Origin of the sequence: Pseudomonas sp. IT-P176 (genome assembly GCF_949767245.1) — a bacterium.
In the GTDB taxonomy this organism is placed as follows: Bacteria; Pseudomonadota; Gammaproteobacteria; order Pseudomonadales; family Pseudomonadaceae; genus Aquipseudomonas.
Map to the genome: position 1 here is coordinate 1 of NZ_CATKPN010000055.1, position 46654 is coordinate 46654.

36 protein-coding genes and 1 pseudogene are annotated in these 46654 nt (G+C 62.5%); 16 read left to right on the forward strand and 21 right to left on the reverse strand.

Going from position 1 to position 46654, the window contains the following annotated elements; genetic code table 11:
• Positions 1–340: 340 nt before the first annotated feature.
• The 3 genes from ACM6IP_RS16115 to ACM6IP_RS16125 all read right to left on the reverse strand — a co-directional run bounded on the left by ACM6IP_RS16115 (position 341) and on the right by ACM6IP_RS16125 (position 5168).
• Positions 341–1909 (reverse strand): FGGY-family carbohydrate kinase, encoded by a 1569-nt coding sequence (locus ACM6IP_RS16115; protein WP_095171246.1) that lies wholly within the window; start codon positions 1907–1909, stop codon positions 341–343.
• A 75-nt stretch (positions 1910–1984) separates the two neighbouring features.
• On the reverse strand, positions 1985–3568 hold the full coding sequence (locus ACM6IP_RS16120) for a glycerol-3-phosphate dehydrogenase/oxidase (RefSeq protein WP_414861856.1): 1584 nt from the start codon (positions 3566–3568) through the stop codon (positions 1985–1987).
• Between the two features lie 4 nt (positions 3569–3572).
• Entirely contained in the window at positions 3573–5168 is a 1596-nt protein-coding gene (locus ACM6IP_RS16125) for an FAD-binding oxidoreductase (protein ID WP_414861857.1), read from the reverse strand.
• 211 nt (positions 5169–5379) lie between these two features.
• Here ACM6IP_RS16125 and ACM6IP_RS16130 point away from each other — a divergent pair, with 211 nt between their 5' ends.
• Positions 5380–6408 carry an AraC family transcriptional regulator gene (locus ACM6IP_RS16130; protein ID WP_095171252.1) on the forward strand — a complete coding sequence of 343 codons (1029 nt, stop codon included), beginning with the start codon at positions 5380–5382 and terminating at the stop codon, positions 6406–6408.
• A gap of 522 nt (positions 6409–6930) precedes the next feature.
• Here ACM6IP_RS16130 and ACM6IP_RS16135 read toward each other — a convergent pair.
• The 4 genes from ACM6IP_RS16135 to ACM6IP_RS16150 all read right to left on the reverse strand — a co-directional run bounded on the left by ACM6IP_RS16135 (position 6931) and on the right by ACM6IP_RS16150 (position 12097).
• Entirely contained in the window at positions 6931–8373 is a 1443-nt protein-coding gene (locus ACM6IP_RS16135; protein ID WP_414861858.1) for an N-acyl-D-amino-acid deacylase family protein, read from the reverse strand.
• A gap of 364 nt (positions 8374–8737) precedes the next feature.
• A complete protein-coding gene (gene ggt, locus ACM6IP_RS16140) occupies positions 8738–10405 on the reverse strand; it encodes a gamma-glutamyltransferase (RefSeq protein ID WP_414861859.1) in 1668 nt (555 codons plus the stop codon).
• Between the two features lie 139 nt (positions 10406–10544).
• Complete coding sequence (locus ACM6IP_RS16145) at positions 10545–11456, reverse strand: LysR family transcriptional regulator (RefSeq protein ID WP_095171262.1); 912 nt, start codon at positions 11454–11456, stop codon at positions 10545–10547.
• 44 nt (positions 11457–11500) lie between these two features.
• Positions 11501–12097, reverse strand: coding sequence for an NAD(P)H-dependent oxidoreductase (locus ACM6IP_RS16150; protein ID WP_095171264.1), 597 nt, complete (start codon positions 12095–12097; stop codon positions 11501–11503).
• A 203-nt stretch (positions 12098–12300) separates the two neighbouring features.
• Here ACM6IP_RS16150 and ACM6IP_RS16155 point away from each other — a divergent pair, with 203 nt between their 5' ends.
• The gene (locus ACM6IP_RS16155; RefSeq protein WP_320333594.1) at positions 12301–12615 is read left to right on the forward strand and encodes a putative quinol monooxygenase; all 315 of its coding nucleotides are present in this window, start codon (positions 12301–12303) and stop codon (positions 12613–12615) included.
• On the opposite strand, the gene ACM6IP_RS16160 is transcribed toward ACM6IP_RS16155, so the two are convergent.
• Positions 12605–13369, reverse strand: a complete 765-nt coding sequence (locus ACM6IP_RS16160) for a sulfite exporter TauE/SafE family protein (RefSeq protein WP_095171267.1) — start codon at positions 13367–13369, stop codon at positions 12605–12607. The two genes, ACM6IP_RS16155 and ACM6IP_RS16160, sit on opposite strands and share 11 nt — an antisense overlap.
• Before the next feature lie 329 nt (positions 13370–13698).
• Between ACM6IP_RS16160 and ACM6IP_RS16165 the strand changes: the two genes are divergently transcribed.
• Positions 13699–14583 (forward strand): LysR substrate-binding domain-containing protein, encoded by an 885-nt coding sequence (locus tag ACM6IP_RS16165; RefSeq protein WP_414861860.1) that lies wholly within the window; start codon positions 13699–13701, stop codon positions 14581–14583.
• A 19-nt stretch (positions 14584–14602) separates the two neighbouring features.
• Here ACM6IP_RS16165 and ACM6IP_RS16170 read toward each other — a convergent pair whose 3' ends face one another.
• Both ACM6IP_RS16170 and kynU read right to left on the reverse strand, forming a co-directional pair.
• A complete protein-coding gene (locus ACM6IP_RS16170; RefSeq protein ID WP_095171271.1) occupies positions 14603–16006 on the reverse strand; it encodes an amino acid permease in 1404 nt (467 codons plus the stop codon).
• A 179-nt stretch (positions 16007–16185) separates the two neighbouring features.
• Complete coding sequence (gene kynU, locus ACM6IP_RS16175) at positions 16186–17436, reverse strand: kynureninase (RefSeq protein WP_414861861.1); 1251 nt, start codon at positions 17434–17436, stop codon at positions 16186–16188.
• A 186-nt stretch (positions 17437–17622) separates the two neighbouring features.
• Between kynU and ACM6IP_RS16180 the strand changes: the two genes are divergently transcribed.
• Complete coding sequence (locus tag ACM6IP_RS16180; RefSeq protein WP_095171274.1) at positions 17623–18096, forward strand: Lrp/AsnC family transcriptional regulator; 474 nt, start codon at positions 17623–17625, stop codon at positions 18094–18096.
• Between the two features lie 12 nt (positions 18097–18108).
• Here the strand turns inward: ACM6IP_RS16180 and ACM6IP_RS16185 are convergent, their stop codons facing one another.
• On the reverse strand, positions 18109–19122 hold the full coding sequence (locus ACM6IP_RS16185) for an AraC family transcriptional regulator (RefSeq protein ID WP_414861862.1): 1014 nt from the start codon (positions 19120–19122) through the stop codon (positions 18109–18111).
• Between the two features lie 399 nt (positions 19123–19521).
• On the opposite strand from ACM6IP_RS16185, the gene antA reads away from it, so the two are divergent.
• The 4 genes from antA to ACM6IP_RS16205 all read left to right on the forward strand — a co-directional run bounded on the left by antA (position 19522) and on the right by ACM6IP_RS16205 (position 24020).
• Positions 19522–20910 (forward strand): anthranilate 1,2-dioxygenase large subunit, encoded by a 1389-nt coding sequence (gene antA / locus ACM6IP_RS16190; RefSeq protein WP_095171278.1) that lies wholly within the window; start codon positions 19522–19524, stop codon positions 20908–20910.
• 2 nt (positions 20911–20912) lie between these two features.
• Positions 20913–21404 carry an anthranilate 1,2-dioxygenase small subunit gene (gene antB / locus ACM6IP_RS16195; protein WP_159993637.1) on the forward strand — a complete coding sequence of 164 codons (492 nt, stop codon included), beginning with the start codon at positions 20913–20915 and terminating at the stop codon, positions 21402–21404.
• Between the two features lie 112 nt (positions 21405–21516).
• Complete coding sequence (gene antC / locus ACM6IP_RS16200; RefSeq protein WP_414861863.1) at positions 21517–22539, forward strand: anthranilate 1,2-dioxygenase electron transfer component AntC; 1023 nt, start codon at positions 21517–21519, stop codon at positions 22537–22539.
• Positions 22540–22616: 77 nt separating this feature from the next.
• Positions 22617–24020, forward strand: a complete 1404-nt coding sequence (locus ACM6IP_RS16205; RefSeq protein WP_159993633.1) for an amino acid permease — start codon at positions 22617–22619, stop codon at positions 24018–24020.
• Between the two features lie 78 nt (positions 24021–24098).
• On the opposite strand, the gene kynA is transcribed toward ACM6IP_RS16205, so the two are convergent.
• Positions 24099–24953: a tryptophan 2,3-dioxygenase gene (gene kynA, locus ACM6IP_RS16210; protein WP_095171285.1), complete on the reverse strand. Its 855-nt coding sequence runs from the start codon at positions 24951–24953 to the stop codon at positions 24099–24101.
• On the reverse strand, positions 24950–25615 hold the full coding sequence (kynB, locus tag ACM6IP_RS16215) for an arylformamidase (protein ID WP_401130729.1): 666 nt from the start codon (positions 25613–25615) through the stop codon (positions 24950–24952). The genes kynA and kynB overlap by 4 nt, the downstream gene beginning before the upstream one ends.
• A 223-nt stretch (positions 25616–25838) precedes the next feature.
• On the opposite strand from kynB, the gene ACM6IP_RS16220 reads away from it, so the two are divergent.
• The 3 genes from ACM6IP_RS16220 to ACM6IP_RS16230 all read left to right on the forward strand — a co-directional run bounded on the left by ACM6IP_RS16220 (position 25839) and on the right by ACM6IP_RS16230 (position 27290).
• A complete protein-coding gene (locus ACM6IP_RS16220) occupies positions 25839–26414 on the forward strand; it encodes an NAD(P)H-dependent oxidoreductase (RefSeq protein ID WP_095171288.1) in 576 nt (191 codons plus the stop codon).
• Positions 26415–26469: 55 nt separating this feature from the next.
• A complete protein-coding gene (locus ACM6IP_RS16225; RefSeq protein WP_095171290.1) occupies positions 26470–26841 on the forward strand; it encodes a MerR family transcriptional regulator in 372 nt (123 codons plus the stop codon).
• Between the two features lie 104 nt (positions 26842–26945).
• Complete coding sequence (locus ACM6IP_RS16230; protein ID WP_095171292.1) at positions 26946–27290, forward strand: cupin domain-containing protein; 345 nt, start codon at positions 26946–26948, stop codon at positions 27288–27290.
• Between the two features lie 282 nt (positions 27291–27572).
• On the opposite strand, the gene mmsB is transcribed toward ACM6IP_RS16230, so the two are convergent.
• Together mmsB and ACM6IP_RS16240 are read right to left on the reverse strand one after the other, a co-directional pair.
• Positions 27573–28460, reverse strand: coding sequence for a 3-hydroxyisobutyrate dehydrogenase (mmsB, locus tag ACM6IP_RS16235; protein ID WP_095171294.1), 888 nt, complete (start codon positions 28458–28460; stop codon positions 27573–27575).
• 13 nt (positions 28461–28473) lie between these two features.
• Entirely contained in the window at positions 28474–30000 is a 1527-nt protein-coding gene (locus ACM6IP_RS16240; RefSeq protein ID WP_095171296.1) for a CoA-acylating methylmalonate-semialdehyde dehydrogenase, read from the reverse strand.
• Between the two features lie 149 nt (positions 30001–30149).
• Here ACM6IP_RS16240 and ACM6IP_RS16245 point away from each other — a divergent pair, with 149 nt between their 5' ends.
• From ACM6IP_RS16245 to ACM6IP_RS16265, 5 genes and pseudogenes are all read left to right on the forward strand, one after another.
• The gene (locus ACM6IP_RS16245; RefSeq protein WP_414861864.1) at positions 30150–31097 is read left to right on the forward strand and encodes a LysR family transcriptional regulator; all 948 of its coding nucleotides are present in this window, start codon (positions 30150–30152) and stop codon (positions 31095–31097) included.
• A gap of 308 nt (positions 31098–31405) precedes the next feature.
• A complete protein-coding gene (locus ACM6IP_RS16250) occupies positions 31406–32527 on the forward strand; it encodes a polymorphic toxin type 44 domain-containing protein (RefSeq protein WP_414861865.1) in 1122 nt (373 codons plus the stop codon).
• Positions 32505–32927 carry a hypothetical protein gene (locus ACM6IP_RS16255; RefSeq protein ID WP_414861866.1) on the forward strand — a complete coding sequence of 141 codons (423 nt, stop codon included), beginning with the start codon at positions 32505–32507 and terminating at the stop codon, positions 32925–32927. Before ACM6IP_RS16250 ends, ACM6IP_RS16255 begins: the two co-directional genes overlap by 23 nt.
• Before the next feature lie 228 nt (positions 32928–33155).
• Positions 33156–33584 carry a hypothetical protein gene (locus ACM6IP_RS16260; RefSeq protein WP_414861867.1) on the forward strand — a complete coding sequence of 143 codons (429 nt, stop codon included), beginning with the start codon at positions 33156–33158 and terminating at the stop codon, positions 33582–33584.
• Between the two features lie 26 nt (positions 33585–33610).
• Positions 33611–34027 (forward strand): annotated as a pseudogene (locus ACM6IP_RS16265) (polymorphic toxin type 44 domain-containing protein); the annotation flags it as partial.
• An 801-nt stretch (positions 34028–34828) separates the two neighbouring features.
• Here the strand turns inward: ACM6IP_RS16265 and ACM6IP_RS16270 are convergent.
• The 6 genes from ACM6IP_RS16270 to recC all read right to left on the reverse strand — a co-directional run bounded on the left by ACM6IP_RS16270 (position 34829) and on the right by recC (position 46561).
• Positions 34829–35332 (reverse strand): OmpA family protein, encoded by a 504-nt coding sequence (locus ACM6IP_RS16270; RefSeq protein ID WP_095171300.1) that lies wholly within the window; start codon positions 35330–35332, stop codon positions 34829–34831.
• A gap of 4 nt (positions 35333–35336) precedes the next feature.
• Positions 35337–36605, reverse strand: a complete 1269-nt coding sequence (locus tag ACM6IP_RS16275; RefSeq protein ID WP_414861868.1) for a diguanylate cyclase domain-containing protein — start codon at positions 36603–36605, stop codon at positions 35337–35339.
• Positions 36602–37177, reverse strand: coding sequence for a YfiR family protein (locus ACM6IP_RS16280; RefSeq protein ID WP_401131287.1), 576 nt, complete (start codon positions 37175–37177; stop codon positions 36602–36604). Before ACM6IP_RS16280 ends, ACM6IP_RS16275 begins: the two co-directional genes overlap by 4 nt.
• A 146-nt stretch (positions 37178–37323) precedes the next feature.
• A complete protein-coding gene (gene recD / locus ACM6IP_RS16285) occupies positions 37324–39426 on the reverse strand; it encodes an exodeoxyribonuclease V subunit alpha (protein WP_414861869.1) in 2103 nt (700 codons plus the stop codon).
• Positions 39423–43112: an exodeoxyribonuclease V subunit beta gene (recB, locus tag ACM6IP_RS16290; protein ID WP_414861870.1), complete on the reverse strand. Its 3690-nt coding sequence runs from the start codon at positions 43110–43112 to the stop codon at positions 39423–39425. Before recB ends, recD begins: the two co-directional genes overlap by 4 nt.
• A complete protein-coding gene (gene recC, locus ACM6IP_RS16295) occupies positions 43112–46561 on the reverse strand; it encodes an exodeoxyribonuclease V subunit gamma (protein ID WP_414861871.1) in 3450 nt (1149 codons plus the stop codon). The genes recB and recC overlap by 1 nt, the downstream gene beginning before the upstream one ends.
• Between the last annotated feature and the right edge of the window lie 93 nt (positions 46562–46654).

Below are 46654 nucleotides of genomic sequence, written 5' to 3' on the forward strand. Positions count from 1 at the left end.
GGGTTAGCCGCCCCGCGCCATGGATGGCGCGTGGCGGCGGCCCACGGTTTCAAGCCGGAGTGAGGGAACACCGAGCCCAAGCGAGGTGCCGAGTGGTGGGGTAAGAGCGTTTTGCTTACTTTTGCGCTGTTCAAAAGTGAGCCGCCGTCAGGCGGAACCATAGGAGGCCGTTACCGAAGAAATGGATATGTACTCTGCCTAATCCAATACCCCAGAGGCCGCCACGGTAGCAAGCCCGCTCCCACAGGGGAAATTCGGACACCAGCAAAGATAGCGCAGTGCCAGGCTGCACTGGTGTTGGCTGTGCGGGCCCTATCGCGAGCAAGCTCGCTCCCACACATCAGGCAGGATACCCGGTGATCTGCCGAATACTCTGGTACAGCGGTTTGAGCTGACGGTACATGCGCAGGTAAACCTCCTTGTACAACCGCTCATACATCTGCTGCGCCTCGGGCTGTGGATAAAACACCGTTCCAACCCGAGTCATCGACGCGATTGCCGAGGGGAAGTCGGCATGCAGGCCAAGCCCCACCGCACAGCAAATGGCCGCCCCCAGCCCGGAAGCTTCATAGACATGCGGGCGCTCCGCCGGCAGGCCGAAAATGTCCGCCGTGAGCTGCATCGCCGCATCGCTCTGCGACCCGCCACCGGCCACCCGCAAACGCTGGATCGGCTGTTTGGAACGCCGCTCGAGATTCTCCTTGCCCTGGCGCAAGGCATAGGCCAGGCCTTCGAGGATCGCCCGGTAGATATGCGCCCGGGTGTGCACATCACCAAAGCCGATCATCGCACCCTTGGCCTCCACCCCCGGCTCGCGAATGCCCGGCGACCAGTAGGGTTGCAGCATCAGCCCCATGGAGCCAGGCGGCACCGCGTTGACCAGGGCGTCGAACAGTTGCTCCGGTTCCAGCCCCTGCTCCTTGGCCTGCTGCATTTCCCGCAGGCCGAACTCATTCTTGAACCAGCTGACCATCCAGTAGCCACGGTAGATCATCACTTCGCAGTTGTACTGGTCCGGCACCGCGGCGGGGTACGGCGGAATCAACGGGACGATTTCCAGGTAGCGCGAGCGGGTCGTGGTGATGGTCGCCGTGGTCCCGTAGGACAGGCACACCGTGGCTGGGTCGACCACGCCGGCGCCCAGCACTTCACAGGCTTTGTCGGCTCCGGCGGCGATCAGCGGCACGCCTTCGGGAATACCGGTGTGCCGGCTGGCCTCGGCACTGATGTGGCCCAGGGTTTCCCCGGGCTTGAGCAGGCTCGGCAACTGCTCCGGACGGACCGCCAGCGCCTGCCATTTCCAGTCGGCAGGCGCGGCCCAACGCAGACGCTTGAAGTCGAACGGCAAGTAACCGACACAGCAGCCCACCGAGTCGACGAACCGCCCGCACAGGCGATGGGTGAGAAACCCCGAGAGCAGCAGGAACTTGTCGGTCGCCGCCCACACCTGGGGTTGATGCCGGGCGATCCAGTTGGCTTCAGCCTGCGCGCGAAAGTAGTCCACGGTGGCCTGGGCGCCGACCAGTTTGAACAGCCAGCCCCAGGGCCCCTTGATCCCGCCTTCGACTTCGGTCTGGCGCTGGTCGAGCCACAGGATCGCCGGGCGCAGGGCCTGGCCCTGGGCATCGACGTTGATCAGCGTGCCGCGCTGGGTGGTCAGCGACACCCCGGCGATCTGCGAGCGGTCGACGCCGGTCTGCTGCCACAACAACTGGCAGGCCTCGCCCAGTTTGGCCCAGTAGTAGTCCGGGTCCTGCTCGGCCCAACCGGGCTGGCTGGAGTAGTAGGCCTGCAGCTCGACCTTGCCCTTGCCCAACAGATTGCCCTGCAGGTCGAACAGCAACGCGCGCACGCTCTGGGTGCCATTGTCGATTGCCAGCAGGTAGCGCTTATTCTTGTCGTTATCCATGGAGCTCTCTTGAATGGGCACTGATATCTACACATCGTTGGCAACTGACGCCCCGTAACAGCCGTGACGGGAGATTCATGGCAAACCGTGATGGCGTTGCCACAAGGCACGATAACGCTGTTCTTCCGCCTGCCAACGGGCATCGTCCCAGCCCAGGCGGGGCTGGCACAGACGGCGAATGGCCGGCAGATAGTCCGCCGCCCCTTGGGCCAGCAACAGGCCAATCCGGGTGCGGCGCAGCAACAGGTCGTCCAGGTGCAGGATCAGTTCGGCGTCGCAGGCGAATGCCAGTTCCGCCCACAGGGTGTCGCTCGCGCCGACGCTGGCGCAGCCCAGTTGCTCGAGCAACCGCGCCAGGCGCGGCAAGTCGCGGCCATGGCGTCCGGCCAGGCGCCGCCACTGGCTGGCGCTGAGTCCGGGGATGGACAGTGTCGGCACGCTGGCAAACACCGGCGCACCGTCATCGCTGACCTCGCGCCCGAGCATCTGCCCACAGGCCTTTAGCACTTCCAGGGCCTGCGGGCGGAACGTGGTCAGCTTGCCGCCAGCCAGGGTCACGCAGCCGGGTTCGAGCCACAACACGTGCTCGCGGGTTTCATTGGACGGCTTGCCCGCTTGCTCGCCACGGGCGCTGCCCACCACCGGACGCACCCCCGACCAGGTCGACAGCACATCGTCTGCCACCACCTCGGCCTGGGGAAACTGCTGGGCACAGGCGGCCAGCAGGTACTCGAGTTCTTCGCTGCTGATGCTCGCGCTCTGGTCCAGATCGCCCTGATGATCGAGGTCCGTGGTGCCCACCACCGTGGCGCCCTCCCACGGAAATACAAACACCGGCCGCCGATCCCGCGCATGCAGGAAGGTCAAGGCCTGGGCCACCGGCAGGCGCCAGCCCGGCAGCAACAGATGACTGCCGCGCAGTGGACGCAACTGCGCCGGGGCATCATTGGGCCGCAGGCGCTCGGCCCAGGCCCCAGTGGCCACCGCCAACGTGCGACAGCGCAACTGCAACGGCTCGCCACCCTCGCTGTCCGCGACCTGCACCCCGCAGACCCGACCGTCTTCGCGCAGCAATTGCTCGACCCGCACGCCATTGAGCGCCAGAGCGCCATCCGCCCGCGCTTCCGCCAGCACCCGCATCACCAGGCGCGCATCGTCAGTCAGCGCATCGACAAAACAGGTGCCGCCCAGCAACTGGTCTTCCTTGAGCCCAGGGGCCAGGTAGTGCAGTTGCTGGGCGTCATGAAAGCGATGGTTACGCCGCCCGGCCAGGGCGTCGTACACCGTCAACAGCCCGCCGAACAGCCGCGGCCCGGGAAACCCGCCACGGTAGTGCGGCATCATGAAACTCATGGGCTCCACCAACCCCGGCGCTTCGTCGAGCAGGCGCTGGCGCTCGTGGACCGAGTCGCGGGTCAGGCGCCACTGGCCCTTGGCGATGTAGCGCAAGCCGCCATGGACCATCTTCGAGGAGCGGCTGGAAGTACCCCAGGCAAAGTCGCGCTGCTCCAGCAACAGGCAGCGCCAACCGCGACGGGCCGCTTCGCGCAGGATCCCGGCGCCGCTGATGCCACCGCCGATGACGATCAGGTCCCAGCTCTGCTGCGCCAGGGTCGGCAAGGCCTGCTGGCGCCACGCGGCATTCCAGTCCTGGCTCATGCCCTCACTCCTGCAGCAGGGTGCCGGGGTTCAGACGCCCGGCCGGATCGAAGTGTTGGCTCAGCGCCTGCAGGGTGTCCATGGCCAGCGCGCCCTTCTCGCGCAACAGGTAGGGGGCGTGATCCTTGCCCACGCCGTGCTGGTGGCTGATGGTGCCGTGGTGTTCGACAATGGTCTGGCTGGCCGCGTGCTTGAGCGCCTGCCAGCGCGCCAGGGTGGCTGGGTAAGTGGCCGCCGGGCGGAACACGTAGGTGGTGTAGATGCTCGAGCCTTCGCCATAGACATGGGACAGGTGGGTAAACACATGCACCTGCTCGCCTTCCGCCGCCAGGCCGTCACGCAGGCTGGTTTCGATGCGATTGAGCAGGTTGTCGACATTGCTCCAGTCAGTGGCGGTTTCCAGGGTGTCCACCACGTAGCCGGCGTTCCACAGGTTCTCGCGCAAGTAGGGAAACCGGAAACGGTTCTGGGCCCACTTCTTGCCCAGCAAGGTCCCGGTAAACACCCCGCCAAAGGCTTTCAAGTGCTGGCGGGCCTGGCTCAGGGACAGGGCATTCTGCCGCCGATTACCGGTCACGCCGAAGGTCAGCAGGCATTTGCCGGCACCCGCCCCGCGCAGGGACAGGTACTTCTCCAGCCAGGCGATCTGTTGCGGATGGCCAGCCAGGGCCAGCTGGGTTTCGGTTTCCACGGCATTGGACAGGCGCAGCATCGACAGGGGCACGCGGGCCTGGGTCAACTGGCGGATGGCTTGCAGGGCCTGGTTCCAGTTCGGCAGGAACACCCCATAAAAACGCTCGTCGGCCGGCAGCGGGCTGATCCGCACCTTGACCTCGGAAATGATTCCGAACCGCCCTTCACACCCCAACACCACCTCACGCAGGTCGGGGCCCGCGGCCGAGGCCGGAAAGGTCGCGATCTGCAGCGGCCCGGCGAAGGTTTCCAGGGTGCCGCCGGCGAACAATTGCTCGATCCGCCCATAACGCAGCGACTGCTGCCCGCTGGACCGACTCGCCACCCAGCCACCGAGGGTCGACAGCTCCCACGACTGCGGGAAATGCCCAAGCGTGTAGCCCCGGGCACGCAACTGGCTTTCCACTTGCGGCCCACTGGCGCCGGGGCCGAAAGTGGCCAGCAGGCTCTGCTCGTCGAGGTCGAGCAAACGGTTCATGTGGGCCAGGGACACCGTCAGCACCGGGCGGGTGGAGGCCGGGGGATTGATGTGCCCGGCCACCGAAGTCCCGCCACCGTAGGGAATCAGGCACAGGTCGCGCTCCTGGGCCAGCGCCAGCAACTCGCGGATCTGCTCGGCACTCTGCGGGAAGGCCACCCCGTCGGGGTAGACACCCAACGCGCCCTCACGCAGCGCCAGCCAGTCCGGCAGGCTCTGGCCACGGGCATGCATCAGCCGGTCATGGGCCTGCACGCTGTACAGCGGGTGCTCCGCCAGGCGCGAAGCCGGAACCCGGGCCAGGGCTGTTTCCAGTGTGGCGTCGGGCAATGCCCGTCCGGTGCCCACCCGTGCGGCGAGAAACCCCGCGCCCTGGGCCGGCAATTCGACCACCGTGGTTGCATCCCCCCAGCCGTTCCAGCGTCGCATGCGTGTGTCCTTTTGCGGTTCTTATAAGTGACATTTCAGGCGCCTATACTAGCCAGCCCCCCGCGCCTGTCACGGTCGCATCCGGCCAGCGCGAGTAGCCAATTGAGCCAACACGCGAACCCGGCTCCAGGCATTTACTTTAGCTGTGCTTTCAAACTACCTTTCAGGGTCTTGACCCGCGCCAGTCTGCCCCGATCAAAGGACCCCGATCATGCAATCCCTCGGCTACACCTCGCTCCCCCCGCTGCTCAAGTACGTGCGCCATGCCGAACAGCTGGGTCTGGCCATCGAACCGGCGCTGGCGGCGGCCGGGTTGCAGGTCGAGCAATTGAGCGACAACAGCCTGCGCTTGCCGGGCGAGGCCCATGAACGCCTGCTGGATTATTTCTGCGAACACTCCGGCGACCCGTTGTTCGGCCTTAATTCGGCGCGCTTCGTGTTGCCCAACTCCTGGAGCGTGCTGGGCTACATCACCATGAACTGCGCGACCCTGGGCGACGCCATGAATCGCATCATGCCGTTCGAGAAACTGGTAGGCGACATGGGCGTCAGCCGCGCCGAGCTGCAGGGCGAGCACGTGCACCTGATCTGGAACTGCCGCCACCAGCGCCCGCGCATCCGCCGCCACCTGGTGGAAAACGTGCTGGGTTCGTGGCTGCAATATGCACGCTGGATCGCCGACACCCACCTCTCGCCCGCCGCGGTGTGGTTCGAACATGCACTGCCGAGCGACACCGACCCGGCGTCCTACCAGCAATTCTTCGACTGCCCGGTACTGTTCGGCCAGCCCTATTCAGCACTGGTCGTGCCCCTGCCGTACCTGCAACTGCCACTGCGCCAGGCCGACGCACAATTACTGCGCACCCTGGAAGAACACGCCCTGGGCCTGATGGCCACACTGGAAGACGCCTCGCTGGAACAACGGGTGAAAAACATCCTGCGCCAACTGCTCAAGGAAGGCCTGCCGCGCAAGGAACAGGTGGCGGAACAGTTCGCCATCTCGGTACGAACCCTGCAGCGCCAACTGCACCAGGCCGGTACCTCGTACCAGCAGATCCTCGATGACCTGCGCCAGGAACTGGCCGAGCACTACCTGCTGCACAGCACCCTGCCGATCCAGGACATCGCCCAGTACCTGGGCTTCACCGAACCACGCTCCTTCCACCGCACCTTCAAAAGCCGCCGCGGCATGCCCCCCGGCGAATTCCGCCAGATGCATCGCGAGGCGGATGGAGACTGAGTCGAAGGCGGCGAGGACTGCGTCCTCGAACGCAGCCTCGCGGGCTCGGCAGCTGCTACAGGGGATTGGGGTATTGCCGAGATATGCGGTGTGGCGCAGATCGCCATCGCGGGCCCGCTCCCACAAGGGAACGCGACACCAGGGCAAACAGGTCGGCCGGCAGGCCGCCTCGCCCGCTCTTACCACTCAGGCCGACTGCCAGGTCGCCGTGCTCTTGCTTTTGATCTTGATCCACCCGCCCCTTCGGCAGGCTGAGCGAAGGTGTCCATCAGGGGGGAGGCGCGTAGCGCCGTGCGGCGAAGCCGCATGCATCGAGAGGAGGTGCAGCGAAGCAAACCGTAGGCGATGCCCCCTGATGGATACCGTAGCGAAGGGACCCCGAGCCTTAGCGAGGGGCCGAACGCTGGGGCAAGACTTTTTGGGTACTTTTGTGTCGTCTGACAAAAGTGCCTCGCCGTAAGGGCGAAACCCTAAGCCGCCATTACCGCAGCAACGGATATGTACCCGCCCCCCCAAAAAAACCTACACCGAAAACCCACCCCGCAAATCCCCCTCACGCGCCAGAAACCGCCCCTCCCGCCGCCCATTCGCCCGCCCATCCACATAACTGCGAACCCCATTGACCCACACCCCATCAATCCCCACCGCCGACCGCTGCGGATCACTGAAATCCGCCACATCGCGCACCAACAACGGATCAAACAACACCAGGTCAGCCCAATATCCCTGGCGAATCTCCCCCCGCGCCTGCAAGCCAAAGCGCGCCGCCGACAACCCCGTCATCTTGTGCACCGCAGTGTGCAATGGAAACAACCCGACATCCCGGCTGAAATGCCCCAGCACCCGAGGAAACGCCCCCCACAACCGCGGATGCGGAAACGGATCCTCAGGCAAACCATCGGAACCGATCATCGACAACGGATGAGCCAGGATCCGCCGCACATCCGCCTCATCCATGCCGTAGTAAACCGCGCCCGCCGCCTCCAGCAGCGGCACGTGCCACTCGCTAGCAATATCCAGCAGATCACGCCCACTGACCTGCGGGTGCGGCGTCGACCAGGTGATAGTGATGCGATGGGCATCAGTGACTTGCTTGAGATCCAGGGTCGAGGAACTGGCCGCATAGGGATAACAATCACACCCCACCGGATGGGTTTTCGCCGCCTGCTCCAACGCCGCCAGCAGTTGCGGACTGCGCCCCCAATTGCCGGCCCCGGCGCACTTGAGGTGGGAAATGATCACCGGGCTGCGTGCATGCCGACCGATCTGGAACGCCTCGTCCATGGCCTCCAGCACCGGTTCGAACTCACTGCGCAAATGGGTGGTGTAGACCGCACCGCACGCGCCCAGCTCCTCGGCCAGTTGCTGCACTTCGTCGGTAGACGCACTGAACGCACTGGCATACGCCAGTCCCGTGGAAAGGCCCAGCGCACCGTCCTCCAGGCTTTCGCGCAATTGCCCGCGCATGGCGCTGATCTCCTGCGCCGTGGCGGTGCGCAACAGGTCGTCGAGGTGGTTGCTGCGCAGCGCCGTATGGCCTACCAGCGCCGCCACGTTGACGCTCGGGTGCGCCGCTTCGACGGCCGCGCGGTAGTCGCGAAAACGCGGATAGACGAAGGCGGCCGCGGTGCCCAGCAGGTTCATCGGGTCCGGCGGATCGCCGCGCAGGCTCACCGGCGACGCGCTGATCCCGCAGTTGCCGACGATCACCGTGGTCACTCCCTGACTGAGCTTGGGCAACATCTGCGGCTGGCGGATGACCACCGTGTCGTCATGGGTGTGCACATCGATGAACCCTGGCGCCAGCACCCGTCCGGCCGCGTCGATGACCTCATCGGCATGGGCATCGCGCAAGTCGCCGATGGCTTCGATCCGGCCGTTGAAAATGGCCACGTCCGCCGGGTACGCGGGGCGGTTGCTGCCATCGATGATCGAGGCGTTGCGGATCAGCGTGTGGTACTGCATGTCAGTCTCCCTGCGGCAGATGGCAGACAAGAGGTGTCGCTCATGGATATGTCATATCGTGATGAATGAAAATGCGTAGGCGGGATTTTCATGAAGTTTGCGCATAACAATTAGCACTGTGCTCAGCCGACGTTCCTTCATCGAGCCACTTTTATGGCCGCATCACGCCGATGCAACAAAAAAACCCGATGTCGCCATCGTTATCCGTGCCATTTCCTGCACCTCAATCTCGCGCCAGAAAGTACAGGCATCTGAACGCGCACCGTAGGGTGTGAGGACCTTTACGCCACGATGCTGCGGCCAGACAAGCCAGCTCCTGAAGCGAAGGCCGCGATGCGGTCCTTCGCCAGGAGCCCGCAGCAGGTTATTTCACAACACTGCCAACCCCACGCCCCCGTGGGTCGGAGGCGGTTTCCAGTTGGTTGCCGTTGATACGAATGGCCTGGATGTCGCCCATCTCCCAGCCCTGGTCTTCCAGGGTGTAGCCCATGGCTTTCAACTCGTCGGCGACCTTGCCGGTGAGTGGCGCGTAGGCGTCGTAGTAGATGGTGTCCTTGGGCAGCAACTGGTGGTGGACGCGTTGCGCGGCCACGGCTTTTTCCAGCGGCAGGTTGTAGTCATAGAGGTTGTTCAGCACCTGGAAGATCGAGGTGAAGATCCGCGAACCGCCCGGGGTCCCCAGGACCAGGGTGACCTTGCCATCGCGGGTCACCAGGCTCGGGCTCATCGACGACAGCATGCGCTTGCCCGGGGCGATGGCATTGGCGTCGCCGCCGACCACACCAAAGGCGTTGGCCACGCCGGGCTTGGAGCTGAAGTCGTCCATTTCATCGTTGAGCAGGAAGCCTGCGCCCTTGACCACTACACCGCTGCCGTAGTCCCAGTTGAGGGTGTAGGTGTTGCTCACCGCGTTGCCGTCGGCATCGACGATGGAGAAGTGCGTGGTCTGGTGGGGCTCCAGGCCTGGACGGACTTTTTCGGTTGGCGAGATGGCCGTAGGGTTGACCTCGGCCGCGCGTTTTTTCAGGTAGGCCGGATCAGTCAGCTGCTTGACCGGCACATCGGAAAACGCCGGATCACCCAGGTAGTCGGCGCGATCGGCGAACACCCGTTTTTCGATTTCGGCGAGCAGGTGAATGTACTTCGCCGAGTTCAGCTCGACGCCCTTGAAGTCCGCGGCGCGGTCTTCCTTGATGGCGATCAGTTGCGCCAGGGCGATCCCGCCGGAACTCGGTGGCGGCGCGGTGTACAGGGTATTGCCACGCCAGTTGACGGTCAGCGGCTCGCGCCAGTTGACCTTGTAGTCGTGCAGGTCTTGCTTGGTGATCAAGCCCTTGTCGGCCTTCATCTGGGCGATCAGCAGGTCCGCGGTCTGGCCTTGATAGAACTCGTTGGCGCCCTTGTCGGCGATGCGCTCCAGGGTCGCGGCCAGCTCCGGTTGACGGAAGGTCTCGCCGGGTTTCATGCTGCCGAAGTAGTCGGCGAAGTTGGTGGTGCCGTTGAACAGCTTCAGCGCATCTTCGCGGTACTGGTACTGCTTGTCGGCGACCTTGAAGCCAGTCTTGGCGTAACCAATGGCCGGGGTGATCAGCTCGCTCCAGGGCAACTTGCCGAACTTCTGGTGCGCCTCCCACAGCCCCATCACCGTGCCCGGCACGCCGGCTGCGCGGGATCCTACCAGGCTGAGGTTCTCGATGACCTCGCCCTTCTCATCCAGGTACATGTCACGGGTCGCCGCCTTCGGGGCGGTTTCGCGGTAGTCGAGGAAGTACGGCTTGCCGTCGATGAACATCGTCATGAAGCCGCCACCGCCGATGTTGCCGGCTTCCGGGTAAGTCACCGCCAGGGTAAAGGCGGTTGCTACCGCAGCGTCGACCGCGTTGCCGCCCTTCTTCAGGATCTGTGCGGCGACGTCGGCGCCATACTGGTTCGGCGCCGCCACGGCGCCCCCTTCGAGCAGCGCCGCGAATGATGACGAGCTGGCCGCAATCGCCACGGCGACCGTCAGGGTCTTGAACAAAACATAACGCATGAGATCCATCCTTTTCTTGTTATTGAGGCAGGTGGAACCATAGGCCCTGGCGTGGGTGTTGAGCAATCCAAAAACGCCAACGGCCACCCGCAGGTAGCCGTTTTGTGATGCGTTGCACTGACCGTGCCCTGGGGGTGAATCAGCCGTCGAACACCTCGTTGGCGTAGCCCGCCAGCTTGCCCTGGATAAAGTCCAGGAAGCACTGGATGCGCAAGGCCAGTTGCGAGTTGCGGTAGTACACCGCGTTGATCGGCTGACGGTAGCCGCTGTTGGCTTCGGCCAGCAGCAGCTTGAGGCGGCCGGCCTTGAGGTCGGCGATGGTCATGAAGTGCGAGAGGCAGGCGATGCCCTGCCCTTCGAGCGCCAGGTGACGCAGGGTTTCGCCGCTGGAGGCGCTGATGCTCGGTTCGATCTGCCAGCGGTCGCCGTGCACATGGCGCAGCGGCCAGTGGTTGAGGGTTTCGGTCTGGGTGAACCCCAACAGCGTATGCCCGGCCAGTTCGGCCACGGTGGTCGGGGTGCCGTGTCGTTCCAGGTAGGCGGGGCTGGCGAGGATGTGCAGCGGACTGCAGCCCAGCGAACGCGCGTGCAGGGTCGAGTCGGCCAGGGCACCGATGCGGATGGCAATGTCGGTGCTCTGCTCCAACAGGTCGATGATCAGGTCGTTGCTGTTGAGCTCCAGCTGGATGTCCGGGTACAGCCGGCGGAACTCATCGATGTAGGGCACGATGGCGTGCAGCATGAAGGGTGACGCCGCGTTGATCCGCAGACGCCCGGACGGCGTGCTGTGGCGTGACGACAAGCGTTCTTCCAGTTCCTCCATCTGATCGAGGATGCGCTTGGCCTGCTCGAAGAAATACTTGCCCTCTTCAGTCAGGTCCATGCGCCGCGTGGTGCGATTGATCAGCGTGGTGTCGAGCTTGGCCTCCAGGCGCGACAGCGTGCGACTGACCGCCGACGGCGTTTGCCCGACCTGCTCGGCCGCCGCGGATATCGAACCGCACTCGATCACGCAGACAAAAATCTGCAACTCATCGGATCTGGCTTTCACGTGTGTCCTCGTTCTCGGCAGCGCTTCTGGCTGCCGATACTAGCTCATGCAGCGGCCGGCAAGTTGAACACGGACTGCAGGTGCTGGGTGTAGCGGGCCACGTCGGCTTCGATGTTCGGACGTTTCATCACGTCGACGCAGAGGAAGGTCGGCAAGCCGCTCATCCCGAGGAACTGATTGGCCTTGTGGAACGGGAAATACACCGCGTCCACGCCCTTGGCTTCGAAGAAGTCAGTGGGGTCGTCGAACGCTTGTTGCGGAGCGTTCCAGGTCAGCGACAGCATGTACTGCTTGCCGTGGATCAGGCCGCCACTACCGTATTTCTGCGAGGCGTCGGAGCGGGTGCGACCGTCACTGGCGTAGAGGCTGCCATGGCCTTCGGTGAAGACTTCGTCGATGTACTTTTTCACGGTCCAGGGGGCACCCATCCACCAGCCCGGCATCTGGTAGATGATCACATCGGCCCAGAGGAACTTCGCGACTTCTTCAGCGATGTCGTACCCCTCGTCGATGTGGGTCACCTTGATGTCGATACCGCCCCGATCCAGCACGCTGATTGCGGCTTCATGCAGGGTGGTGTTGTAGCGACCGTCGGAGTGGGCGAATTGCTTGCCACCGTTGAGCAACAGAACTTTTTTCATGCAAGCCTCGTCATCTGGGTTTGATCCACCGCTGCCTGGAACAGGTGGCGGGGTCAGTAAGGTTTGATTCGATGACGGCAGGTTATAGATCGCCCCCCTGCTGAATAAGCCCTGTTGCGGCAAAATACATTTGACCTATACGCACGAATTAGCCACTGATTGTTGCCGTAAAATTCTCCTCATCCACTCAAGAGGAGTTCTCCATGAACCAGCAACAAGGCTTTATCCTGCACGCCAAAACCCGCCCGGAGCAGGCCGAGGCCTTTGCCGCGCTGTTCCACGCTTACGTCGAACCGAGTCGCGCGGAGCCGGGCTGCATCGAGTACCACATGCTGCGCGACCAGCAGGACCCGACACTGTTCATCTTCTACGAAATCTGGGCGTCCCAGGCTGATCTGGACCGGCACTCGAACCTGCCGCACATGCAGGCATTCTTTGCCAAGCGCATGGATTACCTGGAGCGCGATTTCGAGATCCGCCAGATCGACATGCTCAGCCCGTCATCCGCTAGCCGTTGACCAGCAGGTGAGCGCCAAGCAAGCCCAGTCCGATGAAAAACACCCGTTTGAACAGCACGGCGCTGATCCGCTGGCGCAGCCATTGCCCCAGCCACATGCCGAGCACCGCGGGAATCAGCGCCAGCAGCGACGCACTCAGCTCGCCGCCGCCGAGTGCGCCGCGCCACAGCAATGCGGCGGCCAGGGCCAGGGTCGAGACGCTGAATGACAGGCCCAGCGCCTGCACCAATTGATCCTTGCCCAACCCCAGCGCTTGCAGGTACGGCACCGCCGGAATCACAAAGACCCCGGTGGCCGCCGTGATGACCCCGGTCAGCACGCCACACAACGGTCCCAGCCAACGCTCGTGGCCGGCACCGACTCGCAACGCGGGCAACAGCAAGCCGCTCAGGGCGTAGAGCAACAATGCGCCGCCCAACGCCCGCACCACCCACTGCCCGCCGTCGATCCCCAGCCACAGGGTGCCTGCGCCGGTGCCGAGAAAAATTGCCAACAGCATCGGCCACAACCGCCGCACCAGCGCGCGCAAGTGTCCACCGAACGCCAGTTGCCAGAGGTTGGTCAGGGTCGCCGGGATGATCAGCAACGCCGCAGCCTGCGCCGGCGCCATAGCCAGGCCCAGCAAGCCCATGGCGATGGTCGGCAGGCCAAGGCCGATCACCCCCTTGATCATGCCGGCCATCAGGAAGGTCACGATCACCAGCAATGAAAGGGCCAGACCGAGGTTTTGGTAAAACGCCAGAAGTGTGTTCATGGGCTTATCGTGGCGTGTTCGCGGGCTTGTGAAAATCTGCCATATACTGAGGCAGCCTCTTGCTTTAACAGAGTCAGAGATTTCATCGCGGCTGATGCCGTCATCGCGAGCAGGCTCGCTCCTACAGTATCGTGGGTGTGCCCATTGTCATTTTGTAGGAGCGGGCGCCCGCTTGCGGCGCCCGCTTGCGGCGCCCGCTTGCGGCCTGCTTGCGGCCTGCTTGCGACAAACCTGAGAGCGCCGCGTTTATTCAGGAAACACGCGTTATCGTTGACGTCCATCGCGAGCAAGCCGCAAGCGGGCGCTCGCTCCTACAGGGTGTCCCACCCATGCATTTCGATCTGGTTGATCTGCGGCTGTACTTGAACATCCTCGAAGCCGGCAATATCACCGCCGGCGCCGCGAGCAGTCATTTGTCACTGGCGGCGGCGAGTGCGCGGATCCGCGGGATGGAAGCTTCGGCGGGCACCGCGTTTTTCCAGCGCGGGCGCCGCGGTGTCAGCCCGACGCCCGCTGGCAAGGCACTGGCGCAACATGCGCGGCTGATGCTGCAACAGGCCGCACACCTGCAACAGGACCTCGCGGAATACGCCAAGGGCGTCAAAGGCCAGGTGCGCTTGCTGTGCAACACCACGGCGATTACCGAGTACTTGCCCGAGTTACTGGCGGATTTTCTGCGCGCTCACCCCAACCTCGACATCGACCTGCAAGAGCTGCCGAGCCTGCGCATCACCCACGCCCTGCATCAAGGCACGGCCGAGTTGGGCATTGTGTCCGATGCGGTGGACACTTCGGGCCTGGATACCCGGCCGTTTCGCGACGATCCGCTGGTGCTGGTCATGCCCCACGACCACCCTCTCGCCAGCGTTCCAGCACCGAGTTTCAGCCAGACCCTGGCCCATGAGTACGTTGGGCTCAATGCCCACAACGCGCTGGCGATCTATCTGGAAGAGCAGGCCTTGCACAGCGGGCAACGCATGTCGATGCGCATCCGGGCCGAGGGGTTTGACGGGGTGATGCGCATGGTCGCCCATGGCGCAGGACTGGCGATTGTGCCGCAGGCGGCAGTGCAGCGCTTTGCCGCCGGGCAGGGTTTGAAATGCTGCGCCCTGGATGAGCCCTGGGCGCAGCGCAAGTTGCTGCTGTGTGCCCGCTCGTTCGAGGCCTTGCCGCGTTATGCCAGCGCCTTGCTCGATGCGCTATCCACGGATTGATGATGTAGGAGCAGGGGGGTTAGGCGTTTTCGAGATTGGCGGTGGCCGGCTTGGGCTTTCTGAAGAACAGCCCATACACCGCCGATAGGATCAGCAGGAACGGCACGCCGAACACCAGGGTCATCTTGAATGCGTCGGTGAAGTAGGTGGTGATCATTACCGCGGCCATCAACACCAGTCCCAGCAGGGTGCTGTAGGGAAAAAAGCGCATGCGAAAGGACAGCTTTTTCTCACCGTGACGCTGGTGATAACGACGGAAACAGTAGTGGGTGAGGAAGATCATGAACCAGGTGAAAATCGCCCCGAACATCGAGATCGCCATCATCAGGGTGAACGAACTTTCTGGGTACAACAGGTTCAGCAGCGTCGCCAGGGCGATTCCCGAGCTCGACAGCAACAGGGCGTTGAGCGGGATCCCGCTCTTGCTCAGCGCGCCCATTGCCTTGGGTGCGTAGCCACCACGGGACAGGCTGAACATCATTCGCGTGGTGATGTACAACTGGCTGTTCATCGCCGACAACGCGGCAATCAGGATCACGAAGTTCATCACCCCGGTCGCCCCGGGAATGCCGATGGTCTGCATCACGGTAACGAACGGGCTCTGCGCCTGCCCGGCCTGGACCCACGGCACGATCGCCAGCATCAGGGCCAGGGTCAGCAGGTAGAACACCACCAGGCGCACGATGGTCGCGCGAAAGGCTTTTTTCACCGCACGCTCCGGGTCCTCGGCCTCGCCGGCCGCCACCGCGATCATTTCCACGCTCAGGTAGCTGAAGATCGACACGATCACCGCCACCCACATGCCCTGCAGGCCATTGGGGAAAAAGCCGCCATGGGCAGTGTAATGCTGCACCCCGTACTCCGGGTTGCCAGAGCCGAACACCACGTACACCGCAAGGATGATGAAGCCGACGATCGCGCCGATCTTGATGGTCGAGAACCAGTACTCGAAGGTGCCGAAGGTCTTCACGCTGATCGCGTTGAGCACGATCAGCACGCTGGAAAACGAGACGATCCAGATCCACTCCGGCACGTTGGCGAACCAGTACTTCATGTACATCGCCACCGCCGTTACTTCCGTGCCGACCGCCAGCACAATCGCCGCCCAATAGGCGTACCGCACCAGGAACCCGGCCAGCGGGCTGACGTAGAACTCGGCGTAGGCGCCGAATGAACCGGAGGTGGAATGGGCCACGGTCATTTCCGCCAGGCAGCCCATCAACAGCAAGGTAATGATCGCGCCGATCGCGTAGCTCAGCAGCACGCTGGGCCCCGCATAGCCGATGGCGTAGGCGCTGCCCATGAACAACCCGGTACCGATCGCTCCGCCAATGGCGATCATGCTCATCTGCCCCGAGGTCAACTGCCGCCGCAGGCCCTGCTCGCGCTTGGAAATCGTGTCAAAGCCACCGGCTTCGCTCATGTATCTGTCCTCTGGATATTATTTTTTTAGAGCACATCGTCGATCAGACACCGGGGCCCTGTAGGAGCGAGCTTGCTCGCGATGGACGTCAACGATGACGCGTGAATCTGCTTCAACGTGTCGTGCTTACGTTCATCGCGAGCAGGCTCGCTCCTACAGGGATCCGGTGAATCTATGAGTCAGGTCACGCTATGGCGCACCTGGAACTGTGCCTGGGCCCAGGTTTCCTGGTCGAGGATTTCGCCGAGGATCTGCACCGCATCGAACACTTCAGTGAAGCTGGTGTACAGCGGGGTGAAGCCGAACCGCATGATCCGCGGCTCACGGTAGTCGCCGATCACGCCCCGGGCGATCAGTGCCTGAATCACCGCGTAGCCTTGCGGGTGTTCGAAGCTGACGTGGCTGCCACGCTTGGCGTGTTCACGCGGGGTGATCAGCGTCAGGTCGTGGGCCGCGCAGCGCTCCTCGACCAACTGGATGAACAGGTCGGTCAGGGCCAGGGACTTGCGGCGCAGGCTGGGCATGTCGGTCTGGGCGAAGATGTCCAGGCCGCACTCGACCATGGCCAGCGAGGTGATCGGTTGGGTGCCGCACAGGTAGCGCGCAATGCCTTTGCTCGGCTCGTAGCCGGACTCCATGTCGAACTGGCGGACGTGGCCGAACCAGCCCGACAACGGTTGCGCAACCAGGTCGCAGAGCTTCGGGGAGACCCAGGCAAACGCCTGCGAACCCGGGCCGCCATTGAGGTATTTGTAGGTGCAACCGATGGCGTAGTCGGCATCGGCCTGGCGCAGGTCCACCGGCACCGCACCCGCCGAGTGAGCCAGGTCCCAGATGGCCAGCGCGCCACATTCGTGGATCAGCGCGGTCATGGCCGCCATGTCGTGCATGTAGCCGGTCTTGTAGTTGACGTGGGTCAGCAGCACCACCGCGACGTCCTGGTCGATGGCCCGCGCCAGCGCCTCGGGGGTGTCCACCAGGCGCAGGCTGTAGCCTTGTTGCAGCAGGTCCATCAGGCCCTGGGCGATGTACAGGTCGGTGGGGAAGTTGCTCGACTCACTGACGATCACCTTGCGCTCCGGTGCACGACCGGCCTGCACTTTCAGCGCTGCACCGAGCACCTTGAACAGGTTGATCGAGGTGGTGTCGGTGACCACCACTTCATCGTCGCCCGCGCCGATCAGGCTCGCCAGGCGATTGCCCAGGCGTTGTGGCAGGTCACGCCAGCCGGCGCTGTTCCAGCTGCGGATCAAGCCGTCACCCCACTCCTGGGCGATCACTGCCTGGGCACGCTCCAGAGCGGCGACCGGGCGGGCACCCAGGGAGTTGCCGTCGAGGTAGATCACCCCGGCTGGCAAGGCAAACTGTTCACGCAAAGGGGCCAGGGAGTCCTCGGCATCGAGCGCCAGGCAAGCGTTTCTTGTGGTCATTGTCGGTCCTGTTCTTTAAGTGGCATGCGGCCGGCGAGCACCGATTTCCGGAGGTTTTCGCACTTGCACGATGAGCAAATAATGAACGAAGGCTTGCAGAATTTTCGTGCAAAGTGCGAGGTCATATAGTAGTTATCTCGAAGATTATTCGAATCCAACCGATAAAAACGCGGATTTATTCAAACCATGAATCTCGACTCCACAGACCTGCGGATCCTCCATCACCTGCAGCAGGATGGGCGCATCAGCAACCAGGAACTGGCGGAAAAGGTCTCGCTGTCACCCTCGGCCTGCCTGCGTCGTTTACGCCTGCTGGAGAGCGAGGGAATCATCACCGGGTATCGCGCCGAACTGAGCGCCGAGCGCCTGGGGGTGGAGCTTGAGGCCATTGTCCATGTGTCCCTGCGCCAGGACACGGAGGACTGGCACGAGACCTTTATCAAGAAGGTCCAGTCGTGGCCGGAAGTGGCCACCGCCTACGTGATCACCGGCGCCAGCAACTACGTGCTGCGGGTGCAGGCGCGCAACCTCAAGCACTTCTCGGATTTCATCGTCAACAAGCTCAACCGCACGGCGGGGGTCACCGATATCCGCTCGGAAATCGTCCTGCAGAAGATCAAGGAGCGCGACGACCTGCTCGACCTGGTCGCGCGCAAGTAGCCCGGCAACAGCTCACAGCCCGCGCATGCGCCGGGCTTCGTTGCGCTGCACGGTCGCGCTGGGGGACTCGTCGAACAGCTTGCGGTACTCGGCGGAAAAACGCCCCATGTGGGTAAAGCCCCAGGCCATGGCAACCTCGGAGATATTGCGCGCCTGACCGTGTTCGAGCAGGTCCTGGCGCACTGCATTCAAGCGGTGTTTTTTCAGGTAGGCCATGGGCGACAGGGCGAAGTATTTGCGAAACGCCTCGAACAGCTTGAACCGCGACACCCCTGCCGCGGCCTCGATGTCTTCCAGGTGCAAGGCTTCGCGGGCGTTGTCGTGGATGTACTGCTTGGCCCGCACCAGGTAGTGCGGCACCTTCACCCCCAGCACCCCGCGCAGCTCCTCGGAGTAGTTGTTGGGCTGGGCGAGGATCAGGCCCTTGATCAACGAGCTTTCGATGTCGCGGGTGAAGGTCACCTGGTCAAACAGCGTGCTGCTGCGCTCAAGCTCCGCAATGAAATAGCGCGCCATGCGCCACCACGCGGCCGATGCGCCATCCACCGCATCCATCAACGGTTCAAAGCGCAGCGGTGCGTCGAGCGGACGTTGCAGGATGCCTTCCAGGGACTCGCTCATGGCCGCCCGGGTGATCACCACCTGGACCTTGCGGCAGTCGCCGGAAATCGCCAGCACCTGGTTTTCGTTCGGTGAAATGATCACCCCCTGGTCACGATCCGAGCGCAGCAGGCTGCCGTTCTTGCGCAGTTCCTGCTCACCCACCAGCGGCAGGCTGAGGCTGTAGCTGCTGAAGTGCTCGGCGTCTTCGATATCCACCGTCACGTCGGTGCCGTACTCGATGGTACCGAGGGTGGTGGCCATCGACTTGAAGACATTGGCACTGTGGTGAAAACGGATCCGCTCGGGGGTGGCGGTTTCCAGGCGATGAGGGCCACAGATACCGGACATCCAGGTCCTGGCCCCTTCAAGGTCATAGTGATCGATACGAATATCGCGACTCTGCGGATCGGCTTTGCTACTCATCACGGCACACCCACGGCAATATTTTTTCAGTGCACTCTGACGGCACACCTCTGGTTTGGACGGAGCAAGTTCCAGACCACTCGACCCGCTCCCTGAGTCGATGGATAGCAATCGCCGAATAAGCGGATAACCCGGCGCAGCAGAGCCGGATAGTTGCCCTGGCACAGTCCTCCAAACTGGGCAAAACAGTACCTCAATGCTGCCGGTTGGGGCAGCCGTTCATCGTTTGGGGCGCAGCGATGGGTATTCGCTGCCCAGGTGTTACCCGCACCCACTGCCCGTTGTCGGCCCCAGCGGATTTTGTGGATTGCCTTCGTCGAGTAACCGGATAGACCCTGCCCCGCCCCGCTCTCTCTAATGTGCGCACCGATTAGCTTGAATAAAAAAAGGCGCAGACCCATGAGTGGCGAGAAAAACCTCGAGCAGTGGAAAACGTTTATCGAAGGTTGCCTGGACTTCCGTCCGGTGGAGGGCGTGTTTCGCATTGCCCGGGAGATGTTCACCGAGCCGCAGCTGTTCGACCTGGAAATGGAGCTGATCTTCGAGAAGAACTGGATCTACGCCTGCCACGAAAGCGAGCTGGCCAATAACCACGACTTCGTCACCATGCGTGCCGGACGCCAGCCGATGATCATCACCCGCGACGGTGACGGCCAGCTCAATGCACTGATCAACGCTTGCCAGCATCGCGGCACCACCCTGACCCGGGTCGGCAAGGGCAACCAGTCGACCTTCACCTGCCCATTCCATGCGTGGTGCTACAAAAGCGACGGCCGCCTGGTCAAGGTCAAGGCCCCGGGCGAGTACCCGGAAGGCTTCGACAAGGCCACTCGCGGCCTGAAGAAGGCGCGCATCCAGAGCTACAAGGGGTTTGTGTTCATCAGCCTCGATGTGCAGGGCAGCGACAGCCTGGAAGACTTCCTGGGTGACGCCCGGGTGTTCTTCGACATGATGGTCGCGCAGTCGCCCACCGGCGAACTGGAGGTGCTGCCCGGCAAGTCGGCCTACACCTACGATGGCAACTGGAAACTGCAGAACGAGAATGGCCTGGATGGCTACCACGTCAGCACGGTTCACTATAACTACGTGGCCACGGTGCAGCATCGCCAGCAGGTCAACAGCGAAAACGGCAGCGCCGGCGGCAGCACCCTGGACTACAGCAAGCTCGGTGCCGGCGATGCCAACACCGATGACGGCTGGTTCGCCTTCAACAACGGGCACAGCGTGTTGTTCAGTGACATGCCCAACCCCTCGGTACGCTCCGGCTACGCGACCATCATGCCGCGCCTGATCGAAGAACACGGCCAGCAAAAGGCCGAGTGGATGATGCATCGCCTGCGCAACCTGAACGTCTACCCGAGCCTGTTTTTCCTCGACCAGATCAGCTCGCAGTTGCGCATCATCCGCCCGGTGGCGTGGAACAAGACCGAGATCATCAGCCAGTGCCTGGGGGTGAAAAACGAGTCGGACGCCGACCGGGAAAACCGCATTCGCCAGTTCGAGGACTTCTTCAACGTCTCCGGCCTTGGCACTCCAGACGACCTGGTGGAGTTCCGTGAAGCCCAGCGCGGTTTCCAGGCACGCCTGGAGCGCTGGAGCGATATCTCCCGCGGCAGCCATCGCTGGGCCACGGGCGCCACGCCCAACAGCGAGGCCATCGGCATCTCTCCGGCCATGACCGGCACCGAGTTCACCCACGAAGGGCTGTACGTCAACCAGCATGCCAACTGGCAGAAGTTCCTGCTCGACGGCCTGGACAAACAATCCCTGAAGCTGCGTGAGGTGTGACCATGAATGCGCAATTGCAGTATCAGATCGAGCAGTTTTTCTACCGTAAGTCCGAGTTGTGCGACGCCAAGGACTGGGACGCCTACCTCCAGCTGTTCGCTGAGCAGAGCGAGTTCCACCTGCCGCAATGGGACTCCGAGCACGTCTACACCCAGGACCCCAAGCGCGAGATGTCGCTGATCTACTACGCCAACCGTTCTGGCCTGGAAGACCGGGTGTTTCGCCTGCGCACCGGCAAGGCCGCCTCGGCCACGCCCATGCCGCGCACCCTGCACCTGATCAATAACGTGCGGATCAGTGAGCTGCCCCAGGGCGAACTGGAGGTGCGCCTGAACTGGCACACCCTGTTCTACCGCCTGGCCACTTCCGAGCAGTTTTATGGCAATGCCACTTATCGCCTGACGCCGCACAACGACAGCTGGCTGATCACCCGCAAGCACGTGCTGCTGCTCAACGACACCATCAACTCGGTGCTCGACTTCTACCACTTGTGACCTGTAGCAGCTGCCGAGCCCACGAGGCGCGCCAATCCCCAAGGGCGGTCCTGCGGACACGCAACGCAGCCTCGCGGGCTCGACAGCTGCTACGGCTTTTTTGGAGTTGTGAATGAACCATAAGGTCGCGTTCAGCTTTGCCGACGGCAAGACCCTGTTCTTTCCCGTGCAGGCCAACGAAATACTGCTCGATGCCGCGCTGCGCAATGGCATCAAGATTCCCCTGGATTGCCGCGAAGGGGTCTGTGGCACGTGCCAGGGTCGCTGTGAATCCGGCGATTACAGCCAGGACTATGTGGACGAGGAAGCCCTCTCCAGCCTGGACCTGCAACAGCGCAAGATGCTCACCTGCCAGACCCGGGTGAAGTCCGATGCCGCCTTCTACTTCGACTTCGCGTCCAGCCTGTGCAACGCCGCCGGGCCGGGCCAGCTCAGCGGCACCGTCAGCCAGGTCACCCAGGTTTCGGCCAGCACCGCGATCCTGCACCTGGCGCTGGAGCCCAGCGCACCGCTGCTGGACTTCCTCCCGGGGCAATACGCGCGGCTGCTGATTCCCGGCACCAGCAGCAAACGTTCCTACTCGTTCGCCAACCGCCCCGACGCCAGCAATCAGCTGCAATTCCTGATTCGCCTGCTGCCGGACGGCGCCATGAGCAACTACATCCGCCAGCGTTGCCAGGTCGGCGATCGCATCGAACTGGAAGCGCCACTGGGGGCGTTTTACCTGCGCCACATCACCCGGCCACTGGTGCTGGTGGCCGGCGGCACCGGTTTGTCGGCGCTGCTGGGGATGCTCGACGAAATGGCCGCACGCGGTTGTGATCAGCCGGTGCACCTGTACTACGGGGTGCGCGATGCAGCCGATCTGTGCGAGGCCGCGCGCATCCGGGCCTACGCCCAGCACCTGCCGGGATTTCGCTACACCGAGGTGGTCAGCGAACCCACGCCAGCCTGGACCGGCAAGCGCGGCTACATCGCCGAGCACTTCGATGCCAGCCAATGGCGCGACAGCGCCGCCGACATGTACGTCTGCGGACCACCGCCGATGGTCGAGTCGATCAAGACCTGGCTGGCGGCGCAAAGCCTGGAAAAGGTGCAGCTTTATTACGAAAAGTTCACCGAAAGCAACGTCTGACGCTCACAAACGGGCGGTAATTGAATAAGCTGTCGGGGTGCAACACAGCCGGACCAAAACAACTAGAAGGTAACCAGATGGCGGATGAAATACAGCAACAGGGCACACTCAAGCGAGGGCTGAAGAACAGACATATCCAGCTGATCGCCTTGGGTGGTGCCATTGGCACAGGGTTGTTCCTCGGCTCCGCAGGTGTACTCAAGTCAGCGGGCCCCTCGATGATTCTCGGCTATGCGATTGCCGGGTTCATCGCTTTCCTGATCATGCGCCAGCTCGGCGAGATGATTGTCGAGGAACCGGTCGCCGGTTCTTTCAGCCACTTCGCCCACAATTACTGGGGCGGGTTTGCCGGTTTCCTGTCCGGCTGGAACTACTGGGTGCTGTACGTGCTGGTGGGCATGGCGGAGCTGACCGCCGTCGGCAAGTACATCCAGTTCTGGTGGCCGCAGGTGCCGACCTGGGTCAGCGCGGCGGTGTTCTTTGTGCTGGTCAACCTGATCAACACCATGAACGTCAAAGTGTTCGGCGAGATGGAGTTCTGGTTCGCGATCATCAAGGTCGTGGCCATCATCGGCATGATCGCCCTCGGTTGCTACATGCTGTTCAGTGGTACCGGCGGCCCGCAGGCCTCGGTGAGCAACCTGTGGGAACACGGCGGGTTCTTCCCCAATGGCACCACCGGCCTGCTGATGGCGATGGCGTTCATCATGTTCTCCTTCGGTGGCCTGGAGCTGGTGGGCATCACCGCTGCCGAGGCCAGCGAGCCGCGCAAAGTGATTCCCAAGGCGATCAACCAGGTGGTTTACCGGGTGCTGATCTTCTACGTCGGCGCACTCACCGTGCTGCTCTCGCTGTACCCTTGGGACCAACTGTTGCAGACCCTCGGCGCTTCCGGCGATGCCTACAGCGGCAGCCCGTTCGTGCAGATCTTTGCCTTGATCGGCAGCGACACGGCGGCGCAGATCCTCAACTTCGTGGTCCTGACCGCGGCGCTCTCGGTGTATAACAGCGGCGTCTACTGCAACAGCCGCATGCTCTACGGCCTGGCCGAACAGGGCGATGCACCCAAGCAGTTGATGAAGCTGACCAAGCAAGGCGTGCCACTGCTGGCGTTGAGCGTTTCGGCGCTGGTCACCCTGCTGTGCGTGGTGGTCAACTACGTGGCACCCCACGGTGCGCTGGAGCTGTTGATGGCCCTGGTAGTTGCTTCGCTGATGATCAACTGGGCGCTGATCAGCCTGACGCACTTGAAGTTCCGCAAGGCCATGCACCTCAAAGGCATCGTCCCGGGCTTCAAGGCATTCTGGTCGCCCTACACCAACTATCTGTGCCTGGCCTTCATGCTCATGATCGTCTGCGTGATGCTGGCGATCCCGGGCATACGGGCGTCGGTGTTCGCGATTCCGGTCTGGGTCGCGATCCTGTACGTGGCCTACCGCATGCGGGTTGCCCGCACACGAGCGCTGTCGGTCGCGCGATAACCGTCAGCCAGTAAAAAGCCCCGGCATTCGCTGAATGCCGGGGCTTTTTACTGTCTGCGTAAACCACAATCCCTGTGTTCAGAGGGTGGAGCGTACGCGCCACAGTTCAGGGAACAGCACGGTGTCGAGCATCTTGCGCAGGTAACCCACGCCTTCGGTGCCGCCGGTGCCTGGCTGGAAGCCGATGATCCGCTCGACCGTGGTCACATGGCGGAAGCGCCACTGGCGGAACGAGTCTTCGAGGTCGATGAATTTCTCGGCCAACTGGTACAGGTCCCAGTATTGCGTCGGGTTCTTGTAGACCACTCGCCAGGCGGCTTCGACCGAGGCGTCATGGGCGGTTGGCTGGGTTGGGTCGCAGGTCAGGCGCTGCGGGTCGATCGCCAGGCCGGCGCTGACCATCAGGCGAATCGCCTCGTCGTACAGCGATGGCGTGGCCAGCGACTGCTGCAGTTCGGCCAGCAGTTCCGGACGGTGGGCATGGGGGCGCAACAGGGTGGCGCTCTTGTTGCCGAGGATGAATTCGATCTCGCGGTACTGGAACGACTGGAAGCCCGACGACTGCCCGAGAAATGGCCGGATCGCGTGGTATTCGGTGGGGGTCATGGTCGCCAGCACGGTCCAGGCATGCACCAGTTGGTCGAAGATCCGCGACACCCGCGCCAGCATCTTGAACGCTGGTGGCAGCTCGCCCAGGCGCACGTGTTCACGGGCCGCCTTGAGTTCGTGCAGCATCAGTTTCATCCACAGCTCGGATGTCTGGTGCTGGATGATGAACAGCATTTCGTTATGGTCCGGCGACAACGGGTGCTGGGCGCTGAGAATCCGCCCCAGGTCCAGGTAGTCGCCGTAGCTCATGGAGTCGGAAAAATTCAGCTCGGCGTTATGCCATTCGTCTGTCTGGTTGCCCGGGGAATAGGGACATTGGCTCATTGCGCAGGCTCCTCAAGTGGCGATGTATTCAGCGGACGCAAAATCGCCCGGACCGGGCTGGCGTCAAGATTGGCAAAGCGCAGCGGCAAGGCGATCAGCTCGTAGTCACCTTCCGGCACGTCATCGAGGACGATCCCTTCGAGGATCGCCATGCCATGGCGAGCGACGGCGTTGTGCGCGTCCATGGTCTTGGATTGTTGCGGGTCGAGGGACGGTGTATCGATACCGATCAGGCGCACGCCGAGGCTGGCCAGCAGGTCCACGGTGTCCTTGGCCACGGCAGTGAAGTCCGGGTCCCAGGTGGCCAGCGGTACCTGGCGGTAGGTGCGCAACAGCACCCGCTCAGGCAACTGCTGCAAGCGCCCGGCAAGCTGCTCGGGCTGCACCAGGGCGCCGCTGTCCAGGCAATGCAGGACGCGGCACGGGCCCATGTAGACCTCCAGCGACACCTCGCCGATGGGCGCACCGTCCGGGCTGTAATGCAGGGGCGCGTCGACGTGGGCGCCGGTGTGCGGCGACAGGGTAATGCGCCCGACGTTGACCGGGCACTCGGGACCGAACGTCCAGACCCGCTCTTCCTGGAAGGGTGTATCACCCGGCCAGGTGGGCGTCGCGGTGCTCAAGGGTGGGCTGATGTCCCACCAGGATGGTGTTTTTTTCATTGTTCAAATCTCGGCTTGCTCACGCGTGAATGATACGAGCGAAACCCCTGAACTTTCTTGCGAAAAACTTCGGCATTCAGCAAATGTTTCGCACTTAATGCTAAAAAATCACCGTTTAGCCGATAGATATTTCACGCTACGCCAGCAGCATTCGCCGCGCCCCTTGACTCTCCCCCGTGGGGTCGACTTTATCCTCGCGCCTCGACTATCGCGGGGTAAGCACATGAGCAAACGGATACTGGTGATTCTCGGCCATCCTTCGAGCCAGAGTTTCTGCGGCGCCCTCGCCGATCACTACGTGCAGGCAGCCCGGGAGGCCGGGCATCAAGTGCGCGAGCTGCGCCTGGGCACCTTGAGTTTCGACCCGATCCTGCGCGAAGGCTACCAGCAGGTCCAGCCACTGGAAGCCGACCTGCTCAAGGCCCAGGAGGACATCACTTGGGCCGAGCACCTGACACTGGTCTACCCGATCTGGTGGGGAGCCATTCCCGCGTTGCTCAAGGGCTTTTTCGACCGGGTGCTGCTTCCCGGCTTTGCCTTCAAGTACCGCCCGGGCAAAGCCTTTCCACAAAAGCTGCTGCAGGGGCGCACCGCCGATCTGTTGGTGACCATGGACACCCCGCCCTGGTACTACCGCTGGGTGTATCGCATGCCCGGGTTGCACCAGGTGCGCAAGACCACCCTGGCGTTCTGCGGCATCCGCCCGCGCACCACCCTGACCTTCGGCCCGCTGCTGAACTCGACCGCACGTCAGCGCCAGACCTGGCTGGCACGCGCCAAGGCTATCGCTCAGGGGTAAGTCTCAGGGATAATCCGCCGCGTTATCCGGGACATCCACGAAAAAGGGACTTTTCATGTACATCGGTAAAGCGGCGAAACTGTCCGGCACCACCATCAAGAGCATTCGTCACTACGAAGACATCGGCCTGCTGCCGCCTGCCCAGCGCCAGGGCAAGTACCGCATCTACGACCAGCAGAGCGTCGAGTTGCTGAGCTTCATCAAGTGCGCCCAGCAACTGGGTTTCAAGCTCAAGGAAATGCAGGCGATGTTCGAGCCGCACCGTGGCCAGACTCCGCCCTGGAACCTGGCGCACCAGGCGATCACGGACAAGAAGCGGCAACTGACCGACACCATCAAGCAACTGACCCGCCAACACCAGCAATTGAGCGCGTTGCAGGCCAGCCTGGCCCAGGTGCAGGACCAGTGCACACTGGAGCGGGTCTGAGGCCCCGCGCGTTTCTGGACAGCTGAGTGTCGAGCACAGACAACTGAGCCTGCGCCGGGCGCTATAGGGTGGGACTTCATTCCTGCCCAACGCTCGGAGTCAGCATGTCCCAACCCATTACCGTCCTTCGTGATACCCACCCGTTGCCAGTGCTCGACGCCTGCAAATGGGAAAAGCTCGAAGGCGACCCGCACACCGTCAACCTCAACGCCTACACCAGCGAGGATGGCAGCAAGATCATGGGCACCTGGATCTGCACGCCAGGCAAATGGCGAGTCGACTATGTGAAGTGGGAGTACTGCCATTTCCAGGAAGGCTACTGCGTGATCACCCCGGACGGCATGGCGCCGATCCATCTGCGTGCGGGTGACATCTTTGTGGTCGAGCCGGGGATGAAAGGCACCTGGGAAGTGGTGGAGACTGTGCGCAAGTACTTCGTGTTTGCCTGAGTATTGCATCCGGTAATGGGTGCAAAACCACTGTGGGAGCGGGCTTGCCCGCGAATGCGCCAGCACCGTCAACGTTGATATTGACTGTGCCGGCCTCTTCGCGGGCAAGCCCGCTCCCACAGGTTTTTATGCGTATGCGGGATCTGTGTGTACCACAGATCCAATGTGGGTGCGGGCTTGCCCGCGATGGGGCCGGCACAGCCAGCATTTACGGCCACTGACACACCACCATCCCTGGCAAGCCCGGACCCACAGGCTGTTGTGTGTGTGGCAGTGCCTGTTTTACTGCGGCTTGCGGTAGCTGTTGATGATGGCCGAGAAATCCTGGCCACCTTCACCGCGCAGGCTCATGGCCTGGTACAGCTGCTGGGCTACCGCGCCCATTACCACAGGCTGATGCGCCTGGCGTGCTGCTTCGGTGGCCAGTCCGAGGTCCTTGAGCATCAGTTCGGCACCAAAACCACCGGTGTAGCCACGCGAAGCCGGCGCGGTTTCCACCACCCCAGGCCAAGGGTTGTACATCTCCGAACTCCAGCAACGGCCGGTCGAGCTGTTGATGATTCCCGCCAGCACGCCGGTGTCGATCCCCAGCGCGTCGCCCAGGGCCATGGCTTCACTGACACCAACCATGGAAATGCCCAGCAGCAGGTTGTTGCAGATCTTGGCGATCTGCCCGGTGCCGACTTCACCGCAGTGCACGATGTTGCGGCCCATCTGCGCCAGCACCGGTTGCAGGGTGGCGAACAGCTCCACCGTAGCGCCGACCATGAAGGTCAGGGTGCCGGCCGCCGCACCACCGGTGCCACCGGACACCGGTGCGTCAGCCATGGTTACGCCCTGCTTGGCTGCCGCTGCGGCGACATCGCGGGCGGTCTGCGGGTCGATGGTGCTGCAGTCCACCGCCGGGACCCCTTTGCCGATCCCCGCCAGTACGCCGTCTTCACCCAGCCAGACGCTGCGCACATGCACCGCGGCCGGCAGCATGGTGATTACCAGTTCGGCACCCTGCGCGGCTTCACGGGCCGTGGCGCTGATGTGCCCGCCCAGTTGCTCCAGCTCGGCCAGCACCGCCTTGTTCAGGTCGACCAGGTTCAACGAATGGCCGGCCTTGATCAGGTTGCGCGCCATCGGCGCGCCCATGTTGCCCAGACCAATAAACGCAATCTTCATGATGTCGGGCTCCTTAGCGCAGGTTGATCGTGGTGTTCACACCGTCGTTGACGCTGTTGTCATCAAACCAGCGGCTGGTGACGGTCTTGGTCTGAGTGTAGAACTGCACCACTTGCTTGCCATACGGGCCCAGGTCGCCGAGCTTGGAGCCACGGGAACCGGTGAAGCTGAAGAACGGCACTGGTACCGGGATCGGGATGTTGATACCCACCTGGCCGACGTCGATTTCGCTCTGGAACTTGCGCGCCGCCGCCCCGCTCTGGGTGAACAGGCCGGTACCGTTGCCGAACGGGTTGGCGTTGACCATGGCGATCGCCTGGTCAAGGGTGTCGACTTCGAGCACCACCAGCACCGGGCCGAAGATTTCCTGGGTGTAGATCTGCATGTCGGTGGTCACCCCGGAGAACAGGGTCGGACCGACGAAGTTGCCTTGCTCGAAGCCCGGGACGCTAATCTCGCGACCATCGAGTTCCAGCTTGGCGCCTTCCTTGATACCGCTTTCGATCAGGTCGAGGATCCGTGCCTTGGCGCGCTTGGAGATCACCGGGCCGACATCGGTGCCTGGCTCACTGCCGGCATTGACCTTGAGTTTTTGCGCCAGCGCCTTGAGGTCCGGCAGCCATTGCTTGGCCGCACCTACCAGGACCACTACCGAGGTGGCCATGCAGCGTTGCCCGGCCGCACCGAAACCGGCACCGACCAGGGCGTTGAGGGTTTGCTCGCGGTTGGCATCCGGCAGTACCACGGCGTGGTTCTTGGCGCCCATCATCGATTGCACGCGTTTGCCGTGCTTGCCGGCCAGGTCGTAGACGTGGGTGCCGACCGCGGTCGAACCGACGAAGGACACCGCCTTGATGTCCTTGTGGGTGCACAGCGCATCCACCACGTCTTTACCGCCGTGCACCACGTTGAGCACACCGGCCGGTACGCCGGCTTCGATCGCCAGTTCCACCAGCAGCAAGGTCGACAGCGGGTCCTGTTCGGACGGCTTGAGCACGAAGGTGTTGCCGCAGGCGATGGCCATCGGGAACATCCACAGTGGGATCATCGCCGGGAAGTTGAATGGGGTGATGCCAGCGCACACACCGATAGGCTGGCGCAGGGTATAGGTGTCGACGCCGCCGGCGACGTTCTCGGCAAACTCGCCCATTTGCAGGGTGCCGATGGAGCAGGCGTGCTCGACCACTTCCAGGCCACGGAAAATGTCGCCTTCAGCGTCGGCGATGGTTTTGCCCTGCTCGGCACTGAGGACCACGGCGATGCGCTTGGAGTGCTCGCGAATCAAGGCCTGGAGCTTGAGCATGATGCGCATCCGCGCGCCGATCGGGGTCAGCTTCCAGGTCTGGAACGCACGATGGGCGGCGTCAATGGCAGCGTTGACTTCTTCAGCGGTGGCAAACGGCACCTTGGCCAGCACTTGCTGGGTCGCCGGATTGACGATGTCGTGCCATTCGGTGGTCTTGGACTCGACCCATTGACCGTCGATCAACAGCTTGGCCGTTTGCACGGTGGTTTCGTTGGGCGTGAGGGATGCGTTCATGCTGGTCTCCGGGACTTATAGTTATGCTGGGAGCCAAGGCGAACAAGCCGCCTTGAGATGAGGCGTGGACCGCGACGTGGTGGGCGGACTGTTTTTGGAGTATAGATGTGCAAACTTCTAATAAGAACGCACATAAAAGCCGGTCCAACATGCAAAAAAACATCACATCGCTGGGCTCCCTGAACTGGGATGACTTGAAGTTTTTCCTCGAGGTGGCCCGTACCCGCAAGGCCAGCACGGCCGCCAAACGCCTGGCCGTGGATTACACCACGGTGTCGCGGCGCATCAGTTCGCTGGAAGGCGCCCTGGGCACCCTGCTGTTCGAGAAGTCGCGGACCAACGGCTTTGTCCTCACCGCCGAGGGCCAGCGTCTACTGGGCTATGCCGAGTCGATAGAAAGCACCCTGCACATGGCGTGCGAGCAGGTGTCAGGTTCGGGGGTGGCGTTGTCCGGGCATGTGCGCATGGGCTGTACCGAAGGCTTCGGCAGCTTTTTCATCACGCCGCAGTTGAGCCACTTCGTCGATGCCTACCCGGCGATCTCGGTGGACATCCTGCCGCTGCCGCACTTCATCAGCCTGTCCAAGCGCGAAGCGGACATCGTCATTGCTCTTGAGCGTCCGGAACACGGGCCGTATGTCTGCTGCAAACTCTGCGACTACCGCCTGCAGCTGTACGCGACCCAGGACTACCTCGACCAACACCCGCCCATCCGCCGCCCGGCGGACCTGGCCCAGCATCAGTTCATCAGTTATGTCGACGACCTGGCCTTCAGCTCGGAGCTGCTGTACCTGGCCAACGTCCTGCCCGGCGCCAGCGCCAACCTGCGCAGCACCAGCGTGATCGCCCAATTCGTCGCCGCCCAGCAAGGCCGCTCGCTGGCGATCCTGCCGTGCTTCCTGGCAGCCCAGGATGCACGGCTGCTGCCGGTGCTACCGGCAGAAATCAACATCACCCGGCAGTTCTGGATGTACTGCCGCGAGGACTTGCGCAAGCTCAAGCGGATCACCCTGCTCTGGGATTACATCCGTAACGTGACCGAACGAAATCAGGGCCTGCTGATGGGCGACAGTCGCGAGACGCTGTTTGCGGACTGACAGATCTTCAAGGAATCAAGTCCTGGCATCATGAGGTCAGCAGGTCTTTGCCAAGACTTTGAAACAGTGCTTGATACCCTGCTTGTAACACCTCGACGCCCGCATTGCCCCTCTCACTAGAGTCACCCCTTCAGAGCAACAATTGAAAATTCCTCATGAACTTAGAGAACCATCCTACAGCCACGCCATGGCCATATGAGGTAGCGTCCTGCCGCATTCAAATACAGCAAGTAGGGACACACGATGGTTACAGGGCGCGACATTGGAATAGGTGACAAGACCTCCCGACATCGATTGAGGGTTGAATCATGATACGGGCAAGTGTCAACGGTTTAGGACAAGGTCTGCACGGTGATGTAACCACTACTGGCGCGATATGTATCAGCAGCCTTCCCAATGCGACACAAGGGGGTCGAGGTGTCTTGCGCCTTGGGGATAAAACCACCCCCTGCCCGCTATGCGGCGAAAAGGGCGTAATTGTCGAAAGCCTACCCGCCATGAAGTGGATGGGAGTTGCTACGGCGCTGGATGGTTCAAGAATCCACTGCGGTTGCCCCACGGGTCGCAACCGCCTGATAGCGCCGTTGCGAACAAGTGCTGCAGCGCAACCAACTAGGGCATCCAACCCAGCGGCAAGCTATTCTGACAACCCAGCGGCGACAAACTCCAATTGGGTTGATCCGAAGTCAGTAGATGATACCGCTGCCTTTCCAAGCATGCCGAGCGCGAATTCCGCCACGTGTAATCATCCCGACCAGATGGAAGAACTGGCCAGATACATTGCTGGCGAGATGAATCGCAATATCTACGACCCGGCTGTGTTGGAGATGAGAAAGCTCATTGACTACGATCCCGAAGTGGAAGCGAAGAGATTTTCTGAACTGCCTTGGTATGCAAAGCTGGCGGGGCCACCGAATTTCAGCAATATTGCACAAGCAAGGAAAGCAGCGGCCTTTGTGATCTGGACTAAGAAAGTGGGGCAAAATCAAGAGTGGGATCACAAGCCCAAACTGAAAAAGCTGTTTAATGGCACCATCTGGTACAAGCAAGGGAAGCACATGTATTTCTATGACATCTGGTCGAATATCCATTATGGATATGTCGGAGTCATTGGCGGACTTTCTGAAAGTGTATTGCTGGACGGTGCCGGGGCTGAGCAAGTTGTATCGGACTCCGCTAGGAAGACCGATGAGATGCTGGAAAAGCCCAAAGCGGATTGGAAACTTACCGGCCCTCATCCTTCAGCCAGTCCATGGACTGAATTGAGATCATGGGACGACATAGCTGATAGGGTATCAATCAGTATTGGCGTGAAGCTCGCCAACCTGCACCCAAGCGGCGGGATAACAGCGAAGATGGTTATGGACGAAGTGCTGGCGGTAGAACCGGAGAACTGGGGAGCTGGGATTGACGACCACACATGCGGATAAGGGGCCCTCTGGGTGTGCATGGTTGTTATACATTCCATTGCTACCCATAGTGTTTTTTGTAGTCCAGACCTTTTTTGAGCCGACTGTAACCGTTCACTACGCCGAAAACGCCAAGGAAGAGCTTAAGTACATCTGGAACGTGCAACATCGGATTTACAAAGGTCAAATGCGTCCTGGAGGCGGGACGTCTGATAAGGGATTTATATTTCCAGACGAAGACTTTTTCATGCACTTTAATTGGTGGAGCGACAAGGGGCGCCGCCATTGCGTCAGTATCACCCCAAAATGGCCGAACACTAATATCTATCTCGACTTGAATGGCAACATCGACACGGTGAAAACATTCGGTACAGATGAGGAACGTTTAGATCAATGCAAAGGAGATTGGGCAAAACCGTAATTCGATATTTTCCGGGCCTATTCCGTCTGCGTCCAGCGGGTCCACATAGCCAAAATTGATCATGCCGTTGTGTTTGCCGACGACCTCGCGACATCGATTGGGGGTTGAATCATGATACGAGCAAGTGCCAACAGTATAGGACAAGACCTGCACGGCGTGACCGCAAAAATAATCTTGGACAAGGTGTTGCGGTGCCAATAGCCGAATGGGGCAAAGGGGTTAAACGGCATGCCTGCAAGTGAGAAAAGACAGCTAAACATCGGTCGGGGGATTGCACTGTCAATCTTCGCTCTTATTGCATGCTGGTATATAGCGATGCCACGCGTCGTCATTTACTACTCAAAGGACGGCATCGAAAATATCAGTTACGTCCTAAATACACAGCACACAATCGTTCGAGGCGATCTGCTCCCCGGAAAGACAACTGGTGATGTTGGACATATCTTCCCCAACAACAGGTTTTTCATGATGTTTGACTGGTGGAGCGATAAAGGTGGCAGCCACTGTATTAGCATCACACCCAAGTGGCCTACGACTGAAATCCATTTAGACCGTAGCGGCAACATTGATATCAGCGAAGGCAGCGGCACGGATACGGATACGGATACGGATACGGATCGCTTTAAGCAGTGCACCACGGATACAGCGAAATCATAAGGCGATATTTTCTAAAATCAGGGGTAGGCGGGATCTTTCACAAACGAGGACGGTACGATTACTTCGACGATACTTGGTCGAATATCCATTATGGATATGTAGGTATGGCCGGTGGTCTTTCAGAAAGTGTGCTTTCTGATGGTGCGGAGCTTGAGCAAATTGTCTCGGACTCCCTCCGTAAGTCGGGAGAAAAATTTAAAGAACTACTGACTCAGCAAACGCCGGAAAAACCACTTCCCGGCCCACAACGCTCAGGGGATGTTGAAGGGCTACGGGCTTGGGATGATGCTCCCGACCGGATATCGATTGGCATAGGTGTACAGCTCTACAAGGAGCAACCAAGAGGAGGCATCACAATCAAAATGGTTATGGACAAAGTGTTGTCAGTCTCGCCAATAGAATGGGGAGATGGTGTACGTGTGCACAAATGTGAAACCAATTAGACGCAGGATAATCTTTACCGTACTTCTGCTGCTCTCGCCGTTTGCATTCTGGTATATCGCAACCCCAAGGGTAACCATCCAATATTCAAAGGAGGCATCAGAAAAACTCGGAGCCGTCTGGAATACGCAGAACAGGATTTACAGAAGTGGTCGCGGATGGCTGTATCCCGGCGAAACGTCGTTGGACTATGGACACATATTCCCAGATGAAGACTTCTTTATGGAGTTCTATTGGTGGGGTGATAGGACTCGTAACCATTGCGTCAACATCACCCCAAAATGGCCAACGACTCACATTTACCTTGATGCGAACGGCGATATTGATAGAAGTGAAGGCAGTGGCACGGATACAGATCGCTTGAGGCAATGCACCACGGATACAGCGAAACCATAAGGCGATATTTTCTAGAATCAGGGGAAGCGGGATTTGGCACAAACAAGGACGGTACGAAAATTTCTATGACATCTGATCAAACATCCATTACGGATATGTGGGCATGACCGGAGGTCTTTTCCGAAAGCATCCTATAAAAACGTCCCCTGATGTTATTGCTCGCTTGAAGCCGCGCAAAGGCGAATCTGACCCTTTCCGACTCTGAGCAAGTATGGCAAATACGCAGAGGAGTTCACGCGGCGATGGTGGACGAGCCTCGTGCTCGGTTTCAGGGAACAGCGAGGTTTGTAACCACAACTCGAACTTCAAGGATGCTCATAGCGGTTAGCCCCTGTATTCATTGGGTCACCTGAGTTCCTTGAAGTACTCGATGTACTGCTGCGGCTCCACCAGATCTTCTTTACCGATTAGTCGGCGCTGACCACGATGGCCACGCGGCGGTTTTCGGTGCGGCCGCTGGCGGTTTTGTTTGAGGCTACCGGTACGCTGCTGCCGAGGCCGCGCAGTTGGACGTTTTCTTCACGCATGCCGACGCGGGTCAGTACGTTGCGCACGCTCTTGGCGCGGCGCATGGACAGTTGCTGGTTGTAGGCTTCCTTGCCGGAGGCATCGGTGTGGCCGTCGACTCGCACGCGGTCGATGCCAACTCCCAGTAGCGCCTTGCCGATGCGCTCGACAATTTCCGTGCTCTGCGCGTTGAGGCTTTCCACGTCGCTGCCGAACAGCACCTTGCCCGACAAGCCAAACGCCCAGCCTTCGTCAGTCAGTTCGAACCCCTGCTGTTTGAGCACGGCGATTTGCGCGGGGGTCAGGCCCTTTTGCGGCGCCGTCTGGCACCCGGTCAAGGCCAGCAGGGCCATGAACAGGGTCAGGGTGAAGAATCGAAGGGAACGCTGGGTAACTGAGAACACGAGGTTAGCTCCTGGTTTTAAGATTGGCGGCAAGGTGCTCCGACCGTGCCGTGTATTGCCCGCCTCGGGAGAGGCGTTTGGCCTGGTACATCGCCGCGTCGGCGGCATGTAACAAGGTGCCAGGGGTGGCACCATGATCCGGGTAAAGCGCGATCCCGACACTCAGCGAGGTCTGGACCGAGGAGCCATCAGGCAACTGCACCGGCAGTGCCATGCTGGCGATGATCTTGCCGGCAATGCGCTCGGCATCTTCGATCTTGTGCAGAGGGGTCAGCAGCACAGCAAACTCATCGCCACCGAGCCGCGCCACCAGGTCTTCTTCGCGCAGTTGCGCACGTACCCGGGTGGCCACCGCTACCAGCACCGCATCGCCGGCCGCGTGCCCGTAGTTGTCGTTGATGCCCTTGAACCGATCGCTGTCGAGAAACAGCACGGCCACTCGTTCGTTGTACTTGCTGGCACTGCGCACGGCCCGCGCCAGCCGTCCTTCGAAGAAGGCCCGGTTGGGCAACCCGGTGAGGCTGTCGTGATTGGCCTGGTGCGCCAGGCTTTCGTTTTCGCTCTGCAGGTGGGTCTGCCAGGACTCCAGTTCGTCGAGCAAGGCATTGAAGTCGTTGCCCAGGCTGTCCAGTTCGGCGATGCGCGCCGGCGGCACGCGCTGGTCAAAGGCGCGCTCGCTGCGGGCCGCGTGCGCCACTCGCGCCAGGCTGCGCAACGGCCCGGTGATGCCCTTGAGTTGGCGCCGCGCGAGGAACAACGCAACCCAGGCGCTGAGGGCGCTGCACAGGATAATCCCCGCCAGGCCGCTGAGCAGGAAGCGCATCAGGCTGCCGCCATGGCCGATGATCAGGATGCTGCCGACTTCCCGGTCCTGATGGACGATGGGCATGAGGATCGGCTCTTCCAGTACGCTGCGGGCGATCTGTGCTTCCAATGCCGAGACCAGCCCGTGCTCACCACGCTGCCAGCGGGCCAACAACTGGCCCTGGGCATCGAACACCTGCGCGTCGGCCACTTCTTCGGTGGAGGCGATCAAGGCCAGCGCTTCGTTGGCGGCGGCCTTGTCGTTGAACACCACCGCCGCTTCCACGGTGTAATTGATGGAGCGGGCGATCAGGTGCAGGTTGTGATCGGCATACACCCGCAACGCCAGCACACCGAGCACTGTCAGGGACAAGCTGGTCATGGCCACCCCGACCAGCGCCACGATCAGGTTGCCACGGCCAATGACTGAACGCAGGGTCGGACGCCCGTCTCGGTTGAACAGGTTCATGGCGCTACCGACTTGCGACGCGAGAGTTGCAATACGCTGGGGTGAATGCGCACGCCGCTGCGCGCCACCGAGTCGAGGTTGACCTCGAACGACACTTGCTGGTCGCTGACTCGCAAGCAAAACAGGCTGCCCACCGCGCAATGCTCGTCGGCCTCGCTGATGCTCAGCACCGGGTGCCCGATCAACGAGGTGAACAAGCCACTGCGTTCCTCGGCGCTCAGTTCGCCGATATAGACCGCATCACATTCAGTGGCGATAGCCGGGTAGCTCGCCAACAGTCGGCGCACCAACACCGGACGGCCGGTGGCCTGGGTGGTGCCCTTGACCAGGTCGTCGGTGTATTGGGTAGGGCCGAGGAGGCACAGGCGCAATTTGTCGGGTTCGACCGGCCAGCGGGCGTAGCTGAGAATCCCCAGCACCACCTGGGTCACCGAGCGGGCGCGCTGGTCGGCCATGCTGGCCGGCAATCGGCTTTCGGCGAACAGTTGCACGCTGAACAGACAGAGAATCCCAGCCAGCACCAAGCGCTTGCAGCTCATCATGGATTCTGTCGTCCAGACAGCCAGCTTCATGCGGGGATTCTCGTTGATTTCGACAAAATGATGCCGCAACGATAGCACAGCGCCGATACCCCGGCGAGGACGCCCCGCCTGCCAGACCGCGGGGCTATGCCGTTTGTTGCAGCACTGGCGTGACGCTGAGGAAGCTGACCGATCGGTCACCTATCGCTGGCGTCCGCCAATTCCAGCATCAGCCCGCTCAAGCGCTTGACCTTGCGCTTGACCGCCTCTTCAAACACCCCGCTGCGCGACTCGATCAGGCTGAACCAATCCTTGGCTCGGGTGATGCCGGTGTAGATCAGTTCCTTGGTCAGCACCGGGTTGAGGGCGTCCGGCAGGATCAGCGCGGTGTGGGCGAATTCCGAGCCCTGGGATTTGTGCACGGTCATGGCGTAGACGGTCTCTACATCGTTGAGCCGACTGGGCAACACGAACCGTACCCCGCCCTGCCCGTCGTTGCGGGCAAAGGCCACGCGCAGCACCTGCTTGCCGCCAGGCAGGGCATCGCGCTCAGGCAATTTGAGGGCGATGCCGATGTCGCCGTTCATCAGGCCCAGGCCGTAGTCGTTGCGGGTCATCAGCACCGGACGACCTTCGTACCACTGCTGGTCGCTGTCGATCAGCCGGGCCTTGAGCAGCGCCGCGGTGATGCGCTGATTGAGTCCTTCGACGCCCCAGGGGCCCTTGCGCACCGCGCACAGCAGCTGGAACGCATCGAAGGCCTGCAACACCTGCCGCGCCCAATCCGTCCACACCTGATCCTCAGGCAAGGCGTCCGGGCTGGGGCGCTGGTTGCGCAACAGGCTCAGGTAATGCCGGTAACCCTGCGGCCCGTCACCGTGACCTTCCAGCAACAGGCGCTCCAGGGCCCGGTCCTGCTCGCCCTTGAGCGCCAGGACAAACAGGTCGGCGTGACTGCAGGCCGCCAGTAGCTTGCGCGCCTCCTCGGCCTGCTGCTGGTTGACCCAGCGCGCCAGTTGGCCGATGCCACTGCCTTCGCCAAAGCGCCGCGAGTGACGCAACATCACCACTTGTTGCGCCAGCGGGTGGCTGGCGTCGAGGTCTTCCTGCAAGCCGCTGCTGCCCAGGTCCTCAGCGCTGACCGTCTCCAGCCAGGCCCGGGTCTGCGGGCTGTACCAGCCAGCTTCGGCATCCCGGCACAGGTCGCCCAGCACGGCACCGGCTTCCACCGACGCCAGTTGGTCCTTGTCGCCCAGCAGCACCAGGCGGGCATGGAGCGGCAAGGCGTCGAGCAGATTGGCCATCATTTCCAGATCGATCATCGACGCCTCATCCACCACCAGCACGTCCAGCGGCAGGCGATTGCCAGCGTGATGGCGAAAGTGCCGAGTGCCGGGACGGCTGCCCAGCAGGCGGTGGACCGTGGTTACGTCAGCGGGGATCTTGTCCCGCACCGCGTCGGCGACCTGCAGGCTGCGTACCTGTTGGCTGATGGACTCGGTGAGGCGCGCGGCTGCCTTGCCCGTCGGAGCCGCAAGGCGAATGCGCAGCGGCTTGCCCGCCTCCACGGCAGGCGCCTGGAGCAACGCCAGCAAGCGCACCACGGTGGTGGTCTTGCCGGTGCCCGGCCCGCCGGTGATGATGCTGAAGGCACTGCGGGTGGCCAGGGCACAGGCGAGCTTCTGCCAGTCGATCGGCGCACCGGCGCGCGCCTGGCCGAACAGCCCGCCCAGGCGCTCGGGCAGGTCGACCGGGGTCGGTTCGGCGGCGACCAGGCGCTGGCGCAGCGCCTGGTCGATGCGCCGTTCGTAGGCCCAGTAGCGGCGCAAGTACAGGCGTTTGCCGGACAGCACCAACGGGCGCTGCAGGGTTTCTTCACGTCCATCGGCGGCCAGCGCCACCAACGGGCTGGAGGCCAGCACCTTGCACCAGTGCGCGCCGTCCAGGCCTTCGAGCAATTGCGAGGGCAACAACTGGGCGCCAGTCTGCACGTCGCCTTCCGGTGGCAAGGACAGGGCGAAGTCCGGCGCTTTGAGGGTCTCGAACAGGTCAAGGCAGACGTGACCATGCCCCAGTTGGTGACTGGTCAAGGTCGCCGCCAGCAGCACCAGTGGATCGTCTTGCGGCGCCCGCTCGTGAAGGAAGGCCACGAAGGCTTTGTCCAGCGCGCGCAGCCAGCCGCGCTCGACCCAACGCTCCAGCAGCAGCAACAAATCGCCGGCGCTGCTCAGGGGCTGGAGTTGCGCCAGGCTCTCGGCCGTCAGCGGCGTGGGTAACAGGTCGGCAAAGGAACGGTTCATAGCAATACACCCTGCTCCCAGGCCGGTTCAGGCTTGGCTTCTGGTTTGCCCTGGAACAAGCGGTCCAGGCGTTCGATCAGCTCGCGCGGCGGGCGGGCGAAATAGGCGCCCTGGCTCGCCGCCCGGGTACCGCGCAAAAACAGGTACAGGGCGCCGCCCATGTGCCGGTCGTAGTCGTAGTCGGCGAGGCGCGCCTTGAGTTGGCGATGCAGGGCCAGCAGGTACAGCACGTATTGCAGGTCGTAGCGATGGTCGAGAATCGACTGCTCCATTGCCTGCTCGGTGTAGGCCGAATCGTCGCTGCCCAGCCAGTTGGATTTGTAGTCGGCCACGTAGTAGCGCCCGGCGTGCTCGAAGGTCAGGTCGATAAAGCCCTTGAACATGCCGTTGAGCAGCATCGACTCGGCACCCACCCGGGCGACGCCGCCGTGGGTGTATTGGCGCACCAGTTCGTCGAGCTTGAGCACATCGACTTTATGGCTGGCGAACCAGAACTCCATCTCGACCCGGTATTCGCGCAGGTTTCCGAGGACTACCGGCGGTTGCTCGGCGCCCAGGCGCAGCGGGACCTGCAGCAAGTGCTGCAGCCAGTCGCTCAGCGTGACGATCCAGCCCTGCCAGCCGCGACGGTTGCAGCGCCGGGCAATGGCGTCGTCGATCGCCTGCGGGTCGGCACTGAATCCCTCGTCACCGGCCCACTCCAGCAGGCCGTGGAGGAAGGTGCCCGGGTTGGGCCCACGCGGGAAGCGATGGATATCGCCGCCACTGGCCTGCACTTCACGGGGGGCATCGGGGTCGAGGCGTTCGTCATCGAACAGTTTTTGCGCCTGGGCACTTTCCGGGGCTTCCTCGCTGGCGGCAGCAAGGCTGTCGCCAATGCGCAGCCCACTGTAGGAGGCGATCCACCAGTTTTCCGCGGCCTTGCGCTTGGGACTCAGCGCTGCCAGCAACCGTGCTGCGTTGCGCGGCGGCTGGTACTGCTCGTCGCTGGCGGCGGGCATCGGCTGATGCTGCAACGCCGCACACCCTTGCTCCAACGCATGCAGCCAGGCGGACAGGCCACTGGACTGCGCCAGCGCAGCACCGCCGCCGAGCACATAGCCCAGGGCCGACAGGTGCAATACCGAGCTGTTGCTGTTGCCACGCTTGAGGTCGGCGACACCCAGCCAGCACGCATGCTGGGCCCGGGTCAGGGCCACATAGAGCAGGCGCAGGTCTTCGGCCAGGCGTTCATGGTCGGCCAGGGCGATCAGCTCGGGCGTCGGGTTCAGGGTGACCTGGGGTTTGCCGCGCTCATCGTGGTAGTGCAACGGCAAGCGACTGCCATCCACCGGCTTGGCCGAGCAGATGAAGGGCAGGAACACCAGCGGGTACTCCAGGCCCTTGGACTTGTGGATGGTCACCACCTTGACCAGTTGCTCGTCGCTTTCCAGGCGCAGAATCTGTTCCTCACCCGCCTGCCCGGACAACGCCAGGTGCTCGGACAGGTGACGGATCAGTGCCTGCTCGCCGTCGAGTTCGGCGGCGGCCTGTTGCAACAGTTCCGAAAGGTGCAGCAGGTTGGTCAGCACCCGCTCGCCATCACTGCGGGCGATCAGCACTTGCGGCAACTGGAAGTCGTGGAGCAGGCGCCGTAGCATCGGCAACACGCCCTGCTTGCGCCAGACCTCGCGATATTGGCGGAACTGCATGACCCGAGTTTCCCAGGCCAGCTCGTCCTGGTTCAGGCGCTCCAGTTCGCTCAGCGACAGGTTCAAGGTGGTGCTGGCCAGGGCCGCCCGCAGCGGGCGCTCGACATCCGGTTCGGCGCACGCCTTGAGCCAGCTCAGCAGGTCATGGGCTTCCTGGGCGGCGAACACCGAGTCCTTGTCCGAGAGATAGACGCTGCGCACGCCGCGCACCGATAACTCATGGCGCACCGCTTGGGCTTCCTTGCCGTCGCGCACCAGGATCGCGATGTCGGCCGGCAACAAGCCCCTGAAGGCCTGGTTGTCGCGGACAAAACCCGCCCGCCCCTGCTGGCCGCCATTGAGCAACGCGGTGATTTGACTGGCGCAGGCCGCGGCCAGTTGCTGGCGATAGATCACCCCCGATAGCGCCTGTTCGCTGGGCAGGTGCCAGAGGTTCAGCGCCGGCACGGCCTGGCCGTCGATCTGCAACGACTCCTTGCGCCCCTGGGACTCGACCGGGGCGAAGGGTACCGGGTTATCACCGTTGGGCTCGCGAAACAGAAATGCGCCCCGGCCCTGCTCCCGCAGTTCGGCAGTCTGGAACACGTGGTTCACCGCCGCGACCATGCCGTGGCTGGAGCGAAAGTTGGTACCCAGGGTGTGCAGGCGGCCGGTGGTGGCCTGGCGCGCTCGCAGGTAGGTGTAGATGTCGGCGCCACGGAAGGCGTAGATCGCCTGCTTCGGGTCACCGATCAGAAACAGCCCGCACTCCGGGTCGTTGTCTTCGATGCGGTAGATGCGCTCGAAGATGCGGTACTGCACCGGGTCGGTGTCCTGGAATTCATCGATCAAGGCAACCGGGAACTGCTCACGGATCAAGGTCGCCAGGCGCTCGCCGCCATCGGCCTGCAACGCTGCGCGCAGGCGCAGCAGCATGTCGTCGAAGCCCATTTCGGCACGCCGGCGTTTCTCTTCCTCAAAGCGCCCGCCCACCCACTGCGCCGCATGCTTCAACACGGCGGCGTCCGGGGTCGGCAGCGCATCGAGCCGGGCCTTCAGGCCGGCCATCGCGTCCAGCCCGGGATGGTCCGGCGCCTGGCCTTTCCAGGCTTCGGCCATGCCCACGGGTGTCAGGCGGATGAAGCCGGTGCCAATGTCCAGTTGCTCGAGGGCTGGATCTTCGGCCCAGGCGCTGATTTTCTCGAACCAGGGCTCGAAGTAGCGCGCTTGCATCTTGCGCCCGTCGACCGCCTTGCTGGCGACGCCTTGCAGGCAGATGTCCCGTAGCTCCTGCGCCCAGACCAGCCAGGGCGCCTTGAGCGTCACCAGGGCCTCGCGCCGCTGCTCAAGGCAGGCGGCGATCAACTGCTGTGGCGACTCGCCTTCGATGCTGTCGCGCTCACTGTCGAATAGGCCGCGAACCCGCGCGAGCAATGCGGCAGGTCCGCCCCAGTTGGCACGGACCCAGTTCAGCGCATCGCCCTGCATGGGATAGCAATACAGGCGCCAGTAGTCACGCACCACTTCGCCGAGCAGATCGCTGTGGTCGGTTTCCAGGGATTGGGTAAACAGGCTGCCGCTGTCGAAAGCATGTTCGCGCAGCATGCGCTGGCACCAGCTGTGGATGGTCGAGACGGCTGCCTCGTCCATCCACTGCGCGGCGATGTCCAGGCGGTTGGCACAGGCGGGCCATTGCTCAGAGCGGTATTCGGCGCGCAGGTCGGCAATCAGGCTGTCGGGAGCCGGGGTCTCGTCGCGGAAAAACCGTGCGGCTTCGGCCAGGCGTGTGCGGATTCGCTCGCGCAGTTCCTTGGTGGCCGCGTCGGTGAAGGTCACGACGAGGATCTGCGGCGGCAACAGTTCGCGCCCAAAACCGCTGGCGGCGTCACCGTGGCCGAGCACCAGGCGCAGGTACAGCGCGGAGATGGTGAAAGTCTTGCCGGTGCCGGCGCTGGCTTCGATCAATTGGCTGCCGCGCAGGGGAAACGCCAGGGCCAGGGGCAATGTCGCGGTCATCAATTTGACTCCTCGCCGGTCAGTGAGCGCCAGGGTGCCACGAGCAATGGCCGGTAGAGCGCATCGCACCAGCCGTCAAAGGTCTCGTCGGCCAGCAGGGCGTTATAGTCAGGGAACTGGCGCGCCAGGGCCGGGCTTTCGCGGCGCTCGCCCTCGGAGGTTTGGCCATCGCCTTCGTAGGCCTTGCGGGCAGCGGCATCCGCCTTGAGCGGGTCGGTCTGGCCGAGCCAGGCGAAGGCGGTCTTGACCGCGATGGGCAGGGGCTGGCGCATGCCCGCTTGCCAGGCTTGCATCAGTTCACCGAGGAGCTGCTCGGCATGGGGCTGATCCAACGGGTCCAGCAGCAGGCTGTCATCACTGGCGACCAACCCGGTGGTCATCGACAGGCCGCTGGCACAGGCCACCAGGTGATTGACCCAGGGCCGGATCAGGCGATGCCACTTACGCGTCTTGGGCGATCCGATGCTGTTGGGAATGCTGGTGACTGTCAGCAACCCACCATCGCTGCGCTGATGCAGGCCACCCAGCCAACCTTCCAGGCTCACGCCCTGCAGGTTGAGCGATACGGGCAAGGCGCTGGTCAGTGGCGTAGGCCACAACTGCAGCAGGTGTTGATAACGCTGCAACAGGTCCGGCAGTGGCTCGATCAATTCACGCTGCAGGCACTCGCCAAAACCGGCCATTGGCAGCAAGCCGCTGTCCTGCAGGCGCTTGGCCTGGGCCAACAACGCGGGCTCGGGTTGATCCAGATGGCCGAGGGCGGCGGTCAGCAGACTGTCGCTCAGGCTGTAGCGCTGCAAGGCATCGAGGACGAAAGGTTCTTCGTCAGCCAGCGGCGCTTCGGCGGCTTCGAAAAACACTTTCAAGCGCTGGCTGAAAAAGTGCCGGACCGGGTTGCGCAGGAAATCCTGGAGCTGGCCCAGGGACAACGGCTCTTCTTGCACGTAGGGGTCCAGCAGTGTCGACGCTGGTTGGGCCGCGTGCTGCTCGTGCAGCAGCTGCCATTCCCGGGCATAGCTGAAGAGCCCATCGCCTTCATGGAAATAACGGGCGCTGAAGGGTTGCAACGGGTGTTCCTGGGTCAGCGCTTCGAGCAGTGCATCTGGCTCGCCCGCGAGCTTCCAGCCATTGGCCAGGTGGTCACGCAACTGTCCGATCAGCACCGAGGCCGGACGCTCGCTGTTGTCGCGGATGCTGCGCCCGACCCAACTGATGTAGAGCTGGTCCCGCGCCGAGAGCAAGGCCTCGAGCAGCAGGTAACGGTCATCCTCGCGCCGTGAACGATCGCCGGGGCGGTAGTCGCTGCCCATCAGGTCGAAGTCCAGCGGTGGTTGGGCGCGCGGGTAGTCGCCGTCGTTCATGCCCAGCAGGCACACCAACTTGAAGGGGATGGCGCGCATCGGCATCAGGGTGCAGAAATTCACCGCACCGGCGAGGAAGCGTTGGGACAGGCGGCCCTGATCGAGGCCGGCCAACCAGGCTTCGCGCACCACCGTCAGGGGCAGCGGATCGTGCAGGCCAACTGACTCACAGGTCTCCAGCCAGGTTTCACGCAGCAATTGGAGCTGGGCCAGCAGGTAGTCATCGTGTTCGTTGCTGGCCAGGAAAAACAGCTGCATCAGCGCTTGCAACCGGCTACCCCATTGTTCGGGGGAAGCGGCCTGGCTGAGTTCATCGTGGGCGATCTGCAAGGCATCGAGCAAGGCCACCAGGGGCCCGATCAAGGCCGCATCCAGGCCGCCGATTTCATCGTAGGGTTCGATGCCGTCGCAGGCCTGGCCACTGCCCACCGCGTAGCCGAGCAGCATGCGCCGTAAGCCGAAGCGCCAACTGTTCTGCTCCAGTGCGTCGGGCAGGCCGAGGCCGGCGCGTTGCTCGGCGCTCATGCCCCAGCGGATCCCGGCGCCTTCGATCCAGCGATGCAGGGTCGGCAGGTCGCGCTCCTGTACCCCGAATCGCGCGCGCAAGGCGGGCACGTCCAGCAGGTCGAGGATTTCGCTGACCGGGAAACGGCTGTCGGGCAACTTCAGCAGGTGCTCCACGGCAATCAGCAGCGGATCACGGCCGCGCTGGCCCTGGTCGGTGAGGGTAAACGGAATGAAGCGCGGATCAGTGCGCTCCAGCTGCCCGAATACCGCGCTGATGTGCGGCGCATAGCTGTCGACATCCGGCACCATCACGATCACATCCCGCGGGCGCAACTGGGGGTCGGCACTGAAGCGCGCGAGCAACTGGTCATGGAGGATCTCGACCTCCCGTTGCGCGCTGTGGGCTATGTGAAAACGGATCGACTCATCCTGCGCCAGATCCACGACTGGCCATAGTTCGCGGGTTTCGCTCAGCGGACGCAATTCGAGGATGTCGTCCTGCAGTTGGTTGAGCAGGGTCAGTGGCTGGCTTTCGCTGAACAGGTCGATACGCCCGTCGCGAAAGGCCGAGCGATAGCTGTTGGGATCGTCATAGCTGTCGAGCAGGTTGATGTAGTCGCGGCCTTGCTTGCCCCACGCCGCCAGCAGCGGGTGCGCGTGCTGATGCAGGGTTTGCGGATCGAGCACCACCGGCATCCCGGCCTTGCGCGCCTGACGCTTGTATTGGTGCCTTAACAGGTCTTTATCGGCGACGATGTCCGCCCAATGGTGTCGACAAGGGTTATGCACGCAGAGCAGCACCTGGCTGAAACGGGCCAGCCCGGCGAGTGCTTCCAGGGCCTGGGCCGGCAGCGAGGAAATACCAAAAACGATCACCCTGGACGGCAGGCCGGCAGGCGCGGTGTCGAGCCGGGTGATGGTCTCAATGAAACGTTGGTGAACCCCGGCGCGGCTCTGCGCCATGCCTTGCGCTCCGACGTCGAGCAATAGCGCACGCCACAACTCCGCCTGCCAGCAGTTGGCGGGGGTCAGCGGCTTGCTCTCGCCTCTGCCGTTGCGTAATTGATGGCGCCCGGCGGCCCAGTCTTCCAGCCAGTCGGCTCGGTACACCTGGTACTGGTCGAACAGATCGGCGAGGCGCTCGGCCAACTGGTAGCGTTTACGCAGGTCGGTGTCGTGGGTCAGGAAGCGCTGCAGCGGTTCGAAATGTGGCTGATCGATCAGTTCGGGCAGCAGGCGCATCAGGCGCCAGGTCAGCGGGGCCTTGTCCAGCAAGGACTTGGCGGGAATCTCGGCACGCCCCAGGACCAGGCGGTACAACTGCCACATGAAGCTGCCGGGCAATTGCACATCAATGGCTGCGGCAATGCCGCAACCGCCCATGTCGTCTTCTTCCGGGTCTTCGGCCAATGCCAGCTTCAGCCATTGGGCAATACCGTTGCTCTGCACCAGGGCGATTTCGTTTTCCAGGGGCGCCAGCGGATAACGCCGCATCCAACTGACCACCAGGCTACGCAGTTCATCCAGGCGGTTGCCGTGAACCACCATAAAACCAGTACTGAGTAGCGAGCCGTCCGCCATGAATGCTTCCTTGGATAAGTGCCTGAGCCAGGGCCGAACCTTAGCATTTTGTGGCAGCCTGGTGCCGCCCGAAACGGGCACAGTAGGGTGCGC

Excerpts from the sequence above, each read along its gene's own strand:
- ACM6IP_RS16180 (WP_095171274.1), top strand. The coding sequence starts at position 17,623 with ATGAATCTCGACTCCACAGACCTGCGGATCCTCCATCACCTGCAGCAG.
- ACM6IP_RS16115 (WP_095171246.1), bottom strand. The coding sequence starts at position 1,909 with ATGGATAACGACAAGAATAAGCGCTACCTGCTGGCAATCGACAATGGC.
- recD (WP_414861869.1), bottom strand. The coding sequence starts at position 39,426 with ATGAACCGTTCCTTTGCCGACCTGTTACCCACGCCGCTGACGGCCGAG.
- ACM6IP_RS16135 (WP_414861858.1), bottom strand. The coding sequence starts at position 8,373 with ATGCAGTACCACACGCTGATCCGCAACGCCTCGATCATCGATGGCAGC.
- ACM6IP_RS16280 (WP_401131287.1), bottom strand. The coding sequence starts at position 37,177 with ATGAAGCTGGCTGTCTGGACGACAGAATCCATGATGAGCTGCAAGCGC.
- ACM6IP_RS16150 (WP_095171264.1), bottom strand. The coding sequence starts at position 12,097 with ATGAAAAAAGTTCTGTTGCTCAACGGTGGCAAGCAATTCGCCCACTCC.
- antC (WP_414861863.1), top strand. The coding sequence starts at position 21,517 with ATGAACCATAAGGTCGCGTTCAGCTTTGCCGACGGCAAGACCCTGTTC.
- antA (WP_095171278.1), top strand. The coding sequence starts at position 19,522 with ATGAGTGGCGAGAAAAACCTCGAGCAGTGGAAAACGTTTATCGAAGGT.
- ggt (WP_414861859.1), bottom strand. The coding sequence starts at position 10,405 with ATGCGTTATGTTTTGTTCAAGACCCTGACGGTCGCCGTGGCGATTGCG.
- recB (WP_414861870.1), bottom strand. The coding sequence starts at position 43,112 with ATGACCGCGACATTGCCCCTGGCCCTGGCGTTTCCCCTGCGCGGCAGC.
- ACM6IP_RS16165 (WP_414861860.1), top strand. The coding sequence starts at position 13,699 with ATGCATTTCGATCTGGTTGATCTGCGGCTGTACTTGAACATCCTCGAA.
- ACM6IP_RS16160 (WP_095171267.1), bottom strand. The coding sequence starts at position 13,369 with ATGAACACACTTCTGGCGTTTTACCAAAACCTCGGTCTGGCCCTTTCA.
- ACM6IP_RS16240 (WP_095171296.1), bottom strand. The coding sequence starts at position 30,000 with ATGAACGCATCCCTCACGCCCAACGAAACCACCGTGCAAACGGCCAAG.
- ACM6IP_RS16245 (WP_414861864.1), top strand. The coding sequence starts at position 30,150 with ATGCAAAAAAACATCACATCGCTGGGCTCCCTGAACTGGGATGACTTG.
- ACM6IP_RS16275 (WP_414861868.1), bottom strand. The coding sequence starts at position 36,605 with ATGAACCTGTTCAACCGAGACGGGCGTCCGACCCTGCGTTCAGTCATT.
- ACM6IP_RS16120 (WP_414861856.1), bottom strand. The coding sequence starts at position 3,568 with ATGAGCCAGGACTGGAATGCCGCGTGGCGCCAGCAGGCCTTGCCGACC.
- ACM6IP_RS16225 (WP_095171290.1), top strand. The coding sequence starts at position 26,470 with ATGTACATCGGTAAAGCGGCGAAACTGTCCGGCACCACCATCAAGAGC.
- ACM6IP_RS16125 (WP_414861857.1), bottom strand. The coding sequence starts at position 5,168 with ATGCGACGCTGGAACGGCTGGGGGGATGCAACCACGGTGGTCGAATTG.
- kynA (WP_095171285.1), bottom strand. The coding sequence starts at position 24,953 with ATGAGCCAATGTCCCTATTCCCCGGGCAACCAGACAGACGAATGGCAT.
- ACM6IP_RS16205 (WP_159993633.1), top strand. The coding sequence starts at position 22,617 with ATGGCGGATGAAATACAGCAACAGGGCACACTCAAGCGAGGGCTGAAG.
- ACM6IP_RS16130 (WP_095171252.1), top strand. The coding sequence starts at position 5,380 with ATGCAATCCCTCGGCTACACCTCGCTCCCCCCGCTGCTCAAGTACGTG.
- recC (WP_414861871.1), bottom strand. The coding sequence starts at position 46,561 with ATGGCGGACGGCTCGCTACTCAGTACTGGTTTTATGGTGGTTCACGGC.
- mmsB (WP_095171294.1), bottom strand. The coding sequence starts at position 28,460 with ATGAAGATTGCGTTTATTGGTCTGGGCAACATGGGCGCGCCGATGGCG.
- ACM6IP_RS16260 (WP_414861867.1), top strand. The coding sequence starts at position 33,156 with ATGCCTGCAAGTGAGAAAAGACAGCTAAACATCGGTCGGGGGATTGCA.
- antB (WP_159993637.1), top strand. The coding sequence starts at position 20,913 with ATGAATGCGCAATTGCAGTATCAGATCGAGCAGTTTTTCTACCGTAAG.
- ACM6IP_RS16250 (WP_414861865.1), top strand. The coding sequence starts at position 31,406 with ATGATACGGGCAAGTGTCAACGGTTTAGGACAAGGTCTGCACGGTGAT.
- kynB (WP_401130729.1), bottom strand. The coding sequence starts at position 25,615 with ATGAAAAAAACACCATCCTGGTGGGACATCAGCCCACCCTTGAGCACC.
- ACM6IP_RS16185 (WP_414861862.1), bottom strand. The coding sequence starts at position 19,122 with ATGAGTAGCAAAGCCGATCCGCAGAGTCGCGATATTCGTATCGATCAC.
- ACM6IP_RS16230 (WP_095171292.1), top strand. The coding sequence starts at position 26,946 with ATGTCCCAACCCATTACCGTCCTTCGTGATACCCACCCGTTGCCAGTG.
- ACM6IP_RS16220 (WP_095171288.1), top strand. The coding sequence starts at position 25,839 with ATGAGCAAACGGATACTGGTGATTCTCGGCCATCCTTCGAGCCAGAGT.
- kynU (WP_414861861.1), bottom strand. The coding sequence starts at position 17,436 with ATGACCACAAGAAACGCTTGCCTGGCGCTCGATGCCGAGGACTCCCTG.
- ACM6IP_RS16155 (WP_320333594.1), top strand. The coding sequence starts at position 12,301 with ATGAACCAGCAACAAGGCTTTATCCTGCACGCCAAAACCCGCCCGGAG.
- ACM6IP_RS16170 (WP_095171271.1), bottom strand. The coding sequence starts at position 16,006 with ATGAGCGAAGCCGGTGGCTTTGACACGATTTCCAAGCGCGAGCAGGGC.